This is a genomic window from Tildeniella sp., from assembly GCF_059505325.1.
The window spans coordinates 121,254-178,924 of the sequence record NZ_JCACKI010000075.1 but is presented as its reverse complement, the minus strand read 5'-3'; the positions used below and the strand labels follow the sequence as shown (position 1 = coordinate 178,924).

Sequence of the window (57,671 nt, the reverse complement as noted above, 5' to 3'; positions counted from 1 at the left end):
GTACCAGCGCAAGTGGTCGACCACCTACGATTTGTATCTGATTGCCAAAACAATCCTCGTCGTACTCGATAAAAAGGGTGCGTGTTAGAGAGCGCAAGACTGGCTAGAGCACTCAATGGCTCAGTCGATACGGTATCCATTGTCAGGCTATGCTACTGCCACGTCTTCACAGCACGGTTATGCGTTTGGGGTATCTATTAGGTTATTCAACTGCCATTTCTCTTGAAAAGTAATTTCTCCTGAGAACATAGAACATTGGGACAGTCTCTAAAAGGCTGTCCTATTTTTTTAGGCGCTGCGGTTTAAACTGTGGACTGAGAGTTAAAGCTTGAGTCAACATGAATTTGCCAACCTGGATTACAGCCTCTCGTTTGCTGGCAGTCCCTCTGATACTTTACGGTTTACACGCTCCAACGACGATGCAGCGCTGGATTGTGTTGGTTGTATTTTTAGCCGCCGCAGGCACCGATTGGTTAGACGGCTACCTGGCTCGTAAGCTCAACCAGGTAACAGAACTGGGCAAATTCCTCGATCCATTGGTGGATAAGCTTTTGGTGTTAGCACCGCTGGTCGCGCTGGTAGAACTGGATCAGGTGCCTGCCTGGGGTGTGTTTTTGATTCTGGCACGGGAGTTGACGATCGCAGGTTGGCGAGTCAATCCCAGCCTTCAGGGCAGTACGGCAATCCAGGGCGCAAATCTGTGGGGCAAACTGAAAACGGTGAGCCAAATTGCGGCGATCGCTCTTCTGATCGCGCCACTTGGTGGAAGTTGGCAGCAGGTTGCGATCGTTGCCTTCTGGATAGCCGTGACGCTGACCTGGCTTTCAGGTGCGATCTACCTGTTGCCCCCAAGACATCAGCCGGAATCAGACAATGCTCCATCGGCGTGAATAGCGCACAAAGGATGTTTGAAAATCTAGACGGGCGATTTGGCAGGAGCAAAGTCACCACCAAGCCTTTCTAGACTGCTCAAACATCCTCTCAACCAAGGCTCATTCTTACTGAGCAGTGCAAACTAAGCCAAACACGTAGTTTTGAATCGTAGTTTTGAAGTCAGGGTCGCCATTAGCGGGTTTTGTTGAAAGCGCTAGCGTCACTGGATTGCTCACTTGCCCTCGTCTAAAGAGGCTGCCAATGTCTCGCCGGAAGAGTTCTGCTGCGGGCAATTGACCCGTTACAGTAGTGGGATCGCCATTGGTTAAGGTTGTAATTTCGAGATCATGAAAGTTCTCGAAGTTAGCAAAATCATTCCAAAGGCTAGTTGCCGCTAATGTGTCCCAAAAGAACAGTGTGTCGAAGACAAAAACGCCTGGAGCGGGACTGTTAGCGAATTGCAACGTTTGGATAAATTGGGCGGGCGCTGTTGCACACTGGGACGGATTGTTCTTGAGGCGATCGCCAAAGCCTTGCAGTCGTGCAGAATCGGTTGCATTTAAAGGCACGATCGACACAGGAATGCTCGAATTTAAGACTTTTGCCATCGCGGGTGCATCAATCCAGAAATTGAACTCAGCGTTGTTGAGCGAGTTAAACGCTTTTTTCTGTTCGCCAGTCTGAATCGCTTCAAAATTTGTGCCAGGGAACGGGAGATGGTGCATCCCAAAAATGTGCTCACCTGCCTGGAAATAGATATTACCAGCCGTCCAGGTGGGGAACGGTTCATTCAAGCGGTAATTGCCATTGGCATCAAAGTTGTCAGCCTTGTTTGTGTCCCACGCACCACCCATGAAGCGCGTTGAAATAACTGATTTCAAGTCAGAGAGTTTAGTTTTACGAGGGCAACCATATGCTTTAGGGTTGCGCTCAATTTTGATGTAGGCTCTCGCTAAGTTTGTTACAGGACCAACCGAAAGAATGGTGAGCGGTTTTTGACTGCGATAAGCGTCACACATGGACTCTGCAATAAAGTCAGGAGCCTTCTTTTTGGGACGAATCAGCTTTAACTCTGGCAGCTTAAATGTGTTGAGAGCGTCTTGCACTTTGGGTAAGACATACCTCAGCGTTTCATCACGGAAGGGTCGGTTAAACTCATTCCAGCAAACAATATCACGTTCAGAAAAGACAAATTCTTTATGAAAAAGACAGGGTTCTAGCGCGGGTTTACCAGCCAGCGGAAGCTGTACTCGAACGGGCGTGAACTCCGTGCCAGGAATCGGTTTGCCAAACTCATCCGTTTCATTGGGCACAGAGATTGTGGTTGCCCTGACATCACACCCAGAATAAATTTTCGCATTACTGTATTGAGCAACCGATAGAATCTTCTGCGTAATGCCATCGATCGTTCCTTCAGCCACGCTGAACTGTCCTAAAAGAGCTTGCTTTAAGTCTGGATAACCGTTGGAATTGTTACAGTAGGATTCACCATTGGGTGCTGTAGTGACCCCAATCAGCTTCACCGGAGGCGCTTTTCCCTGCGAGGCAAGCGCTACCACCAAGACGGCATAGTAATCTTCAAAGCCTCCATCGTGATCGAGAATGACACGAATGGGATCGGCGGCAGCGGCAGCAGGCGGCAGCCAAACAACGCCCGTAATGCCTGTGAGTAACAAGCTGGAAAGGAAACATTTAAGGTTAAAGCGAAACATGGTTCTCATCACGGTGCTGGATAGATGGTTTCGAGATCGCTTTGCACAGTCGATGATGGTTGCTACAGCCGCACTCAATGCAGAACGATTGAAGCTAAAGTTTGCAGCCGATCGAGAGCAAACGCTTGGCTGAGCGATCGTTGGAGCAAAATCTCTTTCTAGCAAAAGGTTTGAATGAGAGGAGGGTAGCACACCGTCATTTCAGGCAACAGTCAACGCTCATTTTCCAGGAGATACGCAATAAATTCAGACGTTTAAAGAACGTTTTCGCAATTTCTACGGCTATTGAGCCATTTTCATGTGTTTGGCTTCCACTTCCTACTCCCCGTCCTCCAGCGTTCTACATACCTGGAAATTGCTAGGTTGCTGAGCCATCAAGAGTCTGCACCAAGTTTGCTGGCAGGCAAGACGCGACGGATTTCGGCGATCGTGGTGATGCCTGTCGTTACTTTAGCGATCGCAGCTTTGCGGAACGAATCAAACTGGCTCTCGTTTAAGTAATTCGTTAACTCCGTCAGTGACCCTTCGTAGATTAACTGGCGGATTGCAGCATCCACATGTAAGAGTTCGATCATGGCTTCCCGCCCTAAGTAGCCGGAGTGGAAGCAATGGGAGCATCCTCTTCCGTGCCGCCAGTTTTGTGGGCTTGCCTCTGCCAGACTTAGACTCAGCGTTTGTAAATCTGCCTCGGTTGGCGTGTAAGGTTCAGCACAATGCGGGCAAACGCGTCGTACCAGACGTTGAGCGACGACTCCCAGCAGCGCATCACTAATTAAGCCAGGATCGGGTCCGATATCTCTGAGTCGTGGAATGGCACCGATCGCATCATTCGTGTGCAGGGTTGTGAGCACCAAATGTCCTGTTAAAGCAGCCCTCACAGCGGTTTCTGCCGTCTCACCATCCCGAATTTCGCCTACCATAATAATGTCCGGGTCTTGCCGCAAGATTGCCCGTAGCCCTGCCGGAAAGGTCATGCCAGCCGTTTCATTGACCTGCGTTTGTGTGATGGAGGGGAGGATATATTCAACTGGATCTTCAACAGTGACAACGTTGACGTGCTCGGTGGCGATCGCTTGCAAGCTGGTGTACAGCGTACTGGTTTTTCCAGAGCCTGTCGGACCTGTGAAAATAATCATGCCCTGGGGTTGCTTCAGCCAGCCTTGATAGAGTGCCAGAGCTTTTCCGGTGAAGCCCAGTTCATCCACTTGGGAGAATGGATTTTGCCGGGGTAGCAGGCGAATCACGGCTTTTTCACCGCCCACACAGGGCAGCGTGCTCACCCGCAAATCCAAGTCCAGGTTCGCGGCTGTTGTAGAGGTATATTGTTCACTAATACGGGCATCTTGAGGGCGACGGCTCTCGGAAATGTCCATGTCTGCCATGACTTTGAGCGCGACGATCGTCCGCCGACTCACCGCCAACGGCAGCATGGTTACATCGCGCAAAATGCCGTCAATGCGGTAGCGTACCCGTAAGCCTTCAGTCGTCGGTTCAAGGTGGATATCGCTAACACGATTGCGAACGGCACTGGCAAGCAGTACTTTGATCTGAGCGATTTGGTTGTCGGCTTGCGACAGGTGATATTCTGCTGCTTCGCTGATGTTTTCTGGCTCCAGTGTTTCCGTGAGAGGCGCGATCGCCACAGCCGTTTGGTTTTTTCCAAGGCTCTCTGCAATTTGTCTTCCTGTAAGCGTGTCAAAACTAGCCGCACTTGCTTCTCCAACGCGTGTCCGCTGTGGTTTGGCTGTAGGTCGCAACGGTCTGGCTTGCGGCTTGCGACTCTGGTTTTTGAAGCGCGATCGCTGGTCGATCGCCACCTTCAGCAATGGTACCTGGAGAAACAACACCCAAAAAAGATACAGATATTTTTGCGCCAACAGATGTTGGAGCAGCGCTTCTAAGGGTGAAGTCTGCGGCTTGACAGTTGGAGCTTTGAAGCTGAAGTCTGCAACTGGAGGCGGCGACGTTTGAGCTACCGGAACGGACGGGCGCAGCTTGATGGTTCGCTGGATTGGCTGTGGTTGGGTCAGCCGTGGCTGGGTTGATGGCGGTTTGAGTGACGCAACGGTCTGTTGAGACTGCGACTGTTGAGACTGCGACTGTTGAGACTGCGACTGTTGAGATTGCGATCGTGGCTTGAGTTTAGCGGTGACGCTTCCTTTCTTTACTCGCTGCGGTTGGCGGTTTTCAGGCAGCTTTGGAACAGGTAGAAGGCTGGCATCGCTATCTGGCGTTTGGTTTGGGGCAACTCTGGTTGGCTGCGGCGTTGGTAGTGGATTGGTCGGTACCGCTGTTGCAGGCGGTCGCGCAGTCGGTGTTGTCGATGAAGGGAATCGCGTTGACGGAATGGTCGATCGAGGAGTGGGAATCGTCGCTGATTCATCCTCATCATCAGCTAAATCGGGAGCGATCGCCGCTGATGATGGCGGAGCGGAACGTACCGTTGGATTAGGTTGGGTGGTTTTACGAGCAGGTTGGTTTGGTTTTTTGCCGCACAGTCGCGCTAAATCTTGAGTGCTACGTCCTTCAATGCGGAGATAGCAAGTGGAATCGTAGTCATTCGTTTCCTGAGCTGTGGCATGAGAAACAAGAGATGACAGCACTGTCGAAACAGCAACGGTTGTGACAGCAATAAATCCAAGTGATTTCAGCATAATGCTGTAGAGGTCAAGAGCGATTAACTGTTTGCCGTATCAATACGCACGTCGGGGCTAATACCGCTAAAGCACAGCTTACCAAGCCGACGTTAAATTCAACTGAATCATGACCATTTTTTTAGCGCTGGCACCAGGCTAATTGCTCAATAGTCTACTTCCAGTGCTCTGGAGAATAAAGTCATATCCACCTTAAAGGTGCTTGTAGCTGTTCTTGACGCAGAAGAATGCCTCCACCCCATATTTATAGAGGTTGCCAACCAAGTGAAGTATAGTCGCGAAGAGGCAGAGGGCAGAGGGCAGAGGGCAGAAGGCAGAGGGCAGAAGGCAGAGGGCAGAGGGCAGAGGGCAGTTTTCCTTCCGCCTCCTGCCTTTTGCCTCAAAACCTGAGAACTCGTACCGCACTCAAACGAAGACCGCTCTAGTGCCACCAGAACGTATTTTCCAAAGACCAGGCAATGACATGGCTAAGGATCGTGGATTAAATCATCTGTGTAGGTTGGGTTGAGCTTGGCGAAACCCAACATCTATGAGCTTTGGGTTTCGTGCCTCAACCTAACCTGCAAAAGTCGATGTTATTTAATTCTCATTCCTAAAGTTTGATGGTATCGCCCTCCTCTATCTCAACTTGCTCTCAAGAGACGTGCCTAGATCACTCTGTAAGAGCGATCCGCACTTACGTAACGTCACTGGGATTTACATTAACTTTACTCATGGATTAATTTCTTCAAGTGATGAAGAAGCTCACGCCCCATCAGTAGCATTACTGGTTTGAGAACGCTAACTTGAGGTCATGAAACGGTTTGTTGTGCAGAGATCTACCCATCGCCTTAGCTTAGAAGCTCATTGTCACATCAAATACTAGAGGTTACCTAGAATGTCAGTCTCTTCACCGAAAAACCCAGTGTTACCTGCTACTGTGCTTGCTGGTGCAGTGTTCTCCTCACTTACGGTGCCTCTAGCTGTTTTTGGTTCAGGACCCGTTGATATTCAGTTGAACCAGGAGCCTGTGTTCTCTGGAACTGTGAAGGATTTCGCAGCGCCTTACGTAGGAGTCGTCGGCATTCTCAGCATCGGGGCAGGTGTTGCAGGTGTTGCGATCGCTGGCTGGCAACAGTCTTCCCGTAAATCTGGGCAAGTAGAAGCGAAGCTCTCCAATCTACAGCGGAAATTAGAGGAAAAAGAGTCGCAGCTAGAAGCGGCAATGCTAGCAGAACATCGGCTAGAAGCATCTGGGCTGGACTTCTTTCTTCAAGATGAAACGCGACCGAATGCAGCACCGCACACGACTGCAACAACGTCTCGGTCAGGCGTGGCGAACACTAAAGCACCGATTGCTGATACTCGCGTCAGTCACGCTCAGTCCATTCAGCCTGTTCTCGACGCGGAGCCAACCCAAGCTGCGGTACAGTCAGTGGTTTCCACGCTGGCAGCCGCCCAAGCCTTTTTGAGCTTTACTCGCTCCAATGGTTCAGCGCAAGCTAGTTACGACAGTCGATCGATGACGCAAGAATTGCCCACTGCTAACACTAGCCTGCAAGAACTGCAAAATCAGCTTCAGCTAATTATGTCTCAGGTGGAAACACTTCGCAGTTCTCTAGAGGCTGATGTCAAAGCGCCTGCTAAGCACTCTCAGCAGCCAGCCCATGCCACTAACATCCAAGAGCATCTACATCATCGACCTGTAGCCAAGCCACAGTGGGTGATGCAACCAATGGCATCCTGAGCGACTGGAAGACTGCTAGCCTGTCTAAAGTTGGGGTTAAAATTGGGAGCTAAGGGTCAGGTAACAGGCTCTTCTGGCTGGGAGCATGTCACCTTTGCGCCCTCACCCTTAAATCCCTCTCCCCAGGGAGAGGGACTTTGAATCCTTGCTCCCTTCTCCTGGGGGAGAAGGGTTGGGGATGAGGGCAGAATCTAGCACTTGCGAAAGTGACATGCTCCCCTTCTGGCTCCCAATGCCATTTCACTTTTTCTAAAGCGCTGTTATCCAGTCAAATTGCTGTCGGAACACGTCAAATAGCATTCGCCTTCCATATGTAGAAATGTGGCACTCGGTTTAACAATGCATGGAATTGCTGTTAAACTACTGATTGAATTTGGCGCTTTACTTCAGTTTTGATTGATATGTTTTTGAGTTAATGAAAGAACGGGAGGTTTGCGCCGCTAAAGTATCGCTCAATGCTTGAATTATCTTGCTAATAAGTTAGATAAGTTTTATTTTTACCGAATGTAGCTAAAAGCTATATTCGGCATTTCTGTTGATTCTATCCAATTGCGGATTACTAACGCAGACGCTGCGAGAATGATAGCGGTGCAGTGGATTGTTTCTCCTTCAATTCTGGCAGTTTGACTGCCGTGGCGTTGATTGGTGCGCTACTCAATTCCGATCGCGTACTCTGATCTCTATCGAAAGTATTAGCATCCAATGCTGTCGATGTAGCTTTGCTGATGGGTGGGGTTACTGTTAGCGTCTGTTTTGCCTGGAGATACCATTGCCCATCAGTCGTGAAGCGGATATTGGCTCCTTCCAATTTCTTACCCTGGTTGTCCAGTGGTTGTGAAAGTGCTTTGGGTTGGCTGGAAGAGTCGATCGCGGCGACAAAAACTACATCAGTACTAGGTTGCAGCCGCTGGATTTGAGCCTGATTCACTTGCCAAGCTTCTTGATTTTGACCGTCAGGCGTACTTTGCCAGAGCTTGAGCGTTGCTTGCCATTTGCCCTGCGTCACCACAACTGCTTGACGGTCTAGGATGACGTAGTTTGTAGTGTCGTCTGTACTAATAGGCTGAACGGATGATGTGAACGGACGGATACCTTGAACGACGATGCGGCTTTGATCAGACACGTTAGTTTGACCGGAAATGACGTAAACGCCAGGACGATCGGCTGGATCAACTTTCATACTTAGCTCGGCTGGGAACGATCGCTCTCTGGTACAGCCAACGCTAAATAGCAGTAGCGAAACGCTTAGGGCTTTGATAGTACGCTGAAAAGAATCGTCCAGGCTTAGCACACGTGGCGATAAAACGTTAAACATTACACTTCCTTTGATTTCAATTGTCACCGCAGACGTTATGGTTTGGTCTTGATTACAAAGAACAAAACTTTTAGCATTTCTCCGGAGCTTATTTAATTGAGCGCGTAAAGAATGGAGAAGCTAAGCACAGCGTATCCAACGTTTAGCATCGTCTTCATCTGCTCTAGTTGAAGCGTGAACGTTAGAGATAGTTCGGGAAACAATCCAAGCATTTCTTAGCTACAAAGCCAGGAGTGAGTGCGCGTACTCACGCTTCAAAATAAGTTTCAGACTGCATTCAGGGTTGCCTCATTGAACGGATAGCTTTGTTAACGGCTCTTGTTGCTAGAGCTACGGCTACCCATTTAAGAGAGCGAGATTTAGCGTTTAGTTAATTGTGGTGTGAATCGAATGACTCTTGAGCCGCGGTCTACTGTCTCCACTTTTATGCCACCCTGGAAGGCTGGGTTAACTGGGTCACTATCTTTAACTGCGTTTTTAGCGGTAGGGGTGGCACCAGTGAAACCAGCACCTCTGCACGATCGCGCGGACTCATCGCCCCAGCAGGTGATGGCTGACGAACAAGCCAAGCTGGCGGATGCGCGGGCAAGTCGCCAGGAAGCGTTACAGCCTCCCGCCTCTGCGATCGCAGCCAAGTCGATCGCGCCGCCCCAGTCTCTACCGTCGATGGAATCCTCCCGGTCTGGCTATACCAATGAAGATGAACTGATTCAACAGATGGCTGGCGCGACGAATCGGGCAAGACCAGCCAGAACGAACTCAGCTAGAACGAATTCAACCAGAGCCAAACTGCCTGCGTTTTCGCCACCGTCCGTTGCCGCAACGGTAACGAAGCAGTCTGCTCCACCCGCTAGAGTGGCGAAGCAGAAGGCTCCATTTTTGATTACGGTAGGAACCAATTCTGATTTGGGGCTGGGCTTATTGGCACCGTCACCGAGTAGTTGTGGTGCAGCCTGCGGTGGCTCTCCGCTGCTAGTGCCATCGTTGCCTCGGATTAGTTCACGCACACTAGCGCAATCAACACCGCCACCGCCCTACTCGACGCTGCCTACGCCCGGTTTTCTGGATGGAGTGATGCCCACTGGCTCAACGACCAATGGGACGACCAGTGAACCGTTGCTCTTGCCGACCAGCAGCCCAGCCACGATTCAGCCCCCGGCGTTTAGGACGCAGCCTGCGACGGTGCCACAGCCGCGACGGACGCTACTTCGCACCACGGCACTCAGCGACCCGTCGATCAAACTACAAGGGGTTTATCTTTACCAGGGCGATCAATCATCCGCGCGGGCACGTTTATCGATTTCGTATCCGCTCACGCCCCATCTCCTGTTTGGCGCGACCTTTGACTTGACGGATGGCAACGCGTTTGCCGATTCGCAGGCGCAAGGCTTTAGCGTGAACGAGCTGTACTTCGCGGCTTCGCTACCAGAGCTGCCCAATCTACGTTTGGTGGTCGGGCAACTGGATTTGACCTCTTATTTCGATCGCAACAGCTTTGCGAAAGACGGCGCGACTCATTTCTTTAACCCAGTGTTTCAGACGAATCCGGCTCTCAGCGCAACGGGCATTTCGTCGCGTCCAGCGGCACTGATCAACTGGACGTTGACGGACAACATTGAGGCAAAGGCAGCGGTCTTCTCCTCATCGCGCAACTTGGGTGATTTTAGTCTGGATGGGTTCGCGGGTGAAATTGGTGTCCGCTACGGCAATGCGGTTATCCGAGGTACCTACGTCACCGATCGCGACGCTGGTACACGGGATGGCTTCCAGGAAATCTTTCAGGTTGCCCGTGGTAATGGCGTGACGGGCTTTTTGAAGGGCGATCGCGAAGAATCGTATGGATTAAACGGTGAGTTTTTCATTCCAAACCTGAAATTGGGCTTATTCGCCCGCTATGGACGGTACAACAACGTTGCGATTAACCGCAGCGCGGAGACGTACAGCCTGGGATTCAACTTTCTAGATGTCTTTGCACCCGACGATCGCCTTGGGTTGGCATACGGTCGCGGTCTTTCCAACGGGTCGCTGCGGCAACAAGCAGATGCCAAAAATCCCGACGTTCTGGAGCTTTTCTACGATTTTCGTCTTCTGCCTAACTTGAGATTGGGCTTCTCGCTTCAGGAGCGCAATGCATTCTCGGAAATCATTGCGGGTGTGCGGGTGAAAACCGAGTTTGATGTTACGCCCAGAGGCAAAGTGGCTCAGTAACTCTGACCAAAACAGTACCGATCGTAATAGCAATACTGGTAGAACCGATGAATCAGGGCAAGCGAACGAAAACATTAATCAGTGCCGTCTGTCTCAGCGGATTGCTCACAGGCGTACCCTTTGTACAACCATTAGGGATGTCGATCGCCTACGCTCAGGAAGCCGTTCCAGCAGCCGTGCGGCAGGGCTTTACGCTGTTGGGGCAGGGGTTAGTCGCCGATGCGATCGCCACGTTTCGGAGTGCGGTGCGGCAGTACCCTGGCTCGATTGAGGCAAAGCTAGGGCTGGCGATCGCCTACCGTCGTGCTGGGCGCGATGCCGACGCATGGCAAACCTATCAGCAAGTGCTGGCACAGGAACCCAACAATCTACTGGCGCTCAAAACGGTCGGTATTCTCGGTGGGTTTCGTCCAGAGTGGCAGCAAAAGGGCATTGATGCACTGACGACGCTGCTTACCCTCAACCCGAATGATCTCGATGCTCGCGCGCAGCGTGCCCTTTTGTATGGCTATCAAGGGCAATTCGCTTCTGCGCTGACGGACTATGAGCTAGTGCTACAGCAAAACCCAACGCCAGAGGTACTGCTGGGTGCTGCTCAGGTCTACACCTACAGCGGCAACTACGCTCAGGGCTTAGCGTTGTTTAATCGCTATCAGACGACAGGCAAACCGATTACAGGCAAAGCAACGATCGCCTACGCCAGAGCGCTCAGAGGTACTGGCAACGCCGAGCAGTCCATTGTCATCCTCCAGGCACAGCTACCGCGACAGCTCAATGCGACTGCCATTCAGTTGCGATCGGAACTTTCGCAGGCATACCTGGACAACAAACAACCGACGGAAGCGCTGGCAGTACTCGATCCCTTACGTGGTCGCACAGATGCCCGCCTGTCACTGGCACGAGCGCTAAACGAAATCGGGCAGCGGCAAAATATGCCAGCATTGCTCAGCGAAGCAGCGGGCTTGTATCGTCAGGTACTCGCCACGACGCTCAATCCGTCACCGCTCTTAGTGCGCGAAGCGGCAGATGTGTTGGGTGGTATCCCGTCACAGCGTCAGGCAGCGCTCCAGCTCTACACTCAGCTTGTGCAGCAGCAGCCCAACGATCGCGTGCTGGCATTGCAGAAGCTGACGCTAGAAAACCAGCTAGGGTCACTGTCCAGAGCCGATTTGCGACAACAATTACGATCGTTGCTGCAACCGCTGCCCAGCAATCCCTCTGAGCAGCAGGCGATCGCGAAGGCACTGGTTCGCATCGATCCTGATCCAGACTTGCTGCCCGTTTATCAAAGCCTGCTGCAAGCGAATGTGAACGAACCCTTTCTCAACTTTCGACTGGCGCAACTGCTCATTGAGCAGAATGATTTAGCAGGGGCAAAAGCCGCGCTGGCGACCTATCAAGCTACAGCCGTGGGTGCGAACGATCAGGCACCCCAATTGCTGCTGGCAGAAATCGATCGTCGTCAGGGCAATCTAGAAGCCGCTGCCCAACGCTATCAAACCCTCTCCAGCAATACTGCTGCCGATCTGGACGTACAGTCAGCGGCTCTGCGCGGTTTGGCTGGGATTCGCTTGGCTCAAGGTCGTTCGGGTGATGCGCTTGCCCTGTACGACCAGCTTTTGGCAAAAAATCCGCAAGATTTGCAGGTGCAGTTAGGGCGTACCAGTGTCGCGTATCAGGCGGGTCGAATTTCTGCTACCGAAGCCGAAGCGTCGCTCAATGCCTGGTTGCAGACTCGTTCCCCCAGCGATACCTCACCCGAACTCTACAGTCTGGTCGGTGCGTTGCCGCCGTCTCCGCAGCGAGAAGCGCTCTACACCAAACTCATCGAAGCAGACCCTGGCAACGTGCAGGTGCAGGTGCGGCTGGTGCAAGTGCTCGCAGAGCGTGATCCGAATCGGGCGCAGGCACAGGTGAACCAGCTACTTGCCCGTGTGCGAAATGCGTCGGGCGATCGCAACAACGTAGGGCTGTACTTTTTGCAGGGGCAACTCGCGCAGGCATTGGGCAATCTCGGTCAGGCAGATGCTGCCTATCGAGCTATCCTGGCGCAGCAACCAGATAATGCTGACGCGCTCTCCGCTTTAGGCGGCATTCGCTTCCAGCAGCGTCGCTTTGACTCTGCCAGCAGTCTTTACAATCAGGTGCTGACCTTTAGACCCGATGATTTGGAGGCGCGGAAGTCTTTAGCAGAACTAGCCGCTGCACAGGGCAATTCTCTAGAGGCAATTCAACAGTTTGAGCAGCTTCAACTGCAACAGAGCGCTAACGGTAGTGCCGATTCTAATCTGTCGCGTCGGGTGCAGCAAATTCAGGAAGACTTTCTCAAACAACGGGGTTTTCAGCCCGCGTGGGAGCGCTATTGACACTCCCCACGCTATTGAGCAGTCATGACAGCGAATTTTGCGGCGAAGAAAGCGAATTTTGAAGGTCTACTTACCATGCGACTGAATTTCGCCATGCCATTACTTATGACGACTCTGATGCTCTCATCGACATGGATGAGCGGCTGTCGTGGCAGCGATCAGTTGCAAGCGCAGAATGTCCCTTTGCCCTCACTGGAAAAACCGATCGCCTCAAACCCGATCGCCTCCACCGCTTCACCGACACCCTCAACCGTTGACCCAACGGTGCTGAAACAGAGCTGGGAGGCGTATCGCCAGCGCTTTATTCAGGCAGATGGACGCGTGATTGATTGGGAAGCAGAGGCTCGCTCAACCTCAGAGGGGCAGGCGTATGCCATGCTGCGATCGGTCATGATTGACGATCCTCAAACGTTTGCGCGGACGCTTGCCTGGGCAGAAAAAAATCTGAAGCGCGGCGAACCTTCAGACAGCCTCTGGGCATGGAAATGGGGACGCAATGAGCAGAAACAGTGGGGCATTCTCGATCGCAATTTTGCCAGTGATGCTGATGTGGATGCGATTACCGCCCTGATTTTGGCGAGTCGGCGCTGGAATCGTCCTGCTTATTTGACTTTGGCACAAACGAAGCTACGAGCGCTGTGGGCACTGTCAGTCATTCCTGTTGGCGACCAGCGCTACCTGCTACCGGGACCGAGGGAAGCCTTCCAGCAGCCGACGAAGCTCCTGCTTAACCCGTCCTACTTTTCGCCTGCTGCCTTTCGTCTGTTTGCTCAGGTCGATCGCGCCCGCGATTGGTCGAGTTTAGTCAATAGCAGCTATCAGGTATTGGAACAGTCGGCGGCGCTTTCAACCGTGAATTTACCCAGCGATTGGCTTGCCCTCGACACGACAAATGGGCAGTTTCAAGCGCTTTTAGGGGCAGAGCCGATCGTCAGCCGCTATGGGTTTGATGCCTATCGCGTATGGTGGCGCGTTGCCTTAGATGCTGCCTGGTATGGCGAACCGAGAGCCAAGAGCTATTTGCAACAGCATTTAGTCTCGTTGCAGCAGATGTGGCGATCGCAGCAAAAAATTCCCGCCCAGCTTGATCTTCAAGGTAAGCCTGCCGTCACCTACGAAGCCACTGCTCAATATGGTGCGCTTTATGGTGCTTTTCGCCTGATTGATCCGCAGACGGCTGAAGCAATCTATCAGAAGAAAATTATGCCCCAGTATCGCAACGGGATCTGGGAGAACAATGCGGCTTACTACACCCAAAACCTGGTCTGGTTTGGGTTAATCCCCTCGATTGCGATTTCGGCTCCGCTTCTGCAACCTGCCAACGTTACCCAACCCCCCCATCCATGAAACGCTTTTTTCATCGGCTTCGACATCTATCTCGATCGCCCGGTTATCCGCTCAACCTCACGCCCCTGGGTTGGTTGCTGCTGCTCTGCTGTAGCGTTTTCATCACCGGGTTTGGCATTCCGCTGCTGCACGGACAATGGAACGAACCCGCGATCGCTCAGTCTACAAACGTCCAAAAGCAAGAAGACCAGGTTATTCGAGACTTCACGCTGCCCAAAGCACCGAGCGAAGCGCCTGTCTACCGACCAGCGCCGCCTGCGGAAGCCCCTGCTCAACCAGACTCTGCTCAGCCTGCACCAGTGACTCCTGCTCCTGCACCAGCGAAAGCCGAGGTTAAGCCCAATACAAAGCCTAGCGGTGCTTCTGCCAGTAAAACACCTGCCAGCCAGTACGTTTTGGAGTTTAACCGCAGCCCGATCGTGGGCAATCGTCTACGGCTGCAAGGGACTTACGCTGAGAGACAACTGGCGTTTACTCGCCCTCGCAACTGGAGCCTTCAGTCAGCGAAGGCACTCATTCGCTTTCAGCACTCGCCTGCGTTACTGGCGACGCGATCGAACCTGACTGTAAGGGTCAATGGCACCAGCGTTGGCAGTACGGCACTGAATCGCAAGCAGTCTCAAATTGGTCAGGTTTTGGTTGATATTCCAACCAATTTGATTCAGGATACAAACGACATTGCGATCGTGGCGCAGCAGAATGTTGATGCCAAATGCTCTAACCCAGCCGATCCAGCGCTGTGGACAGAAGTCCTCCCTGACTCCAAGCTGTTGTTTAGCTACCAGCCACAGCCGATCCCGCTGGATTTGAGCCGTTTTCCCTATCCCTTTTTTGACAGCTTGAGCCTGGATGCTAACCGGATCGCTTACATCCGCCCCGCGATGATGAGCGAGTCCTGGCTGACAGCCACAGGGCGATTTCAGGCAGCAATGGGACGGCTGGCAGATTTTCGTCCGTTGAACACGCGCTTTGTGAAAAGTGTTGATGACTTGCAGTGGAACGATCGTCTGGTCATTCTGGGCACGCCTGCTGAGCAACCGCTCTTAAAAACACTTAAGCTACCATTTGCCGTATCTGGTAACCAGATTATAGACGGAGCGAAAAACGCCCTTCCGGGCGATGTGGGGGTGTTGATGCTGGCAGCAACGCCCAAAGGTGGCAACCCAATTTTGATCGTTACGGGCAATGGAGCGGACGGTGTAGCGAAAGCAGCGCAGTTTCTTGTCCAGCCCACAAACCGCCGCATTGGTGCTGGACAAGCCATCCTGGTTGACAATCTGGATGATGTCCCCACACCATCCGCACGGCAATGGGAGCGGGCACTACCCGATGCCAATGAATTTAAGCTCAGTGCTTTGAAAGGAGCGGATCAAGAGCCGTTCCAGGACACGACGGTTCGAGGTGCGTCAGCACCCCCCGTAGAGTTGAATTTTCGCGCCCTGCCGGATGATCACTTTACGCGGGGCAGCTCAATGGAGTTGGTCTACAGCTACAGCCCCCAGGTGAACCCCAGAACGTCGGCGGTAGAAGTGCTGCTGGATGGTGTGGTCGTGGGTGGTAAACGACTGACCTCAGAAACAGGCGCAAGCAGAGAGTCGCTCAATGTGAATTTGCCTGAAAATCTGATTACGCCGACCTCTAAGCTGGCGATCGCCTTTCGCCTGACTGCCCGCGAGCAGGGACAATGCGGTGTCGTCACGGATCAGCAGCTTTGGGGCACCGTTCATGCCAATGACACGCGCTTTAAGCTGAAGCGCGATAGCTCCGTGCAATTGCCTGATTTGAAGCTACTTCAGGTCGGTTATCCTTTTGCCGCACCGCAGGATTTATCGGGTACGGCGATCGTGGTGCCTGATTCGCCCTCTGAAACTGAACTGCTAACCATGCTGGCATTCAGTGAGCGCCTCGGACGGCTGAGTCAGGCTGAGTCGGTGAAGCTGGATGTTTACACAACAGGCACGCTGCCCGACGACGTGCGAAAGCAACGCCATCTAGTTGGCGTTGGCACTCGCGATAAGTTTCCTTTTACCGAAGCGTTTGATACCAAGCAGGGGTTCAGCCTGGGCAGCGTCTTTTCTCGTCTATGGCAGCAGCAAAAAATCCAAACGCTGCCCGATAAAGGTGGAGTGATTAAAGAAGTGATGTCGCCGTGGAACGACAAGCGTACTGTACTGGCGCTGAGCGGGCAGCAGGCGAGCGGTCTGAGTACGGTGAAAGACGTTTTGAACCAAGATCCCTGGTTCTTCCAAGTCAAAGGGGATACGGTGCTGATCAGCGCCAATGCGCAAGCCGCTTCTGTCTTTGACTCTAACGCCTACCAACTTGAGTCTCTACAGCAAGAGCCTCAGCGTCGCATTGCACAGACCAATCTACTGGCAGCGTCGTCCCGCTTTCTTCAAGACAATTGGTTCCTCTTGCCAACGGGCATCGTGATGGTATGCCTGCTGCTTTACGGCATTGTTCAGCTCTACATTAAACGCCTTGAGGGAGAGAAAAAATGACGAGTCCAGCGGCTGAAGTGCGGTCTGAGCGCCGTCGCGGTAAAGCAGAACGGTTGACGATCTGGTTGACAGAATGGCTCCCTAATTTTTTCGATCGCACCCTTCGTTTTGCGCCCAATTTCCAGTTGCTCTGGCTAATTGTGCTGTTGCTGCTCTTGTCGATCCCGCTCATTATTACCCCGTTGACCACCTGGCAGCAGACGATCGTCGCCTTACTACTCATTCTGCTAGGCTGGGTCGTCATACAAATTGAGCAACGGTACGGCGATACACGCGACAGCACAGGCTTACGCCAACGCCAGACGAGCGACTACCTGCACCTGTTCATGATTTGGCTCAGCCTGATCACCACGTTCCGCTACGTCTATTACCGCAGCAGCTACACGTTAAATCTGGATGGCTGGCTGAACAGCACATTCAGTCTTTTGCTGTTTGCGGCAGAGCTGTACGCCATCATGACGCTGGCACTTGCCTTTTTCCAGACGCTCAAGCTCAAAGATCGTCAGCCGCCCGATCTGTCAGCGATTCCAGAGCAGCAGTTGCCGACGGTCGATGTCTATATTCCAACGTACAACGAAGATGTAGAAATTGTTCGCAAGACGGCATTGGGGGCGCTGGCGATCGACTATCCCGCCAACAAAAAACGCGTCTACATTCTGGATGATGGTCGGGCAGAAAAGTACCGGGCACGTCGGGAAGCACTGCGTCAAATGTGCGCCGAGTTGGGCTGCACGTTGATGACGCGAGACAACAACGACCACGCCAAAGCAGGCAACATCAACACCGCCATGCGAAAGACCTATGGCAATTTGATCCTGATTTTGGACTGTGACCATATCCCCACGCGCGACTTTTTGCGAAACACAGTTGGCTTTTTCCAAAATGACAACGTGGCGTTGGTACAAACGCCGCACTGGTTCTATAATCCCGACCCGTTTGAGCGCAACTTGCTGACGGCGGGTAAAGTGCCTGTGGGTAACGAGTTGTTCTACAAGGTGCTGCAAAAGGGCAATGACTTTTGGAACGCAGCCTTCTTTTGTGGCTCTGCTGCCGTCATTCGTAAAGACTACGTGCTGCAAATTGGCGGCATTGCGACCGAAACCGTCACTGAAGACTGTCACACCTCGTTTCGCCTGCATTCACTAGGCTATGAGTCGGTCTACTACGACAAAATTATGGTGGCGGGGCTGGCACCAGAGAAGTTTTCCGCCTATGTGGGACAGCAAGTGCGATGGGCACGAGGCATGGCGCAAATTCTTCGGCTAGAGAACCCGTTGCTGAATCCCCGGTTGCGCTTAACGATTCCGCAACGACTGTGTTATTTCAGCGCCACCTCGCACTTTTTCTACGGGTTTCCGCGTTTGATGTACGCGATCGCCCCCACGCTTTTCCTTCTCTTCGGCATCAACCCGATTCGAGGTCTGGGTTTGGAAACGCTGGCATACGCCATGCCGCATATCTTCCTCTCCACCTACGCCAACCACATCACCTACAAAAACGTCCGCTTTTCCTTCTGGAACGAGATTTACGAATTTGCGATGTCGTTTCAGGCTGGCATTGTGACGCTATTGGCATTGCTTAACCCCAACCTCGGTAGCTTTAACGTCACTGATAAAGGCGCGTCGGTGACCAAGCGGAGTTTTGACTGGCAATCGGCTCGTGCGCTGGTCATCGTGACGATTTTGGTCATACTCTCGGTACTGGCTGTACCACTGTGGCTGATCTTGCGACCAGAAGTTGCGGAAGCGGTCATCACCAATATGTTCTGGTGCTTTTTCAACCTGGTGCTGCTGATTTCAGCGCTGTTAGTTGCCTTTGAGCAGCCGCAGTTGCGACGGGCACATCGGCTCGATCGCCAGCTAGGAGCCATCATCTACAGCCAGGGAGAAGAATGGCGCGGACAAACCATCAACGTCAGTGAAACAGGCTGTCAACTGCTGTTGGATAGCTGGCTCAACCTGCCAGATGAAATTGAGCTGGAGTTAATTGGCGATTACGGTATGCGCGCGTTTGTAAATGCCCGCATCATTCGCGTCACGCTGCTGAATGAAACGCAGGTTGTGATGGCGATCGATTTTCTGAAGCCCAGCCGTGCTCAACTTGATGCCCTCAGCCTGGTCATCTACTCGGATGTCAGAGAATGGTACTCGCAGGAACGAGGTATTGTGGATGACCCAATGGAGTCGTTCAAGTTCATCGCCACCAGCGTTTCGCGATCGTTCCGGGAACCAAAACCTGCCGCCAGTATCAAAGCCATCCGCAAGAGCATTCGAGCCGTGGCACAGCTTTACTGGGAAGGACAGTTTTATACGGCGATCGCCACTGAAATTGGTGTTCGCAGCCTCAAGCTAGAGTTAGACAGCGCTGTCATTCAAAATCTAGACGCGATGCACCAAACGAAACCACTCGTCGGGCTACTTCTGAGCCAGACTGTCAACGAGGCTTTACCCAAACGACTTCTAGCTCAGGTGCAAACCGTCGAAGCTTTCAGTGATGAATCTGGCAGCAAAATTGCGATCGAGGTCAGTTTCCCAGAAAACTTGCGCGATCGACAGGGCAGCAAAATCAAGGAGTTGGTGGAAACGTTGAATTAGTCGATCAGGTTAGTGCGGTGAGGCGATCGCTCCATAAAACCACCAGAGCTGAATTTTCTTAGTCCTGGAAAAATTCAGCATGGTTAACGGCTTTCTTGGAAGAGGATAGTTATCCAGATCTGAAGCCGGATAAGATCCCAATTTGGGTAGGTATGCAAACAAAATTTCAGCCTATATCCCTGGATGCTGGATCTTAGCCAGATCTCGATCTGCTTAATCACCCCAAATCGGGTGGTTATCCAGATTAGAGAGGCTAAAATCAGTCTAAACAATAGTTAGCTGGCTCCGCACAAAGTCCTTGCACTCGTATTTGGAGGTTGTTGGTGAGTCCGAGAACGCTCAGGAAGCGATCGGTAGCGTTATTCCTCAGTATTTTTCTTTTGTGTATCTTATTAAGTGTTCTACTCTTTAGTCGCGGTTCTACTGACGTGCCAACACGCGGAACAGTTGAGGGCAAAGTGGCGGAGCAAGTAGATGTCTTTATAACGAATGAAGCAAGCAAGGGATACGCAGGTTCGCTTGTTGTCGAAAAGGATGGCACGTTGATTCTAGCTAAGGGGTATGGTTTCGCCAATCGCAGGGAAAAATTACCGGTTACACCAGACACAATCTTTGACATCGGTTCCGTAACCAAGCAGTTTACCGCCGCTGCCATCCTTAAGCTTGAGGAGCAAGGTAGACTCAAGGTTGAAGATACAATCAGCCTTTACTTCGACAACATTCCAGAAGACAAGAAAAATATCACCCTGCACCAGTTACTCACACACACAGCAGGCTTTCCAGAAAGCTTGGGTAATGATTACGACCCTGTTCTGAGAGACGAGTACATCAACCTAGCCATGCGTGCCAAGCTTAAAAATCCACCCGGCAAAACCTATGAATACTCAAACGCAGGTTACAGCCTGTTGGCTGCGATTATCGAGCTTGTGACAGGACTATCATACGAAACATACCTGCGTAAGAATCTCTTCGAGCCAGCAGAGATGATGGAAACTGGTTATATACTACCTGACTGGCAATCGGATAAGCTGGCACATGGTTATACAACGTCATTATTAGGTTCCAGCAGAGATATGGGCACACCGCTTGACTACCCATTTGCTAAAGATGGACCTTACTGGAACTTACGTGGTAATGGTGGCATCCTCTCAACGGCGATGGATATGCACAGATGGCATCAAGCTCTTAAGAGAAACACGATACTCTCTGAGATTGCCAAGAAGAAGATGTTTACACCTTGTGTCAGTGAAGGCTTTTGGCAGAAGAGTCACTACGGTTATGGCTGGGTGATCATGCGAACCTCTCAGGGAACGTTACAGACTCACAACGGTGGTAATGATATCTTTTACGCAGACATTCACCGCTACGTTGATGTTGACGCTTTCATCTTTATCACTTCGAGTACAGGCTCACGCCTCGATGCCACCAAGCTTAGTTGGCAGGTTACTGACATCCTTTTTGACTAAAGACAAAGAAAGGTTAGGTGGTTGGGAGCGATCGGCGGCGTGATCCAGCTAACACGTCATGGCAGCGGACATGCGAACGCCGCTGGTGCTGAGTGAAAGTCCCCTGCTGCCGCTGCATTTTGCCGTTAGCTTGAAAATTAATATAGAGATCAGAACAATGAGTAACCGACAGCTTGAAGAGATGCAAGAAAAGTTGGCAAGTCAGAAATTAGCGTCTGAGCTTGGCATAGCATATGACGAGTTGCTTGAGTTGCAGTGGGATATTGATACAAACGAGAGCAATGACGGTTTGATCTATGAATATATAGTCACATTCTCTAAAGAATCCCCCAAAAAGATCCTCGACAAAATCAAAGGAATAGAGGAAGGCTATATTGTTCGTCTTCCGCCGTCGAGCTTTGAAGAGCCTGACCCGATGAACACCCGTCTAGAAGTTGAATCAGCAATTAAGCAATTGCCAGAGGATGAAGTTCGCAATCTAGCAAAATGGCTTCAAGAATATCTTGATGAGATGTGGGATCGGCAAATCGAAGCTGACTTAGCATCAGGAAAATTAGATCGTCTCATTGCTCAGGCAGAAGAGGACATTGCAGCGAACAACGTGAGGGATCTGGATGAAGTCCTTTGCGACGGCTGATTTTTGGAAAGCATATGCTGAATTATCACCTGAGATGCAAGAGCAAGCGCGGAAAACTTACCAACTTTGGCAGGAAAATTCACTTCATCCCTCGTTGCATTTCAAGAAAGTTGGTAAGAACCTTTGGTCTGCCCGTGTCAGTGGTGGATATCAAGCATTGGCTTTGAAAAAGGGCGACGATTACTATTGGATTTGGATCGGTAATCATGATGAATATGAGAGTTTTTTGAATTAGCTCGTTGCGACAGCCAGCTAACAACACAGTTCAGCGGACGGTACAGAGACTTCGTGCTACGTTCTAGTTTACTCGCCACCACTCACTTCAGCCATTAACAGTAGAAAGATCAAGATCTTTATTCCACGCAAAATTTTAACGATCGCTGCTCTTCCCGTGATCGCCAGAGCCTTGAGGACAGTTTGAAGGTTCAATTAACCTTAATGAACGAATTGAGCTTTGGGACGATGGCTGTAGATCTCAGCACTTTCCTCCTGCTCTTGACGTAAATCCTATTGGGCTTGTAAGTTCAGCCAGAACTGCGCAGAATTTCACCTAAATAAATGTTAGGCAGACGATCGTTCTTTGATGAGAACTTCTACTTAGCAGGGGATTCGTCGTTTGAGATCGTACCAACCCGATCGCTCAACTCTCTTAATTGCTCATTCAACTCTCGCTGGCGTTGAATCAAGGCATCGAAATCAGTGCGAGTCGCAAAACTTGCTTTGTTAGACTCCAACTGCTGATTCACTTGATTCAGACACGCATTCATCCCGGCAGCAAACTCATAACGTGTGAGGGGACGATCGCCCTGATATGTACCGTTAGAAGCACCAGAAACACAGCCTGTTGCAGGTGCTGTTTGAGCAGGAGCAGTTTGCGCTGTTGCTGTTGAAATGGTGATCGCTAAAGGCATTGCAACTGTTAGACAAGGCAATAGTTTTTGGACAAACTGAATCACAGCGATCGCTCCTTCCGTTCGGCTCCTCCACCTTAGCAAATCCGCTTAGAGTGAAGCGTGACAAAGTGGACTAACAGTGTTCGAGGCAGTCTTCAGTAACCACAGGTAAATTAGAAATAAAAAATAGCCATCAATGTGGTTAGACAACAGTAGCTTAGCTAAGCTGACTGCGGAATTTGTTGATGCTAACGGTGAGCAAGACGATCGCGATCGCGGCTAATGCTAGCGCGTGCATCCACAGTGCTTCTAGACCCACGCCTTTAAGTAAAATGCCACGCACGATCGTGATGTAATGCCGTAATGGATTGAGCAGCGACACGACTTGAAAAAACTCTGGCATCGTTTCAATAGGCGCGATCGCGCCTGATGTTTGCACCATTGGTAGGTTGATGAAAAAGGCGGTAAGAACAACCTGTTGCTGCGATTTAGAAATCGTTGCCAGCATAATGCCAACTCCAATCCCAACAAATAAATACAATCCAGACATAACAATAAACAGCAACAAATTTCCTCGAAACGGTAGTCCAAACACAATGCGTCCTAGACTCAGTGCTAAGAAAACATCGCCCATCAGCAGCACAAATAATGGCACAACTTTCGCCAGCAAAATTTCCCAGGCTTCGGCGGGTGTCATTAATAATTGCTCTAGCGTTCCCGTATCTTTCTCACGAACCACCGTCACCGCTGCAACTAAGCTGCCAATGAGTGTCAGCACAAATCCCATTACGCCTGGTACAAAAAACCAGCTACTAATTAACCCTGGATTGTAGAGAAAAATCACCTCAGGCTTGACCAGTGGATTGGGTAAAACGCCAGCTAAAGTAAGATTGAATTGCCGCAGGATTTGAGTAATATAACCGCTGGCAATACCAGCTGTATTCGCGTCAACGCCATCAATAAACACCTGAACTTCTGCCGTTTTTTCCTGACTGATATTACGCCTGAATTCTGGTGGAATGATGATACCAGCCGTTAGCTTACCCGTCTCGACCTGACGACTTAATTCTTGCTCTGTTGATGGATAAGATGCCACCACAAAAATACGGTTTTCTGTTAATGCCGATACCAGCTCACGGCTAACAGAAACATTGGCATAATCTACCACACCTAGCTTAAGATACTGCACATCTGGATTCAGCGCGAAGCCATACAGCAAGAGCTGAAGTGTGGGTGGCACAATTAGCAAAACGATCAGTTGCTTATCCCGCAAGATTTGGTTAATTTCTTTTCGCACCAGTGCCACCAAGCGACTGTCGAAAAAGCTTTTGAGAAAAGTAGATAGAGCTTTCATCACATTCTCTAATCTGGTAACTGCATACGACTTAAAAGATGACGGGCAATGTTAAAAAAGACCAATCCGATAACAAGCATCATTAGAAGGTCAAACCAAACCCCTGCCCAACCGATGCCACGCACAAAAGCATCACGCGTGATAATAATGAAGTAGCGCGCTGGCACAACATTGGGCAATAGCGATAGTGGAAACGGAATGTTACTTAAGGGATAAATAAAGCCGGAGAGCAAAAAGGCTGTGATAAAACCAACGAGAGAAACACCCTGTACGGCGGCATTTTGATTACCGCTGCGAACACCTAGCAGTAAGCCAAACATCACTGCAGCACTAAGATAAATGATTGTTCCAACTAATAGTGGCGTTGGATCGCCAGCGAAGCCAAAACGGAAAATTAGTGCCCCTAACAGCATGATGCCTAATGCTTCGCACAGACCAACCAGCAGATAAGCCAATGCTTTTCCTAACAGTAATTCTGAGGCAGTCAGGCTAGAGGCATAGACCTGTAGAATAGTGCCTTTTTCTTTTTCACGCACCATCGCGATCGCCGCCAGTAATGACGGAAAAATCCACAGCACTACCGCGTAGGTGCCCGGTACAATATAAAGCGATTCTTTGCGTCCGGGATTAAACCACAAGCGAGTACGAGCCTGGATTTGTTGTGTCCTTGATGACACATCGTTTGTTAAAAAAAAGTTGGTTGTTGCTTGAATGCTGTTTTTGATCACGCGCGCATTGTTCGCGTCAGTGCCATCGACTAATACCTGCACAGTGCTTTGTTTCTCTGCTTTGATGCGCTGACTAAAATCGGGTGGAATAATCACGGCTGCTTTAGCAATACCTTTGTCGATCGCATCCCGCATTGGATCATTGCCAGACCAGCGCACAGGCTCAAACTGATTGGTTGCAAACAGTCGTTCAGTATACGTTTGGCTCAGATTACTATGATCAAAATCTTGCACCACTAAGGGAATATTTTTAGACTCTAAACGGATCGCAAACCCAAAAATTAAGAGTGTCATTAACGGCAGTAAAAATGCTAACGCCAACGTCAAGCGATCGCGCCGAAATTGCGCTAATTCCTTCACACACTGAGCAAGAATACGCTTCATAATTATTTCTGCGATCGTTGTACCGTGCTGATAAACGCATCTTCTAGAGAGTAAGGAATGGAACGTAAAGAGTGAATTTTGATGTGATTAGATTCAAGTTGATCGCGCAGTTGGGGAATTTCGGTATGGGGGTCATCTACAACGACGTGGAGGCGATCGGCAAAGATAGAAACACGCCAGAATTCGAGGGTTTGTTTCAACACGTCAGAGGCGGCTTGATTTTGATCGGGCGTAATTTCAATAAGCTTTCCTGGTTGAGCGTTTTTAATCTGGCTGGGAGAGCCTTCAATCACGGTTTCACCTGCTACTAGAAAGCTCATGCGGTTACATTGCTCGGCTTCTTCAAGATAGTGCGTTGTCACCAGCACTGCTGTCCCTTGACGAGCGAAGTCGTTGATGAGTCGCCAGAACTGCCGACGTGCCAAGGGATCAACTCCAGAAGTTGGCTCGTCAAGAAACAAAATTTCGGGTTCGTGCATGACCGATGCCCCAAACGCAACGCGTTGCTTCCAACCGCCGGGAAGTTGTCCAGTCAGCAGGTTCTCTTGCCCTTCCAAGCCACAGATGGCGATGACCCAGGCAATTTTTTCGCGCCGCAAGCGTTGAGGAATGCTGTAAACGCCTGCGTAAAATTCCAGGTTTTGGGCGATCGTCAAGTCGTCGTACAGCGTAAACTTTTGGCTCATGTAACCAATGCGTCTACGGAGTGCGCCGCTGCGCAGGTTACCCGTTTCACCACCGAGAGAAATATCGCCAGAGCTGGCTTCTAGTAAGCCGCACAGCATTTTAATCGTGGTGGTTTTTCCGGCTCCGTTGGCACCCAGTAAACCAAAAATTTCGCCATAGCGCACCTCGACGTTGACGTTTTTGACTGCTTGAAACGTGCCAAACATGCGGTTGAGGTTGTGAGCGTAAATGGCAGCATCGGTAGAGAGCCGAGAACGATCGCGCTGTATCGATCGCGGAAACGAGATAAACGGCGGTTCCAGTCCCTGTTGGCGCAAGCGAGTGACGAAGACGTTCTCTAGAGTTGGTTGTGTCTGGTCGAGACTGTCGAGCGGCAGATGCGCCTGATGCAGCAACTGACGGACTTGCGTTTCACCTGTTTCAATATCGCTGACGAGAACATCCAGGCGATCGCCAAAGGTTTGTACATCACGAATGGCAGTTGCGCCGCTGGACTGTGCCTCAAGGGTCTGTTCTACTGCCTGTAGCTGGCTTGTACGCACTTCTAAGCGATGCAATCCCAGGCTGTTCTTTAGCTCCGTTGGCGTACCAATTTGTTGAATTTGCCCTTCGTACATCAGCGCCACGCGGTTGCAGCGTTCCGCCTCATCCAGATATGGAGTTGCCACAACGATCGTCACGCCTTCATTGGCAAGCGCTGCCAACACATCCCAAAATTCTCGCCGCGAAACGGGATCAACGCCTGTCGTGGGTTCGTCCAGCAACAGCACTTCTGGCTTGTAGATCAGGGCACAGCAGAGCGCTAGTTTTTGCTTCATGCCGCCCGATAGCTGCCCTGCGAGACGATCGCCAAATTTCTCAAGACTCATCAACCGCAAGTATTTGTCGCGTCGTTCGGCAAAGTCGCGATCGCTCACACTCCGCAAGCCAGCGATGTAACGCAGATTCTCATCCAGGCTCAGATCTAGATACAGCGAAAATTGCTGCGTCAGATAACCGATGCCCAGTCGTGCTTTACGAGGCGCTTGCCCCAATACCTGAATGTCTCCTGCGGTGGCTTCCATAATGCCGCCGAGAATGTGAAAAGTTGTCGTTTTTCCTGCTCCATCGGGTCCAATCAGCCCAAACACTTCGCCTGCTTGCACGTCAAAGTCGATTCCTCGCACGGCGGTTAATCTACCGTACCGCTTTTGGAGTCCCTTGACCTGGATGATCGCAGTGGTGAGGGGTGAGGAGAGGGGGGCATAGCTTGCTTCCGCTTCGCGGTGGGGAGAAGGAGAGGAGGAGGTTGTATGCATAGTTTGTAGCAACTCTCAGAGGCTTGGTTTCTCAGTAGACATTCAGCCATGTGTTGAAATCAGGAGTTGAGCAGTCAGAAATCAGCAGTTCACCCTGCTAGTGGCGCTTACATTCATACACCCCTCACTCCTCTCCCCTCACTCCTCTGCCCTTACTCCAGCACAATCTCAGCATCAGCAGGCATTCCGGGCTTCACATAGCCGTCAGGGTTGTCGATCGCAATCTTGATGCCAATCACCTGCTTCACGCGATCGTCTCGAAAGTAGATATTCTCTGGTGTGAACGATGCCTGGGGATCGATCGCGACGACTTTGGCATCTAGCGGACGCGTCGGATCAGAATCAATAAACACTCGCGCTTTTTGCCCCACGCGAATTTTGCCAATATTGCCTTCTGGCACGTAGCCGCGTAGATAAACCGTGTTGAGATTAATGAGGGATAAGACAGTTTGTCCATTGGTAACAACGGCTCCAGGCTCTTTGCTACGCGCTGTCACCACGCCATCGATCGGGCTGGTGATGTTGAGATAGTCGATCTGCGCCTGAATTTGCTTCTGGGCTTCCTGCGCGTTTTTGATATCGGCTTCGGCGGCTTTCAACTGCGACTGAGCGCTTTGTCGCTGGCGTAGCAAGGCTCCCAGTTGAGCATCCCGAATGCCAGGGTTGATCCGGTAGCTTTGTGCCAGTGCTAGACCACCAACAGCGGCATCAATTTGTTTCTGAGCCGATTCGACGGTGGCTAGGGCGTTCTGGTAGCTGGTTTCCTGTTGGTCATACTGCTCTTGCGTGACGGCACCTTCCTGGACGAGATTGGCATAGCGATCGCGCGTCACCCTCGCTAGATTTAACTGTGCCTGTGCCTGCTTCAGTTGCGCCTCCAACGAGGCTACGCTTGATGCCGCCTGGTAAACACGCCCCTGGCTGTCCTGCTGCGATTGCAAGACGTTGAGTTGCGATTCACGAATCTGGCTTTCGACCACAGCAATTTGAAGCTGTGCTTGCTGTGCTTGCTGCTGAGCAGTAATAACCCTTGCAGCCGCGCCTCGTAATTGTGCTTGTACTTCAGTGTCGCTGATGCGAACAAGCATTTGACCTTGCTTGACCTGATCGCCTTCTCGAACGGCGATCGCATCGACTCGCCCACCTGTCTTTGCACCCACATCCGTCTCATAGCCTTCAATGCGCCCGCTGACTCGCAAGTCGCGATCGGACGGACGCGCCAGAAAGTACCAGATAGCAGCACTCACTCCGGCGATCGCAACAACGCCTAGAAGCATGAGCAAGCGAGGACTCAGCTTGCGTTGTCGCTTGGCGGGTGACGATGATGCTTCTGGAGCGGTTGATCCTGGAAGACTGGTAGCCATAGTGAACCTTAGATAACTAACGGCTAAATACAACTGGGAATGATTTTGTTCATCATACTAGACTGTCTAGTATGATCAGACAACAAAACGCTGGAAAATTTAATATCCCAGTTTTTGCCTTCTTATGCGCTCGCTTATTACTATGATTAAGGACTCTATCTCTCAGCCTGAAGATCGTTCAACCCTTCCTCAGGAGAGTCAAGCCGCGAATCAAAAGCGAGAGCAGATTTTGCAGGGCGCAATGCAGATCTTCCTGCAATCGGGCTATGCTGGGACGAGCATGGATCGGGTTGCGGCTGAAGCAGGTGTTGCAAAGCAAACGATCTACAGTCACTTTCAGGATAAAGAAGGGCTGTTTAAGGCGCTAATGGAGCAAGTCACGCTCGATCGCTTCCGTAGCGTGTTTTCTCTAGAAGATTTTGATGGCGATCCAGCCATTCGGTTGCGCCAGCTTGCTGAGACATATCTAACCAAGGTTGCCGATCAGAATTATTTGTCAGTAATTAGAATTATCATCGGTGAGTCAGAACGGTTTCCAGAACTGGCTCGGCTCTGGACGAGTACCGTCATCCAGCGTGGTCGCGGCTTGCTGTCCGGTTACTTTGATGCACATCCAGAACTTGGCATCGCAGATTCCGAGGCAATGGCACACATTTTTTTCGGGTCTCTGGTGTCGTTTGTCTTGATGCAAGAAATGCTCTACGGCAAAGAAATGATGCCACTGGAACGCGATCGCCTGATCACAACCCTCCTTACCCTGATTCTAAAAAACGCATGAAAGGCATCTGTGGAAGACTATCGCCTACTCTCTAGCGATCGCCACATCGCTCGACTTGATGACCGCATACGCCTCCTGTCCTTCAGCAAGCTCCAGTTCCTCTACAGAGACTTTTGTGATGATCGAGACCAGTGCGATCGGCTGCACGATCTCCAAAATGATTTCGCTATTCACTGATCCCATGACGATTCGCTTGATGCGTCCTTTCAGAAGGTTACGGGAGCTGACTTTAATTGGTTTCTTGGGGCTAATAGGTTGCGGACTAACAAGCTCGATCGGAGCCGAGAACACGTCCGACGCTTCAGGCTGACCTGGTAGAGAAGCTTGAGGTTTTGGGTCAAGGCTGCGGATCAACTCCCGCAAAATCTCTGTTTTAGTGCGCTGCGATTCCTGGCAGTACTGCTCTAGAAGCGCCCGTTCGTCCTCAGACGACTGAAAGGTAATCCATCCTTGCTCTTTTCTAGGCATTGGTCTACCAACTTACTTGGTAAATAACGGCTTGGTTGGTAAAATCCTACCAATTGACGCAGTTTCAAGATTGTATGACTAGACGAATTCTACGCTTCATTGCTTGGCTGCTGATCGCGTGTTCGCTGGTGGTGAGTCTACGTTTTTTTAATGGGTCTAGCGCGATCGCTCAGAACAAACCATCCCTTCTGGTCTCTGCTGCCATCAGCCTGAAAGACGCGCTAGAAGAAATGAAACCGTTGTATAAACCAGCCAACCTGACCTACAACTTTGGTGCGTCGGGATCGCTGCAACAGCAAATTGAGCAAGGCGCTCCTGTAGACGTTTTTGTTTCTGCGGGGGAAAAACAGGTAGATGCGCTAGAAGCCAAGGTACTGTTAGTTCCCGGTACGCGCAGCAATCTGGCGACAAATCGGCTCGTTTTGATTGTGCCTAAAAACTCGATCGCGGGCATTACTGGCTTCTCTAGCCTGACGAACGGGAACGTGAAGCGGATTGCAGTCGGTGAACCTCGAAGCGTTCCTGCCGGACAGTACGCTGCTCAAGTGTTTCAAAAACTAGGAATTGCAGAGCAGATTAAGCCAAAGTTAGTCTTGGCAAACAATGTGCGTCAGGTGCTGGCAGTCGTCGCGGCAGGCAACGCCGATGCGGGGGTTGTTTACCTCACAGATGCAAAGACTACCGATAAGGTGGCGATCGTGGCAACGGCAAGTGAATCGTCTCATGCTGCCATTGTTTATCCGATCGCGGTCATCAAGAGCAGCAAAAATGTTTCTGCCGCGAAAGAGTTTGCCCAATTCCTTTCCTCCAGTCAAGCAAAAACGATTCTGCGGAAGTATGGCTTCATCGTTAAATAGTTTGCTCAATGCCTTCAGACCTTTCTCCACTGTGGATTTCTCTTAAAACAGCACTCTTAGCAACGGTGGTAACATTCTTTGTCGGTATTGCCGTTGCCTACTGGATGCTGCACTATCGAGGCAAAGGGAAATTCTTGCTGGAAGGTCTTTTGATCTCTCCCCTATTGCTACCGCCGACGGTCATTGGCTTTCTGCTGCTGCTACTGTTTGGCAAAAACGGTGTTGCTGGACAGGTGCTGCAACCGTTTGGCTTCAGCGTTGTGTTTACCTGGTACGGTGCAGTGCTGGCAGCAACGGTGGTAGCGTTTCCGTTGATGTACAAAACCACCCTGGGCGCGTTTGAACAAGTTGATGGCAGCCTCCTCGCAGTGGCTCGAACCTTAGGGGCTTCTGAGTGGAGAGTGTTTCGTCGTCTACTGTTGCCGTTAGCACTTCCTGGCATTGTTGCTGGAACCATGCTGGCGTTTGCGCGAGCTTTGGGCGAATTTGGTGCCACGCTGATGCTGGCGGGCAATATTCCCGGTCAGACGCAAACGATGCCGATGGCGATTTACTTTGCGGTGGAGGCAGGCGCGATCGAGGAAGCCTGGTTCTGGGCGATCGCAATTATGAGCCTTTCTCTGTCGGGCATTTTTGTGGTCAATCGTTGGCAGCAATCAGGAAGCAGGAGGCAGGAGGCAGAAGGCAGGAGGCAGGAGGTAGAAGGCAGCGGTCAGCGGTCAGCGGTCAGCGGTCAGCGGTCGGGATCAACTCGAAATCACTCATCACCCCCTCCCCCCCTCCCCCCCTCCCCCTCTTACCCCATCCTCTCAAAAGGCTTAAGCGTAGACATCCAAACGCAGCTATCTGGCTTTCAACTCTCGATCGCCTTTGACATTGCTGCATCAACATTGGGCACATCAACGCTGGGCATTCTGGGCAGTTCGGGCGCAGGCAAGAGTTTGCTGTTGCGTTGCCTTGCTGGGTTGGAAACACCAACAAAAGGGCGTATTGTGCTGAATGGGCGAGTGCTGTTTGATTCTAGCCAGGGGATCAATGTGCCAAGCTGCGATCGTCGCATCGGCTTTTTAGCGCAAAACTATGCCCTTTTCCCCCATATGACGGTGGCACAAAATATTGCGTTTGGTCTGCCCAAGGGGTTGCCTGTTGCCGAAAAACGTCAGTGGGTAGAAGCTCAGCTCATGACGGTGAAGCTGGTAGGACTGGGCGATCGCTATCCGCAGCAACTGTCGGGCGGGCAGCAGCAGCGAGTCGCGCTTGCTAGAGCATTGGCAAATCAACCAGAAGCATTGCTGCTGGATGAACCGTTCTCTGCCCTCGACACGGCATTGCGAAGTCAGATGGAGCAAGAGATGATCGAGCGCTTAAGCCATTTTGACGGTGTGAGTCTACTGGTCACTCACAATCTCGAAGAGGCGTATCGCGTGTGTGAGGATCTCCTGGTTCTGGAAGCTGGAGTGGCGATCGCGCATGGCTCCAAGCAAGATGTGTTTGAACATCCCACGACATCCGGTGTGGCTCAACTAACAGGCTGCCAAAATATTTCCCATGCGGTGGCAGTCTCTCCAAACACCATTGAAGCGACTGATTGGGGAGTGCATTTACAGGTGATGGAGCCACTTCCCGATCGCCTGACTCATGTCGGTATCCGAGCGCAACAGCTCAGCTTCACTCACGATCGCACCACTCACGATCGCACACAACCCAACACCGTTCCTTGCTGGCTAGTCTCAACCAGTGAAACGCCCAATCGGATCACGCTTTTGCTGAAATTTCATGCTCCTCCCGCGCACACTCAGGATTACCATGTGCAAGCAGAACTGTCCAAGAACGCATGGGCAGCGCTCAAGGAGTGTCCCCGTCCCTGGCTCGTGCAGTTGGCTCCATCACGATTGCTTTTGATGCCAGCGACAACGCCAGTTTTAGAGAGTTAGGACAGATGTTTGCTTGTCATAATGTTAAGAGCGTATGCTGTCGAGACAAGTATTGAGGTCAGACTGTGGATGAAACTTTGGCGCGATCGCGGCAACTAAAACAAGCTTTAGCTGATTTTGTGCTGGATGCTGAAGGAGAGTTGGCGACCGCCTTAGAACGCTACTCTGCCGAACAGTTGGCACGATCGCAGCAGTCGGATCAGCACCAGCAGGCATTGGTGATCGATCGCTTCTTGGTGGAAGGGATCGTTGGTGATCAAACACCGATCGACCTTTTTATCGCCGATACTGCTGATCTATCTGAAAGTGATCGACAACTGCTGAAGGGCTGGAAGCGTAGCTTTGTCGGGCTGTTTGCTGTCACAAATCGGTTGCCAGATGGCTTTGAGTTGATGAACTGGCTCACAGCAAAGCCCTACACCGTCAAGCCAAACGATCCAGCAGCGCTAGAAGAAATGCAGCGCTTCAAGCTCGGTGAAATTCTGCTGACTCAAATCGCTCCCATCACCGATACCGTCTGGACGTTTGCAGCGCCATGGAAAGCGATGGGCAACCTGGGCAAACCAAAGCTGGCAGTGGCGATCGGCAACTTCAAGCAGAACTATAAGGAATCACTCTATAGCGACGCGCCAGAACTGCTGGAAGAAGCATGGCGATCGGTCGAACGCTATCATCAGGACTTTCTAGACTTTTTTGGGAGTGATGCCATCACGCTGCCAGGCTATCAACTGGTGAAGAAAGTTGCTGAATTTCAGGAAGTGCTGACTAAAAAACAATTGGCAGAGGCAGGGATTGACGAATCGAAATCGATGGCAGATCTGGCAGCGGAAGCGGGTATGGACGAAGCAGCGATCGAAGAAGCCGCCGAAGCAATGGGAGCCGATGCCAAAGCCGTGTCAACCATGCTAAAAAGCAAAGAAACTGCCGCCAAGATGGTCACGCCCAAAATTGATCTGCCGCCCGAATTGAAGAAGGCAGAAGCGGTGACAGTCTTAGCCCACCCCCGCTGGGGACAAATGTTTTTGCCAACCTACACCCAGTTTGAAACGCTACTGCAAGCCGACGATTGGCACAGCGTTCCAGGCGCAGAGAAGCTGGTGCGTAAGTATCTCGACGATCCCACCATTAATGCTTTCGTTTGGCACCGTCTAGCAGCAGCGCACCCAAAAGCGTTAGGAACGGTGTTGCGATCGACCCTAGAACGTCCCACCTTCGACCTTCAAACTGATCTCGATCCACTGCTGCAAGAGTACAAAAAGCCTTTGCAACCAGAGCTTCCAGAAATCGCCAGCGTACCGCTCCATCTTCACGACCTCTTTCAGGAAGCGTTGAAAGAGGTAAGCAAGTCAAAACCAAAAGATAAGGAGGGGCAAAAGCCCAAGAAAGGATTTCAACGCTGAACGAACGTGTACGACCTGATGACGGGTTTGCACCGTTCTGTGGCAAACCTTTGGGTTGACCATTTTGCACCGCTAATCACGGTTTAAAGCCAGCGCTGTCTTGTTAATGCGCGCGTTGCACTTGCGGGGATTGTAAATACTGGTGTACCAGGTGCAACGTTTGCAAACATCTGGGAAATCACCGCGCTCGTGACGATCGATCAGGTCATCAATAGCTGATCCATGCCAAATGTCTGTTAATGAGGATTCGTTGAGGTCACCAATAATCAGTTCCGCTTCAACATCCCGACAGGCGCAAGCGTTCACCTTACCGTTCGCAAGAATGACGGGCTTCCGGTACAGCAGCTCACAAGCTCCTCTCTTGTACGGAGGCAACACAGGTTCCAACCCGACGTTTCTTAACGCGTCGCTCTTGACTTTACCTGCCCAGGAGTCGAAAGTTACGACTCCTTGAAGCTCAAGCAAGCCCTCCTGAACGTACTGCTGGCACTGTTCCCAAAAATCTCCAGTCCAATTTGAGGATGGACATCGCATAGCAAGGCTAAAGCGCATCGAAGAGCCTGAGTTGCGTTTTGCTGCAATGAACGCCTCAACGTTACGGCGCACCAACTCAAAGTGGTCAACGCCCATAATGGAGTGATAGGTCTCGCGATCGAACCCTCCCCAAGACACCTGCACGTGCAGTTTCTTGCTGTATTCCAGCAGCCGTTCACTGACATGAGGCTTCATTAGAATGCCGTTGGTATAAAAATCGAAGCCTTGAATTTGAGGGCGTTGGTTCAAGTCATCAAGTCGCTCAAAGAGGTGGCGATCGACAAACGGATCACCCACGATCGGTGTCAGAGAAACATACTGACCACCCATAGCGACATACTCATCCATAATCCGCCGAAACTGCTCGACTGGCATAGTATCCTTCGCCCGCTCCATTTGAGGATAAGCGCAGAAGACGCACTTGGCATTGCAAATATTTGTACCTTCGAGGTGAAGGTTTTGAGGCAACTTGCGAGTCGATTCCAGCGCTTGTCGAATCGGCTGCCGCTCTAGCCTAAAGCAATACTCCGTCAGAATAATATCGAGCAAACGACCCACATGCCGTTTGAGCGGGCGAAGGATATGGGTATTAATCTGACTGACGAAGCTGTATGAAAAAGCGCTTCTCAAAGTAGGAGTCATAAGAGATTTCGCAGTGAATGGGACGGCACGAAAGCCGATCGAATCCTCAGCGGGTCTTGGATCGATGTCTGTGCCTGCAACGACAATGAGCAGTCAGATTTTGTTCCATCAACGACTGCATATCCATCTACACTGTTATTTGAATGCTGTCCTATCAAAGGCGACACCGATACAGAATCCAAGTTAGCAGCACCTTATGCCGTCAAGGCTACGCTAATCTAGATCAAGAATGATCACAACCTTATTTAAGAGGATGTTTTAAAAGTCCAGATTCTTGTAGCCCTGGCGACTGAAGTCGCGGCTACACGGACAAAACCTGCCTTCGCAGGTTCCCAAGCCTTCACGTTTCGGTAGTCCGCGCAGGCGGACTTTGTTTACGTAGTCGCGGTTTTAACCGCCAGACACTTTTCAAACAACCTCTAAGAGGGATTGAAGCCTTAAAGGACGAGTGAGTCACATTACTGGTCTACCAAACGGCTCCTGTTTGAAGTCCAATGCCCTCCCTGCTGTCAGAACACTGCCTGTCCATAGTAATGCCCTAGACAGCGAAGATCATTTCTCCCAATAAGGCTTCACAGCATCTTGATTTGGGACACGGAACCGTTTTCGATCGCCTCTAATGCCTTTTTGCCCAGCTAAGGGAGAAGCATTTTATGCGGCTGATATCTAAAAGGCAGCGGTCGGTTTGTCTACGAATGCAGCCATCAAGCCGCTGTTCTCTTGACCTTCTGCCTCTTTGCGACGGTACTTCACTGAATGAGGAACTGCCATAACAATACCGAAACCAACCGATTTGAACCACGACCTCAAAGCACGACTCAGCGTTTTTCTACACGCGCTCATTTAGCAGTGCAGAAAAGCGCTTGTCTTGTCGCAGAACGTCAAAGTCTGAGTTTGTTCTAGCGATCTCACGGTATTCGCCTGGACTTAGCGTTACTGCTAGCTGTAGGTTTTCAAAGGCTAAATCGGAGTTCCCCTGTAGGGCATAACAGCAGGCTTTGTTGTACAGGGTATGTGGGCTGTTCGGTCTGAGCTGTAGGGCTTTGTCGTAACTGGTTAAAGCAGCTTCTAAACGACCCAAATAGTAGAGAGCGTTGCCTCGATTGGTCCACGCTTCTTCAAAATCGGGTCTAAATTCCAGCGCTTTGTCGTAGCTGGCAACGACTTTTTCGATGCGATCGAGCCGACGTAAAGCCAGTGCGCGGTTATACCATGCCCAGTAGTAGTCCGGCTTGAACTCGATCGCCCGATCGTAGCTCACCACAGCATCGTCGTAGCGTCCTAGATTACGCAGAGAGATGCCCCGGTTATACCAAGCCCAGTAATAGCTCGGTCTGAACTTGATCGCCTGGTCATAGCTGACGATCGCCTCTTCGTAGCGTTCCAAATCGTCTAGAGCGCTACCTCGATTATTCCAGGCTTCTGGAAAGCCCGGTTCATAATCAAGCGCCTGGTCGTAGCTAGCGATCGCGGCTTGATAGCGTCCCAGATGGTACAACGCATTACCCCGGTTGTACCAGGCATCGGGATAATCGGGCTGTAGCTGTAGCGTGCGATCGTAGCTGGCAACCGCAGCGTTAAAGTCCTTCTGTTTATTCAGATAAAGCCCTTTCTGGAAAAAGAAGGCGGCTTCCACATCCTGAACGTGGCTCATAGGTTCAGTATCTCAATGATTTCTTGTGCTCAATATGCCCAAGATCGGCAGTGGAAAAACATCTTTATGCATATTCTCAACAATTAGCCTGGAACGGCTATGGGCAATGGGTGAATCGCCTCTCATTCCTGTCTCTGTAGGATTACCTGAAGCTGCTGCGTTTGTAAGATCGCTTGAAAGTGGTTGTCACCTTTTGCCAAGGCGCGGTAGAGAGGCGGATTGAGTTTGATTGCCCGTTGGAGGTAGTTGAGTGCAAGTTGGGTATCACCCTTCAGAGCATAACAGCGTGCTTTACTGTACCAGGCATCAGGATTGTTGGGTTTGCTTTGCAGAGACTGGTCGAAACTGGCGATCGCGTCGTCATACTCTCCCATTTTGGTGAGGACGGTGCCTCGGTAGTTCCAGGCATAATAGCAAGAGGGATTGATTGTCAGGGTTTGATCGAGACTGGCAAGTGCTAGAGAGAGTCGATTGAGACTGGTCAGCACTTTGCTGCGACTGTACCAGGCTTTGTAATCAGCAGGATTAGACTCAATGACGCGATCGAAACTGGCAAGTGCTTCTTCATAGCGTTGCAGATGTGCTAAAGCATTGCCCTGGTTGTAGTGAGCTTTGAGATCACCAGGGGTTAGCCTGAGCGTTTTGTTAAAGCTGATCAGTGCGTCGTCGTAGCGCCCCAGTTTTGCCAGCACAATGCCTTTGCCATGCCACGCTAGAGCAAACTCAGGATGAATGCCTAACGCTTGCTCAAAACTGGCAAGTGCTTCCTGGTAACGGCTTAAGTTTTCGAGTGCGTAACCACGGTTAGTCCAGACTTCGCAAAGATCAGACTGAGTTGCTAGAACCCTGTCATAGCCAGCGATCGCGCCTTCATAATGCCCCAAGCCGTACAGAATATTGCCGTGACTGTACCAGGCAGCAGAGTTCAGATCATGCTCCATAAATCACCCTAGACCCCAAGAACTCGTGTTCCTAGAGTGACCAAAAGCGAACCAAATTCTCTCACAGGTGTCTAGATTCCGTGAATTTACGCCTATTGTCTATGAAGCAGGCAGGAATTTCTCTTAAGCCATTCCAACTCTTAAGCCATTCCAACAATGATGTGTACGCTCATGAATTGAGATGAACCTCTCCTTGACCCACTGTTATGCATTTTGCCAGAACCACTGAGTTCCCAAAGGAAGTTACAGTGCAAATCACACAGAAAATTTTCTTGACAAATAAAACTGATCTGCTCGAATATGACTGAATTCTCAATTTAGAAAGTTATGTTCACTACAAAATTACAGGTTGCCTTTCTCGCAACAGCACTTTTTCTCTTTGTGCCTCCGGTTGTATTCACACCGCCAACCGTACTTGCTCAGAGCAATATCCGCACCCAGCGGGTTCAGTTTAAGCCTGGTGCTAACAGCGCCACCGTCCAAGGCTCTATCAAGGGCTACCAGACCGTAGACTATGTCCTGAACGCCAGAAAAGGGCAAATTATGAATGTCAGCATGGCAACCAGGCACAGTGCCACTTACTTCAACATCCTGGCACCGGGTGAAACTGAGGTGGCGATGTTCAACGGATCGATAAACGGGAACCAGTACGAAGGAACCTTACTAAAGAGCGGCGACTATAAAATTCGGGTCTACATGATGCGGAGTGCCGCACGCCGCAATGAAATGGCAAACTACCGCCTTGAGACGATTGTCTCAACCCGTGACAATACCAGCAGCGGGGGGGATGCGACGGTTCCTGGTACGAATTACAACGCAACTGGTAATATCCCATGCTCTATGGGTGGGGGGCAGCCCACCGCATCTTGTTCCTTTGGTGTCACCCGCCAAGGGAATGGAAACGGCACTGTTACGGTCACAAAGACAGATGGTCGCACCCGCGCGATCTTCTTTAAGAACGGAAAGGCTGAAGGATACGATCAGAGTCAAGCAGATACTGGTAGATTCAGTGCAACAAAGCAGGGGGATCTCAACATCGTTCGCATTGGTCAGGAGCGCTACGAGATTCCAGATGCAGCAATCTTTGGTGGTTGATTCCCTGCTTCAAATTGTGGCTGCGGAAAGCACAGTTCTTGCAACCACTAACCTGATTGGTGATGCGTAACAACTCGGCTGAAGCGGTTTGTTGAGAGTTCCTGATGGTACTGCCAGTCACTTTTGCAGTACCATCAGGAACATTTAGGCAAAATGATTGGGCTGCGGCTATGCAAAGCCCGATCGCATCATCGTGCTAATGGATTTTGATTTTGTGCTGCTGAGCTTATGGTTTGCGCAATTCTTGCACATCTTGTTTCTGGACGTTTCGCACTGTCAATCCAAACTAAGATGTTCTTTTTCAATGAATGACTAAACGCTTCAAAATTACTGCTGGCTCTTTCGTTTGCTTGCAAGGCTTGCTGTAAATCTATCGGAATGGTCAATGCTTCGATCGCATCTAATGTAATCCATGAGCCATCTTGCTTTGCCGCTGCAATTTTTTTCAGCCCTGCCTCAGTCATTAGTCCCTGTTCAACCAACTCTTCAATATATTGCTTATTTAATTTTGACCACACACTCTTCTGCTTCCGAGGCGTGAAGATCTGCTTATAGCGGTCTTCATCTAACGATTTGACTTTACTATCTATCCAACCAAAGCAGAGAGCTTCCTTGACAGCCTCGCTGTATTGCACGCTTGGCTTCCCGCTTTTGACCTTGTAGTAAATCAACCAGATGCCAATTGAGGTGCGATGGTTTTTTTCTAACCATGTGCGCCATGTGTTGCGATCGCTGGCATAAATAGTCTCTAGTTGGTCGTCGAATTTTGACATTACACGATGACAAATAATACTCACGCTAAACGCTGATGCACCTTCAACCTAGAGCGTTTTTTGCGCTGGTGAGATATGGGTAAGGGGCTTCAGCCCTTGTGCAAAGACGATTGTACTTTAGGAGTTGTACAGAAATAACAGTATGGTACTGTAGCTGTCAGCCGTCAGTGAAAAGCCGATCGCTGATCCAAACGTGTGCCGTTATTGTTTAGCAAGCTCTTAGTCGCTCAAACAGTTCGACACCGCTCCTGTCAACGATCTGTTGTCTGGCTAGAGAATGTATGGAAATGATTGAAAGGATTCTTCCGCTGCCTGAGCACGATCAGCAAAAGATGATGCTTCCTCGGTTCGCGCTTCGGCAATTCTGCCTTCATTGGCATCGGCACGTGGAAATGAGTGTAACGACTGGTTATGGTCGATCGCTAACGCACGGCGGCTCTGAGCATCGGGAAAGTTGGGTTTAATTTCCAACGCTTTGTCGTAGCTGGCAACAGCGGATTCATAATCGCCCAGGTGCCCTAACGCTGAGCCACGACTGTACCAGGCAATGTGAAAGTCAGGGTTGAGGGTAATCGCGCGATCGTAGCTGGCAATTGCGTCCTCGTTTTGCCCTAGATGCCCCAGTGCAATGCCGCGACAGTACCAGGCTTCGGGCATCTCTGGCTGAAACTGCACCGCTTTATCATAACTAGCGATCGCTTCCGTATATAGCCCTAACTTGCGAAAGGCAGAGCCTCGACTAAACCAGGCTTTGGCAAAACCAGAGTTTAGCTGAAGGGCGCGATCGTAACTGGCAATTGCCTCACGATAGCAACCAGACTTGTAGAGGGCGCTACCCCAGTTATACCAGGCTTCGCGCAGGTTTGGCTTCAGCTCTAACGCTTGACGATAGCTCTCGATCGCGTCCTCGTACTGTCCAAGGGCATCAAAGGCATTGCCCCGGTTGTACCACGCTTCATAAAGGGTCGCGTTAACGGCTAAAGCTTTGTTGTAGCTATAAATGGCTTCTTCATGCCGTCCTAGCTTATGCAGCACGTTGCCCCGGTTGTACCAGGCTCCATACCATTCAGGTTTGATGGTTAAGACGCGATCGTAGCTACCAAGCGCTTCCCGGTAACGACCCATTTGATTGAGTGTGTTTGCACGGTTATACCAGGCATGAGAATAGTGTGGTCTGTAGTTAATCGCCTGGTCGTAGCTGTCTATAGCAGCATCATAGTGCCCTAGTTTGTATAAAATAATGCCCCGGTTATACCAGGATTTAGAGTAGTCTGGCTCAAACTCTAATGTCTTGTCGTAGCTCTTCAGCGCTTCTTCATAGCAACCCGATTTATCGAGCGCATTACCTCGATTGTGCCAAGCCTGATGGAAGTCTGGTCTAAGCTTGATCGCCTTGTCGTAACTGGCGATCGCTTCCTCATAGCTGTGCAAATTGTAGAGCGCCATACCGCGACTATTGAGGGCTTCTGGATAGGCGGGTTCTAGATCGATCGCCTGATTAAAACTAGCAACGGCTTCTTCGTAATGCCCTAATTCAGACAGCGCTACGCCACGAATGTGCCAAACGTGGTGCCAATCAGGGTGAAGCTGCAAGATGCGATCAAAGCTGAGTACAGCATCGTCAAAAGCCCCAGCTTGGCTGAGCTGTAGCCCTTGCTTTAATAAAAACTCTGCTTCTGAGTCCAGACGCTGATACATATCAATTGCTTGACAAGAGATGATCATTGACGATGAGAGGCGATGAGGGCATCACGGCGACCTGAGCAACAAACAACAGAAAAAGCGGGGCATTAACTGGCAAAGGTGGCTGCTAACGGTTGACTCGCAGTACCGCGATCGACATGGGGTTAGAAGAATTGGGCTAGAAGATTGAGCTGGGTACCCAATCAGTCAGTCGCTGTTGGTAGCAAGACTGAATAGCCCTTAAGGAATAAAACCATTTGCTGGGCTGAGCCTTCATGCTTTATTGTAACGTGAGTTTGAGGTAAGGCTGGGGTGGTCGCCATCTGCTATCGGTAGCTTAGTGGTGTCAGAAATAAGTAACCAAAATGAGCCTCAAGATGATCGACAAATACCTTTGGTCTATGTCAAGGTTTTACCTGTAAAAGTTTTTGCTGATGAGACAGGAGCGCCAAAACAACAGCACTCTCACTGCTCCAGAACAGTTTGAGCAAAAGCCCCAAGAATGCAGTTAAAAACCAATTACGCGAGGTGGAAAACTGAACGCAGCAGCAGTTGTCGCACTTCAAGCAAACTATGAAGAAGTATGTATCTCCACAGGAGGATGTGATTGAAACTGATATTCCCGTATGAACAAGGTAAATCTTTCGATTGGTCAGCATGCAGTAGAAAAATTTACACAGTGGAGCACCGAGTCGTATGTTTGAGAGCCATTCTGTTACCGAATTCGGTGCATTCTAGACGTGAGGGATCGGCTTGAGAAAGGTTCTGATTGCTAACTTAAACTCCCTCACTGTCATCTTCTTAGACTAGCGCTGTTAAAGTTTAGGGTTGGTCAAAGGGAGAGTAGCCTGTTAAATATCCGGTAAGGACGCTGTACTTGGTCCTGTTTTTATTTTTATTGATAGAAGAGATCTTCAACGTGTATGGGTAACTCAAAAATGCTTCGATCGCCACGCTTAGCCTGGTTAGAGGGAGTCCGCATGGCAGCGGCAGTTTTGCTATTGCTCTACCATGCTCAGTTGCTCTTCACTGGCTATGCATATACACCGCAACCAACGGGATTGGCTGACAACCTGCGTCAGTTGGTGACCCCTGTCGAAGGGGGTGCTGATCCAGGCTTGCTACTGCGCCTTTTGGGCATTCCAGGCTGGTTCGGGTTTCAGTTTGTGGATGTGTTTGTGCTCATCAGCGGTTTCAGCTTAGTGCTGTCATTGAAGGGGCAGCCGCTAGCCGTTGGCAGCTTTCTTAAGCGCCGTATTCTACGCATTCTATGGCCCTTCTGGACGGTAGCTTGGCTGTCTTATCCAGCACTGTGGGCGATCGGAGTTGCTACACACAGCTATATACCAAGCGTGTGGCATACCTTTGCTGGGGCAACGTTCCCATTGCTGTTTGATTACAGTGGCGAACTCCTGCTAGCCACGAGTGGTCCGTGGTGGTTTGTGCCCCTCATTCTTAGCTTTGCACTCATTTTTCCGTTCCTGTGGCATCTGCTGCAACGGTGGGGAGCGGTTAATTTGATGCTGATAAGTACGCTGCTAACGGTAGCATATCGAGCATTAGCGGTGTATAAGTTTGACGGTCACCCCACTTACGTCATTTTAGATACGCCGACCGACTGGCATCCATTCCTAATTTTCCTTGCCAAACTCAGTACTTTTGTACTGGGAATGGTAGTCGCACAGCTTTACATTCAGGGTAGAGGACCGCTTTTCTGGAAGCCTCAGCGAGCGTTGCTCTTGGGTGTGCCTATTTATGCACTCGGCTTTGTTTGTCAGTTCTACCGGGCAGGTTGGGTGTTTGTGGACTTGCTCTTACCCATCGGTCTGACGCTTTGCTGTATGGTGCTTTTTCGCATCATTGCCCAACCCCAACCGATCGCCACTGTCCTTGTCTGGCTGGGTGCTCATAGCTACAGCTACTTTTTGATTCATAACTTTGTGGTCGATCGCACGATCAGATTGGTTGTGCAGGATGATCTGTCTCTTTACTATTGGCTGCTCCCTGTGATGGTACTGGGAACGCTGATCTTGGCGGTTTTGGCAGATTATGCGAGTCCCCTGTTACAGCGCCTAACTGCTGCGCTACTCAGCGATCTGGACTATGTTTTAACACCGACAGCCGTGCGTCAGCGTCGGATTTGGAATCCACTGGTGGGCGATACAGTACTTTATAAAGGTACAGTGGGCTGGACAGTGCTAAAAGTCGAAAAACTACTGGATGAGCGAGAGTTCTTTTTGTGTCAAATCAGCGATGGACAGCGATCGCTATGGGTGAATGAAGATGATTTGGAGCCTGCCGTAAAGCGGTCTCCTCCAGGGGAAGTCAGTAAAAACTCTGCCTTTTTCTAAGGACGGCTGACGCTGCTGCAACGTTTGACACAACAGACCTTAATAATTGGAGGATGGCTAAAGTGAGGAACTGGACGGGCGATATCTCTAAAGTGGTTTACACCCATGTTTTGCTAATTGGTGTTCCAACCATTTTCTACTATTGCTTGCGAGTAGGCGGAATGCCGTTGATTAGAATTCACATGGCGATCGCCACGTTTTTTCTCCTCAGCTCCCTGGTTATTTTTTTGGAAGCCACCAACGCGTTGTTTCGGCGTTTTGCGGTTAAAAACAAGCGTGCTGGTAACAGCCGGATGGCTCAGTTTAAACATTCCGCTAAGTCAGTGCTGGGCGTTGGCGGCAGTAACAGCCTCCCCGTAACGGATCCTCTACCACGCTGCTCTTTTTTGGTCGCTGCCTACCTGCCGAACGAGCAGGATATTATTCTCGACACGCTGAAGCACATTCTCAACAAAGTGCAGCGATCGTCAGCAGGGCTGGAGGTGATTCTTGCCTACAACACGCCCGTCGATTTGCCCGTTGAAGACGATCTGCGACGGCTGGCACACATCCATCCGGAGTTACGCTTGCTGCGAGTGGACGGCAGCCACTCTAAAGCTGAAAACCTGAACGCCGCTCTACACATTGTGACTGGTGAAATCACCTGTATTTTAGACGCTGACCACCTCCCAGCAGCAGACTGTTTCATCCGGGCGTGGCGCTGGTTGGAGCATGACTATGATGTGGTGCAGGGGCGCAACATTATCCGCAACCATCGCCATAGTTTGCTGACGCTCAACATCGCGATCGAGTTTGAAACGCTTTACGGGGTTAGTCATGCAGCCAAGTCTTTTTTAACCGACTCCAGCATCTTCGGTGGTTCCAACGGCTACTGGCGCACAACGGTTCTACAGCAGATTCGCTTTAACCCAGCCATGCTGACAGAAGATATTGATGCTTCTATGAGGACTCTGTTAAGCGGCTACCGTATCCTGCACGATCGCAGTATTATTACAACCGAGCTTGCTCCTGCTGACTTCAATTCCTTTTGGTTTCAGCGCAAGCGTTGGGCGCAGGGTTGGCTGGAGGTCAGCTTTAAATACCAGCGTCGAGTTTGGAAATCCCACAACTTTACCCTATGGCAAAAAGTTTACTGGACGTATCTGCTCTATTTTTGTGTGCTCTATTCGCTGATTGCACTCCAAATCTTGCCGCTTATTTTGAGCCTGTTGCTTTATCAGGGCGATTTACCACCATCGGATAATCCTTTCCTTTGGTTCAGCACTGTAGTCACCTTTTCCAGCGGTGTTTATCAGACGCTGGTCACGATGAAAGTAGCAGCGGTGCGCTATCCAGTGATGTACTTTCTACAGCATGCTGTCATCATTTTCCTATACACCATCTTGAAAAACATGATTGCAGTTGTAGGGCTATACGACCACCTGAGTGGTCACAATAAATGGGTGGTTACGCCGCGTGGAAGCAAGAAAAAGCGTCTGCTCTCAACCCGCAAGCTTCCGGTTTTAGCGCCTACAGCAGCAGGGCTTGGGTCGGCAAAATAGGGCTGGCATCTACACTCACGCATCATTAAACGTCAGACTTTGGTCACGCTAACGACCCATTTCTCAGCGTTTCAGGTGCCTAATTTAATGGTGGTTAACCAGCAATACTGTCGTGCGTTCAGCTAAGTCGGGCATTCTAGGCTGGAACGCAGAGTCATACAGCCGAAATGAAGCAATCACAAAGGATTATTCCGTTGACACGCAGACGCTTTACCCACCTTACGATGTCAGGCGTTGCTTTCTTGATGTCTTTGAGCGCCGATCGAGTACAGGCAACCATGTCGCGCTCTGAGAAAGCAATTCAGCCGATCGGTCTACGGCGACCATCCAACTTAGGCACGACCTTCAGCCAGCTTCAATGTCATTACATGGGCTTGGACTACCAGGAGACATTCCGTCAGATCTGTTCACTAGGTTTTAACCGCATCCGTCTGTGCAGCTACTGGCATGAGATTGAGCCAGCCGAGAACCAGTTCGATTTCACAGCGCTGGACTGGTTGCTAGAGGAAAGCCATCGGCACGGCATTGATGTCGTGCTGACCGTGGGAATGAAAGCACCACGCTGGCCCGAATTTCACTTTCCCGATTGGTTACATGCTCGTCAAGACACCGCCACAAACCGGGCAGCAGTGGATCTCAATCCTGAGATTGCCGATCGCGCTTTGAACTTTACTCAGGCAGTTGTGAATCATGTGCGGGAGGCTCCGGCTCTCAAGTATTGGCAAATCGAAAACGAGCCGTTTACTCGCCTGGATATTACGGCTGGGCGCTATCTCAGCTATGACTTTGTGCGTCGGGAAGCAGCATTAGTCCGCTCGCTAGCAGCACCTAACCAGAAACTCCTAATGACAGCCGCTATTAGTCTGCCTGCTGCCGATTTGGCAGAGGACGATCGTGCCTTTCAGGAAAGCGTCAATATGGCAGACGCGGTAGGCATCAATGTCTACACCAAAGTCCCTGCTGGAAACTCACTCTTCTATTTACAGCCACTGCCGCCTTATTGGGAAAAGCTAAAAGAATGGCAGACTAGCCTTGCAACCAGCGACAAAGAAGACTGGATCGCCGAAGCGCAAGCAGAACCGTGGGAACCCAACCAGCTAGTAGCGATGGCGAAGGCAGAATACCCAAGCTGCACCCCCAAGCGTACCAGCAATCTAGTCAACTCACTCACCGATTTGGGCTACAGCACAGTCATGCTGTGGGGCTGCGAATATTGGTATTGGCAAAAGAAAAACGATCGCAACCTTTGGTGGTGGACAATGCAGCAGATTGTTCAAGCTTCAACGCTCAAAGCCTAAAGGCAGGAGTGATACTCGCCTTCAGCGCAAGCTTAACTGCTCGATTGAGCGCATAAGCGAGTGTTTTAATTGCGCTGGCGCTTGCTTCATTGCGCTTGTCCGCTTTGTAACGTAAGCGTTGTGCCACACTGCTAACCGTTACTGCCCTGGTACGATCGATGCTGGTGTCGTAGTCACCGCTGGCGTTATTACGGGCTGAACCTGAAGGACGGGAGTGCTAACAGTCGCGTTGACCGATGTTGGCTGCACTACTGATGTTGCAGGTGTGGGCGTGAGAAGAGCTGGAGCTGGTCGGGGTGCAGGTGCGGGTGTCACTGGAACCGATGGTTGAACAGGTGTCGTCACGATCGGTGCGGGCGTAGGCGTGACTGGAACCACTGGCTGAACTGGTGGGGTAACGATCGGTGCAGGCGCGGGTGTGACTGGAACCGATGGTTGAACAGGTGTCGTGACGATCGGCGCAGGTGCGGGTGCTGGCGTAACTGGAACCGATGGTTGAACAGGCGTAGTCACGATCGGCGCAGGCGCGGGTGTGACTGGAACCGATGGTTGAACAGGCGTAGTCACGATCGGCGCGGGCGCGGGTGTGACTGGAATCGCTGGTTGAACGGGTGTCGTTACCACCGGGGCTGGTGTCGTCGGAGTGGAAGGTTGAACGGGCAGACTGGGAGGTGAAGTTGGCGTACCAGGATTCGTCAACGTTGGAGTCCTGGAAGGAGCAGGGTCTGGGTTAGACAGCGTTGGACGAACTGGGACAACTGAACCCGGATCAGGCAATGATGGCTGTGAAGTGGTAGGCAGAATGGTCAGTGGAGCCGTACTTAGATCCGAGCCGGATGGAACTGGCGTTGGGACTAAGAGATTCGGCGTTAGGGTTGCTTGTACACCGGGTGGTGGCGTGAGACTAACGAAAGCAGGATTTTCAGACACTCGACCCGTTAGCGGCGTTTGTTCGCTGGCTGCCTGAGCGGTCTCTGCCTGTACTGCGGCAATGCCTGGATCAGCGCTTGGTGTCGCATTACTGAGAGGCAAGTCTAAGTCTTTGACCAGTTCGCTGGTCTGGTAAAACGTGTTCAGATCGAAGTTGTAAACCTGAACAACTTGATTCTGCACAATCACTGCCATCTGACCCGCTTGCAGGGTTTGAGCCTGCGAGGTTTCTCCGTTCGACACTTCAATACGGCTGTTTGTTAGTGCTCCCACGATCGTGGTGTTAGTGTCTTCGTTGTAGCGAACAAAGAGAGCAGACCCCCGGATGCCAGCCGCTGCGTTGGGTGTACGCACGTTGGTTCGTCCCTGACCCGGTGGAATCAATAGCAAAGCTGTGCCGTTGCCGAGATAGAAGTTACGGGTATTTGGCACAAACTGAAACAACGTCCGTTCACCAATCCGGGCAAGCGAACTGTCGTTGAAGCGAAGCTCTGCAAAAGACTGACGAGCCGTTGCTAGAGAGTCCCCAGGGGTCATAGTGTCTGAGTTACGGGCAGCACGGGTGACTCGATTTTTCAAGATGAGCTGCACTTGATTGCGGAGTGCCTGCACAGTCGCTCTGGTGAGAGGCGTTTCCGCGTTGGCAGCTTGCGGCAAGCTCAGCGTTCCAATACTAGACAGAATCAACGTGACGATCAGGAGTAAGTTGCGAGACATAATGGCTCCAAGCGTTCAGAATCACCCAGCGATCGCACCCTTGCTACGCTGCTACGTTGCTTCAAGCACCGATGTTGCCATCTTCTCAAGCTGCGGTCTGTAGCAAATACAATGAAGCGCTCTCTCGACGGGTGCTAAGTGTCGGGATAAGCTTCGTCGCTTGCGTCAAACATGACAGCCTTTAAGAGCAGGCTCAAAGCAGCCGTTTTGGAAAATTTTAAAGAGCTATGTGTTTCCTCTTCAGTATATAAACGCAATCCTAATTAAAGCAGATATAAAGCTTTCTAGTTACAAGCTTACGTTCATCACCTCTAAATGTCACTTTAAAACCTTAACAATCCCTACTTCGGGCGATGGCAAGTAGTTTGTTTCATTCGCCTAATGGCATAGGCTAGTAAGCAATACCCTTAGCTTCACCCTAGCCTGGTCTAACCGCAAGAAATCCCTGTTGTTAGCAGTATCGAATGATTCAGTAGTTCCACGGTTCCTGATTTGCAGATACGTCACTCGTCTACCCGTCGTCGGCTCTCTCTACTGAGCCGATTAGCAATCTGGCAGCAGATTATTGTTTGGAGCAGTTTACTGCTTAGCAGTCCCGCTTGGTCTGCGCCCAAGCCTACCGCATCCATCAGTGGTGCTGTTCAGCCTCGTCCAATCGCTGCTCAAACCGCGATCGCGGGCACTTCATCTCCATCGTACCGTCCGCAAAACTCGGCGTTGGCTACATTGCGAGCGCGACGTTACCGTGCGGCAGCTCTTCTGCCACTCCAACCGTCGCAGGCTACTACTACCACCGCCGACACTGCTGCCGACACTGCCGCCGACAGTGAAACGACCTCAGCCTCTTTTATTGACCCAGTAAGCACCCAAACCATTGCACAGCAGAGTGCTCCCTCGGTGACGCAAGAAGACGGTAGTACGCCGCCTGCTAATGGTGATCCGGAGCTGGGCGTTCTACGGCTACAAGCGCCCAGACGCTTGCCCTCCGCCATACCAACAGGTGATCTAGGTGGACAACGCCAATCTGGTCTAAAGCAGTGTGCGTCTGGTGCACAGCCCGACCCAGAGCTTGGTTGCCTCCCATTGCAACCGTTACAGCCACCACCACCACCCCGCCAACCAGCCGTTTACCTTCTCGCTCATGTGGATTATTTCCGCAGTAGCAATGTGTTCTCGGCGATCGATCCCGTGGATGATGGGCTTGTCAGACCGGGGCTAACGCTATTTACAGCACCAGCGATCGGACAAAACACCTACTTCGTCGCCTCTGTTGATGGCAATTTGGTTCGGTACAACACACAGTCTCAGATTGATTACAACGAGCTGAGGTTTAGAGCCGGAATCTTTCAACGGCTTTCGCCAACTATGTTTGGTGAGATTGGCTGGAGCAACCAGCAACTTTTTATTGCCGGAAGCAAGCTGCCAGGGTTGCCAGCGGGAACCCGGTTTTTAAATGATCATGGGATTCGCTTTGAGTTGAGCCGACGCGATCAGTTGAGCAAGCGCCTGTCTTTGAATACGTTCTATCAGTTAAGGCTCAGTTTTGCTGATCCTGACAGCCGATCGCGGTTGCTCAATTCCTTTATCGCTTCGTTCAGTTACGACTATCAGCCAAATCTTCAGATTGGGCTTGACTATCAGTTCGCGCTGGCAAACTTTACGGTTGTCAAGCGCGATGACCAATACCATCAAGTGGCAGCTCGATTGACTTATACAGCATTCCGCAACACCCAGATGAATGTGTTCGTCGGTTATAGCTTTGGTCGCTCCTCTGATCCCACGATCGCATTTAATGGTCTCATTTTAGGAGTCAGCCTGACGGTCAGTTTAGGTCTTTTTTGAACATGAGCGATGACGTAATGCCTGTTACGTGGCTATAACTGTAAAACGCCAGTTGAAGTCACTGTAAAATCTCTTAAAACTCTCTGGAATTGCCCTACATCACTGAGTAGAGAGAGGCAGCAGCAGGATTTGTTGAAACATCTAAACGTGCAGCTATAAACGTCGGTTTTCTATGCACATAGTCAGCTTTAGGCAGCATCGTTGGGTCTGTTGCAGGTTCAATCTTCAGGGGCATCTACCTTCATCGATTCAATTCATTACAGGTAGTGTTCTGGAGTCGCTTCTATGTTAACCAGATTTAAATTGCTATTTCTCAACAGCACGTTGAGTCGGATGGTGCTGATCTTTGTCTGCACTTTGTGTCTTGTGCTGGTGGCACGATCGCCGATCGCTGCCCAAGCACCAACGATTAATCAAGCCAAAATTACTCAGGTACTCGACGGTGCTCAAATTTTTATTCAAAACAAGCAAGCAAAGCTAAATGACTCTGCCAACAAAGGTCAACGCGTGCGTACCGGAGAAACAAGGGCACAGTTGACGTTTAACACAGGCGCGATCGGGCGCTTAGCCCACAACTCAGTGTTAACAGTGGGTCAATGTGCCCGCCTGCAAAAGGGAACACTACTGGTCAATGGTGCCATCAATGGTTGCACCTCTTCTGTTGTAGCGGGTGTACGCGGGACAACCTATGTCCTGGAGGCAACCGAAACGGGTGAAACAGGCATCAAAGTGCTGGAAGGCGAGGTAACGATCGCACGTCGGCAAGATCAGGAAAGCGACACTGAACCAGCCTCTGGCAGCAAGCAATTCTCTCTGCCCTCGATTATGCCAAGCCTGCCGATACCAGAGCCAGAAGCGTCGCCTAGTCCCGTGCCTGAGCCACCTGCTGCGACTGATACGACCCCCGCTAATGCCAACGAAATCGTGCTCAAAGCGGGGGAGAAAGTTAACGTTAGCCCTACAGGAACCTTAGGACTGGTCGAAAAGCTAACCCAAGGTGATTTCACTACTCTTCTGAGGGGCAACCTCTTCAATGGTTTTACGATTCCGTTGCCTGGTACGGCAAAGCTTCAGGCAAGCTTCCAGCAGTTGTTTCCCGGTGTACCGTTCCCCGTTCAGCTACCGAGTCTTCCAATTCCGAGTGTGCCGATTCCGAATCTTCCAATTCGGTTGCCGTTTTAGGAAGTGAGGAGTGAGAAGTGAGGAGTGGGGGGTGAAGGAGTGAGGGGGTGAGGAGTGATTTCGAGTTGCTCCTGACCGCTGCCTCCTGCCTTTTGCTCCTGCCCTCTGCCTTCTGCCCTTTGCCCACGTTCGACTGCCCTCTGCCCTCTGCCCTCTGCCTTCTGCCCTCTGCCCTCTGCCTCCTGCCTTCTACCCGACACTAACGAAGCAAACCGATGACCAAAAGTAATCGCCGATGGCGTGTAAAACCTGCCGCGATCGCGCCTGTATGCATTAGCTTCTGGGCGATGGCAGGCGCGATCGCGACAGCATTCAACCTACAACCATTGCGGCTGCTGGAGCTACAAACTCAAGCGCTCTTTTTTCGATTGCGGGGTGCGGTCGCGCCACCGCAGGAGATTGTGATTTTGGCGATCGATGATGACTCGTTAACGCGAGGGCGAGACTCCAGGGATTTGAAGTCATTAGCCGCAATTCAATCCTGGCCCTGGCGGCGGACTGCCTATGCAGACGCGATCGATAACCTGATGTCAGCAGGAGCCAGATCGGTTGCGGTTGATGTGCTGTGGGATTTGCCCAGCGATCGCCCTGCTGACGATCAGCGCCTCCAGCAAGTCTTGAAACGGTATGCGGGTCGCGTCACTTTGGCAGCGCTACACGCGTCTTCACAAAGCAACGGAGGCGGTCTTGATCAGTTGGTCTACCCCGATCCATCCTTTCAAGTTGAACCAAAATCGATTGGCTTTATCAACTATCTCGCTGAAGCAGACGGGCGATTTCGTCGCTTTGCCAGCGTTTATTTCAACCAGATTGATACTGACCTACGCCGATCGCAGCCAGATTTGCGATCGTTTGACGAAGCGAGCCTACACGTCTCAAAGCTGCCGTTTACACCCCCCAAAGGTGATTACATTTTTTTCTACGGTGGTCAAAACACGTTTACAACGGTTTCGTTCTGGCATGTGCTGTATCCCCAAAATTGGGCGTTGCTAAAGCAGCAGCAGGTCTTCAAAGACAAAATTGTGCTGATTGGTCCCACCGCTGCCTTTCTACAGGATATCCACCCCACTCCCTTTGGCGAGATTTCTGGTGTCGAAATTCATGCCAATGCGATCGCGACGATGTTAGAGCAACGTGCGATCGCTGAAGTGCTTCCCGATCCGCGTTGGCGAGGAGTTTACTTATTACTGGGCATTACGGGTTTAGGGCTTGCCATCAGTCAATTATCAAAACGTGCCACGCTGCGCTTCCTCCTTTCCATTGCTTTTGCCAGCGGGTGGTTGTTGATAGGGTATGTCAGCTTTGTCTCTGGCGGTTTTATTCTCCCCGTTGCCACACCAATGCTGGCGATCGCCCTCACGGGTCTTTCCTTTCTGGGCACCGGAGCTGTCAGCGACCAGATCGAAAAGCTCCGGTTGCGCCGCACGTTGGAGCGCTACGTTGCCGCGCCGATCGTCGAAGAAATTCTCAGCCAGCCAGAAGAGTTTCAGGCGTTGTTGCAAGGACGCAAACTCAACGCAGCCGTCCTGTTTTGCGATATTCGCGGTTTTACCACACTGTCTTATAAATTGCCGCCTGAACAACTGGTAGCGCTGCTCAACACTTACCTGAATGCCATGGTAGAAGCGGTTGCTACCGCCAGTGGCACGATCGATAAGTTTATTGGCGATGCAGTAATGGCAGAATTTGGTTCCCCAGTTTCCTATGGCGAAAAGACAGATGCGATGAATGCAATTCGAGCTGCCTTGGGGATGCGTCGATCGCTGGCAGCGCTGCGATCGCAATGGCAACAAGAGGGCAAAACCATGATTTACCACGGCATTGGCATTAGCTACGGCGAAGTTGTTGCGGGCAATATCGGATCGCTGCGACGCTTGGAGTATACCGTGATTGGTGATACGGTCAATGTTGCCAGTCGCGTTGAAGGTCTCACTAAAAGCTTCTGGACAGATATTTTGATTACAGAGTCGCTGTATCAGCTGGTGCAAGAGCAAGTTGAAGTCGTGTTTGTAGGCGAACATTTGCTGCGTGGACGCGAAGACAGCCCCACCCCACTCTACAGTTTGGTGGGTTTGAAGGGTGAATCACCAACCCTGTACCATCAAGTGCATGAGGAGTTAAGACGCTACTTGGGCTACAAAGAGTCATCAACGTAATCTATTACCTGTGTACGTTAGGAACAGTAAGGAATAACAATTGGTAATGGGTTACAGCGCATTGCTTTCCTCGTCTTGCGATCACAGAGTAGTTAAAGGTTAACTTGGTGCAATGAAGTTGCCGTCGTGTAGTCTTAACTTCACTAACAAAGTATAGAAGCACACAGGTACGAACTTGATTACTACATCTCAAGCAGGACATAGAAAGAATAGCTCACTCTCTACTGCAACAGCTTTTAATAAGCTGTTCTGCTTTTTAAGTGAAACAAAAATAGCAATGTTATTTTGGGATCAAATGGGGACAGCATGAAGAAATGAAGTTTCTCCTAGACACGAACGTCATTATTCCAGCAGAACCTGCAAGCCAGCAAATCCTTGAGTCAGGCGCTATATTTGTCACTGAACTCCTTCGGCTACTCGCAGAGGGAAGCCATCAATTTTATGTACACAGCGAATCGATCAATGAAATTCGTGGAGATCGTAATAAGACACGCAGAGAAGTGCGGGAAGTACTTCTCCGGAAGTATCCCATTTTGCCTAATGCTCCAAAAACAAGCAAAAGACTTGAATCTATTTTAGGCAGTCATTCCCTAAATCGACACGATAAAGTCGATCTAATTCTCTTAGCAGCGCTCGATTCAGATGCTGTTGATTATCTAGTAACTAATGATCGTGGTCTTCACAAAGAAGCATCTCGATTAGAGTTGAGCGCTAGGGTCTGTACTCCTGTAGAAGCGATCTCTATCATAAGAGCACTTTTTCCAGTAACACCAGTTCCGCCTCCAGCAGTAAAAAGCGTATATGTGCATGAACTAGATCAAGAAGATCCTATTTTTGATTCATTGAGAAAAGATTATCCAGGATTTGATGTGTGGCTTACAAAGTGTAAAAGAGAACACCGAAAAGCCTGGATTATTGACTCTCCAACCAAAGGCTTGGGTGGGTTATGCATTATCAAATCAGAAACTTTTCCTGAATATGCTCTTCCTACTCCAACTCTTAAAATATGCACCTTTAAAGTTTCTGAGAATAGTCGTGGCTATCGTTATGGCGAATTACTACTTAAAGCAGTATTTGATTACACCTTCAAGAACAATTACTTATCAATCTACTTAACAGTATTTCCAAAACAAGCTGAGCTTATTAGTCTTTTTGAGGGCTTTGGGTTTCAAGCTTTGAACAAACCGTCTCTAGATTTAGATGATGAGCTTATTCTTGGCAAGATGCTCAAGTTCTCAGTAGAGGACTATAATACTCTCAATCCTCTAGATTTTAATATTAAGTTTGGTCCCTACAATGTCAAATTTGATGGGGCACAAGCGTTTATGGTACCAATTGTCCCCAAATATCACCGTATGCTTTTTCCAGAAGCAGAAGCACAGCTAGAAGTTATCCCTGGACAGTATCCTTTTGGTAATGGTCTTCGCAAAGCCTACCTTTGCCATTCCAGCATACGGCGCATCTGCCCTGGAGACATATTATTCTTTTATCGTTCTCGTGAAAATCGCGGGATCTCAGCATATGGGGTTGTAGAGAATATAATTATCTCTAAAAATTCCACAGGTGTTGCTCGCTCCGTTGGAAAAAGAACTGTTTATAGATTCCATGAAATAGAGAAAATGTGTAGTAAAGAAGTACTTGTAATCCTGTTTCGCCTATCTTATATTTTAATTCAACCTATTTCTATTCAAACCTTAATTCAAAAGGGGATTCTCAAGACTGCCCCACAATCAATTACTACTTTATCCGAAGAAGCAAAGCAATGGTTGAAAACTCAGTTTTCGAATCAGTATTAATGTCAATTCACCCTGAGTTTGTCAGGCTGATTTTAAATGGTAAAAAGAAAGTAGAATTTCGTAAAATACGCTTTTCTATAGATGTTTCCCATGTTGTAATTTACGCGACTTTACCGATCAAAAAAATTGTAGGGTACTTCGAAGTAAAAAATATTAACACTGGGAGTCCGGATGAGCTATGGAGCTCTTATAGAAATATTGGGGGAATTGAGGAAGAACGTTTCTATGAATACTATAAAAATTATTCAAATGGAATTGCTATAGAAATAGGGGAAGTCTATAAGCTAGACAACTATCTTCCACTCAGCTATATCTCATCGTCTGCTCCACCACAAAGCTACTCGTACATAAACCGAAAAACATTTGAACAAATTGTTGGAATGATACACAGAAAAACAGAGTCGACATTGAGACGATAAGCTGTAAGGGCAGTGTTTGAATACAAGCAAGCAACAGATGGAGAATAGCACGCTCCAATAGCACCTTTTTCCTACTATCCTCATGGATTTGGAAGCCCTCCTTCGGCTCAAACGCACGATTCGCACGATCGGGTTTGATGATGCACCGTTTACGCGACGGGCAAGTGAACCTGTAGCGGTGGCAGGAGTCGTTTGTGCTGGCACTCGCTTTGAAGGCATGGTGTGGACGCACGTACAGCCAGATGGATGGGATGCGACCGCTACGCTCACTGAAACGCTCCTTCGCAGTAAGTTTTTGCCGCAAGTGCATGTGGTGCTGCTGGATGGCATTTCGTTGGGTGGGTTCAATGTGATCGATTTGCCACTGCTTGCCAAACAGCTAGAGCGTCCGTGTGTTTCTGTGATGCGGCGCTTGCCGAAATTGGACGCGATCGCACATGCGCTTCGCCGCCTTCCCGAACCAGAGCGCCGCTTGGAAATTCTCCAGCGCGCAGGCAGTATTCATGCGTATCCACCGTTTTACTTTCAGGTTTATGGGGCTGAACCATCCATCATGGCAAAGGTTCTTCAGCAACTAACCGATCGTGGGCACGTGCCTGAAGCACTGCGGTTAGCTCATCTCATTACATCAGCAGTCGTTAAGGGTGAAAGTGGACATCAGGCGTAGGTTTGGAATAGCGGTCAGCAGTTAGCGGTCAGCGGTCAGCAGTTAGCAGTCAGCGGTTAGCGGTCAGCGGTCAGCAGTTAGCGGTCAGCAGTTAGCGGTCAGCAGTTAGCGGTCAGCAGTTAGCGGTCAGCGGTTAGCACTGGATTGATAGCCGATCGCTGAAAGCTGATAGCTGAAAGCTGAAAGCTGATAGCTAATTCAAACTTGACGTGGACGTTAAAGTTACGCTATAAGTAAAGCGTGAACGAACGAATGCGGATTGGTGAATTTGCGAAACGGGCGGGTGTAACTCCTCGCACAGTGCGCTACTACGAAAGCTTGGGGCTGCTGGGTCCCAGTGAACGGGAAGGTGCTGGTTTTCGGTATTACACCGACGTAGAGTTAGCCATTCTGCAAAAGATTAACATTTACAAAGGGTTGGGTTTGAGCCTGGATGAGATTGCCGTTGTGCTGCCGCTCTATTCTGAAGATCCGACTGGAGTGCAAGGAAAGCGGAAGCTCGTCGAAATTCTCAAAGCACATCTTCAAGAAGCGGATGACAAAATTGAATCGTTGAACCAGTTTCGATCGGAACTCCAGGCAAACATCGATCGCATCCAGCAATGGATCGATGAGCGCGTCGAAGGCGAGTAATTTTTTTGCTCCAAATATGACGTTGACGTAAAAGTTAAAAGAGGTGAGGCATGCAAGAAGTCATTCCACAAGGTCAGTCTGTACGGGTTTTCTGGCGGCACCGAATGGTTGTGCAGCAGCCAAAGAAGTCTTCCAGGAGCGGGATATATGAGCCGAGGCACCCAACCACGATCGACCGTTGATTGAAAGTTGAAAGCAACGATTGAAGTCAGGCAGGAGATTGCAAATGGCGGGTAAATTAGCAGGAAAAGTGGCGATCGTCACAGGTGCGTCATCAGGTATTGGTGAAGCAACGGCGATCGCGCTGGCAGCAGAGGGAGCAACCGTAGCGATCGCAGCTCGTCGGAGCGATCGACTGGCAGCATTAGCGAAACAGCTTACAGAGAAAGGCGGACAGGTTTTGTCGATTACTGCTGATGTGTCTGATGAAGCACAGGTCAGCGTCATGGTGCAGAAGACTCAAGCAGAATTTGGCAGAGTCGATATTCTCGTCAACAATGCAGGCGTAATGCTGCTGGGCATGATTGATGGAGCCAACACCGAAGACTGGCGACGGATGATTAACCTCAATGTGCTGGGGTTAATGTATGCCACACATCAGGTGTTACCGCTGATGAAGGCGCAGGGCGGGGGACATATCGTGAACATCTCATCGGTTGCGGGTCGCGTTGCCAATGCTGGAAGTGGTGTCTATAACGCCTCGAAATGGGCAGTCGGCGCGTTCTCTGAGGCGCTCCGCAAAGAAGTCTACCAGAACAATATTCGCGTCACGATTATTGAGCCGGGACTGGTGGCAACCGAATTACCGCAGCACGTCACCGATCCCAAAGCGAAGGAGACGACTGCTAGTTTTTATGGGTCGGTCAAAAATCTGGACAGTGAGGATATTGCAGCGGCGATCGTCTATGCCGTGACGCAGCCTTCTCATGTGAACGTCAATGAAATTCTCATTCGCCCCACGGAGCAAGAGCGGTAAAGCAAACTCGTAAGGACGTTACATGCAACGTCCTCACAGCAAGATTCTGTAGGCTGAGCATTGCCCACCCTACTGCTGAGCTAAGCTCCATCGTTCGAGTTCAGCGCTGCATTGTCCGAGTTCTAAGCTGCATCATCCGAGTTCAGAACTGCATCGTTCGAGTTCTAAGCTCCATCATCCGAGTTCTAAGCTCCATCGTTCGAGTTCTAAGCTCCATCATCCGAGTTCAGAACTGCATCATCCGAGTTCTAAGCTCCATCATCCGAGTTCTAAGCTCCATCGTTCGAGTTCTAAGCT

General features: G+C 50.5%; 44 protein-coding genes and 1 pseudogene (1 of these 45 only partly in view). 29 read left to right on the top strand and 16 right to left on the bottom strand.

The window, feature by feature from the left end:
* Both AC5JO6_RS27855 and pgsA read left to right on the top strand, forming a co-directional pair.
* Positions 1-88 carry the final stretch of a sugar transferase gene (locus AC5JO6_RS27855; protein WP_496084305.1) on the top strand. It extends 629 nt beyond the left edge of the window, so only the last 88 of its 717 coding nucleotides appear in the window; the start codon falls outside the window, past its left edge; the stop codon is at positions 86-88.
* A 250-nt stretch (positions 89-338) separates the two neighbouring features.
* A complete protein-coding gene (pgsA, locus tag AC5JO6_RS27850) occupies positions 339-890 on the top strand; it encodes a CDP-diacylglycerol--glycerol-3-phosphate 3-phosphatidyltransferase (protein ID WP_496084304.1) in 552 nt (183 codons plus the stop codon).
* 108 nt (positions 891-998) lie between these two features.
* Here the strand turns inward: pgsA and AC5JO6_RS27845 are convergent, their stop codons facing one another.
* A complete protein-coding gene (locus tag AC5JO6_RS27845) occupies positions 999-2,594 on the bottom strand; it encodes a nucleoside hydrolase (protein WP_496084303.1) in 1,596 nt (531 codons plus the stop codon).
* On the opposite strand from AC5JO6_RS27845, the gene AC5JO6_RS27840 reads away from it, so the two are divergent.
* A complete protein-coding gene (locus AC5JO6_RS27840) occupies positions 2,584-2,718 on the top strand; it encodes a hypothetical protein (protein ID WP_496084302.1) in 135 nt (44 codons plus the stop codon). The two genes, AC5JO6_RS27845 and AC5JO6_RS27840, sit on opposite strands and share 11 nt — an antisense overlap.
* A 241-nt stretch (positions 2,719-2,959) precedes the next feature.
* Here the strand turns inward: AC5JO6_RS27840 and AC5JO6_RS27835 are convergent.
* Positions 2,960-4,234 (bottom strand): annotated as a pseudogene (locus tag AC5JO6_RS27835) (GspE/PulE family protein); the annotation flags it as partial.
* Positions 4,235-5,503: 1,269 nt separating this feature from the next.
* Here AC5JO6_RS27835 and AC5JO6_RS27830 point away from each other — a divergent pair.
* Positions 5,504-5,629, top strand: coding sequence for a hypothetical protein (locus AC5JO6_RS27830; protein WP_496084301.1), 126 nt, complete (start codon positions 5,504-5,506; stop codon positions 5,627-5,629).
* Between the two features lie 487 nt (positions 5,630-6,116).
* The gene (locus AC5JO6_RS27825; protein ID WP_496084300.1) at positions 6,117-6,965 is read left to right on the top strand and encodes a hypothetical protein; all 849 of its coding nucleotides are present in this window, start codon (positions 6,117-6,119) and stop codon (positions 6,963-6,965) included.
* A gap of 559 nt (positions 6,966-7,524) precedes the next feature.
* On the opposite strand, the gene AC5JO6_RS27820 is transcribed toward AC5JO6_RS27825, so the two are convergent.
* The gene (locus AC5JO6_RS27820; RefSeq protein ID WP_496084299.1) at positions 7,525-8,280 is read right to left on the bottom strand and encodes a hypothetical protein; all 756 of its coding nucleotides are present in this window, start codon (positions 8,278-8,280) and stop codon (positions 7,525-7,527) included.
* Between the two features lie 498 nt (positions 8,281-8,778).
* Here AC5JO6_RS27820 and AC5JO6_RS27815 point away from each other — a divergent pair, with 498 nt between their 5' ends.
* From AC5JO6_RS27815 to AC5JO6_RS27780, 8 genes are all read left to right on the top strand, one after another.
* Positions 8,779-10,488 carry a carbohydrate porin gene (locus tag AC5JO6_RS27815; RefSeq protein ID WP_496084298.1) on the top strand — a complete coding sequence of 570 codons (1,710 nt, stop codon included), beginning with the start codon at positions 8,779-8,781 and terminating at the stop codon, positions 10,486-10,488.
* A gap of 47 nt (positions 10,489-10,535) precedes the next feature.
* Positions 10,536-12,854 (top strand): tetratricopeptide repeat protein, encoded by a 2,319-nt coding sequence (locus AC5JO6_RS27810; RefSeq protein ID WP_496084297.1) that lies wholly within the window; start codon positions 10,536-10,538, stop codon positions 12,852-12,854.
* A gap of 24 nt (positions 12,855-12,878) precedes the next feature.
* Positions 12,879-14,201, top strand: a complete 1,323-nt coding sequence (locus AC5JO6_RS27805; protein ID WP_496084296.1) for a family 8 glycosyl hydrolase — start codon at positions 12,879-12,881, stop codon at positions 14,199-14,201.
* Positions 14,198-16,702 (top strand): cellulose biosynthesis cyclic di-GMP-binding regulatory protein BcsB, encoded by a 2,505-nt coding sequence (locus AC5JO6_RS27800; protein WP_496084295.1) that lies wholly within the window; start codon positions 14,198-14,200, stop codon positions 16,700-16,702. Before AC5JO6_RS27805 ends, AC5JO6_RS27800 begins: the two co-directional genes overlap by 4 nt.
* Positions 16,699-19,296 carry a glycosyltransferase family 2 protein gene (locus tag AC5JO6_RS27795; protein ID WP_496084294.1) on the top strand — a complete coding sequence of 866 codons (2,598 nt, stop codon included), beginning with the start codon at positions 16,699-16,701 and terminating at the stop codon, positions 19,294-19,296. The genes AC5JO6_RS27800 and AC5JO6_RS27795 overlap by 4 nt, the downstream gene beginning before the upstream one ends.
* 323 nt (positions 19,297-19,619) lie before the next feature.
* Complete coding sequence (locus AC5JO6_RS27790; protein WP_496084293.1) at positions 19,620-20,762, top strand: serine hydrolase domain-containing protein; 1,143 nt, start codon at positions 19,620-19,622, stop codon at positions 20,760-20,762.
* A gap of 415 nt (positions 20,763-21,177) precedes the next feature.
* Positions 21,178-21,399, top strand: coding sequence for a hypothetical protein (locus AC5JO6_RS27785; protein WP_196514387.1), 222 nt, complete (start codon positions 21,178-21,180; stop codon positions 21,397-21,399).
* Positions 21,377-21,634, top strand: a complete 258-nt coding sequence (locus AC5JO6_RS27780) for a ParE family toxin-like protein (RefSeq protein ID WP_496084292.1) — start codon at positions 21,377-21,379, stop codon at positions 21,632-21,634. The genes AC5JO6_RS27785 and AC5JO6_RS27780 overlap by 23 nt, the downstream gene beginning before the upstream one ends.
* Before the next feature lie 358 nt (positions 21,635-21,992).
* Here AC5JO6_RS27780 and AC5JO6_RS27775 read toward each other — a convergent pair whose 3' ends face one another.
* The 5 genes from AC5JO6_RS27775 to AC5JO6_RS27755 all read right to left on the bottom strand — a co-directional run bounded on the left by AC5JO6_RS27775 (position 21,993) and on the right by AC5JO6_RS27755 (position 28,107).
* Positions 21,993-22,355, bottom strand: coding sequence for an S-layer homology domain-containing protein (locus AC5JO6_RS27775; protein WP_496084291.1), 363 nt, complete (start codon positions 22,353-22,355; stop codon positions 21,993-21,995).
* Positions 22,356-22,509: 154 nt separating this feature from the next.
* Positions 22,510-23,646: an ABC transporter permease gene (locus tag AC5JO6_RS27770; RefSeq protein WP_496084290.1), complete on the bottom strand. Its 1,137-nt coding sequence runs from the start codon at positions 23,644-23,646 to the stop codon at positions 22,510-22,512.
* An 8-nt stretch (positions 23,647-23,654) separates the two neighbouring features.
* Positions 23,655-24,758, bottom strand: a complete 1,104-nt coding sequence (locus tag AC5JO6_RS27765) for an ABC transporter permease (RefSeq protein ID WP_496084289.1) — start codon at positions 24,756-24,758, stop codon at positions 23,655-23,657.
* A 2-nt stretch (positions 24,759-24,760) separates the two neighbouring features.
* Complete coding sequence (locus AC5JO6_RS27760) at positions 24,761-26,743, bottom strand: ATP-binding cassette domain-containing protein (RefSeq protein ID WP_496084288.1); 1,983 nt, start codon at positions 26,741-26,743, stop codon at positions 24,761-24,763.
* Positions 26,744-26,895: 152 nt separating this feature from the next.
* On the bottom strand, positions 26,896-28,107 hold the full coding sequence (locus tag AC5JO6_RS27755) for an HlyD family secretion protein (RefSeq protein WP_496084287.1): 1,212 nt from the start codon (positions 28,105-28,107) through the stop codon (positions 26,896-26,898).
* Between the two features lie 142 nt (positions 28,108-28,249).
* On the opposite strand from AC5JO6_RS27755, the gene AC5JO6_RS27750 reads away from it, so the two are divergent.
* Positions 28,250-28,885: a TetR/AcrR family transcriptional regulator gene (locus AC5JO6_RS27750; RefSeq protein ID WP_496084286.1), complete on the top strand. Its 636-nt coding sequence runs from the start codon at positions 28,250-28,252 to the stop codon at positions 28,883-28,885.
* 24 nt (positions 28,886-28,909) lie between these two features.
* Here AC5JO6_RS27750 and AC5JO6_RS27745 read toward each other — a convergent pair whose 3' ends face one another.
* Positions 28,910-29,353 (bottom strand): TOBE domain-containing protein, encoded by a 444-nt coding sequence (locus AC5JO6_RS27745; protein ID WP_496084285.1) that lies wholly within the window; start codon positions 29,351-29,353, stop codon positions 28,910-28,912.
* Between the two features lie 74 nt (positions 29,354-29,427).
* Between AC5JO6_RS27745 and modA the strand changes: the two genes are divergently transcribed.
* The 3 genes from modA (at position 29,428) to AC5JO6_RS27730 (ending at position 33,544) form a co-directional block, all read left to right on the top strand.
* Positions 29,428-30,210, top strand: coding sequence for a molybdate ABC transporter substrate-binding protein (modA, locus tag AC5JO6_RS27740; protein WP_496084284.1), 783 nt, complete (start codon positions 29,428-29,430; stop codon positions 30,208-30,210).
* A gap of 8 nt (positions 30,211-30,218) precedes the next feature.
* Positions 30,219-32,144, top strand: a complete 1,926-nt coding sequence (gene modB / locus AC5JO6_RS27735) for a molybdate ABC transporter permease subunit (protein ID WP_496084283.1) — start codon at positions 30,219-30,221, stop codon at positions 32,142-32,144.
* Positions 32,145-32,209: 65 nt separating this feature from the next.
* Positions 32,210-33,544 (top strand): hypothetical protein, encoded by a 1,335-nt coding sequence (locus AC5JO6_RS27730; RefSeq protein WP_496084282.1) that lies wholly within the window; start codon positions 32,210-32,212, stop codon positions 33,542-33,544.
* A 72-nt stretch (positions 33,545-33,616) separates the two neighbouring features.
* Here the strand turns inward: AC5JO6_RS27730 and AC5JO6_RS27725 are convergent, their stop codons facing one another.
* From AC5JO6_RS27725 to AC5JO6_RS27715, 3 genes are all read right to left on the bottom strand, one after another.
* Positions 33,617-34,720 (bottom strand): radical SAM/SPASM domain-containing protein, encoded by a 1,104-nt coding sequence (locus tag AC5JO6_RS27725; protein WP_496084281.1) that lies wholly within the window; start codon positions 34,718-34,720, stop codon positions 33,617-33,619.
* Between the two features lie 829 nt (positions 34,721-35,549).
* Entirely contained in the window at positions 35,550-36,374 is an 825-nt protein-coding gene (locus AC5JO6_RS27720) for a tetratricopeptide repeat protein (protein WP_496084280.1), read from the bottom strand.
* A 122-nt stretch (positions 36,375-36,496) separates the two neighbouring features.
* On the bottom strand, positions 36,497-37,315 hold the full coding sequence (locus AC5JO6_RS27715) for a tetratricopeptide repeat protein (RefSeq protein WP_496084279.1): 819 nt from the start codon (positions 37,313-37,315) through the stop codon (positions 36,497-36,499).
* 327 nt (positions 37,316-37,642) lie between these two features.
* On the opposite strand from AC5JO6_RS27715, the gene AC5JO6_RS27710 reads away from it, so the two are divergent.
* Positions 37,643-38,410, top strand: a complete 768-nt coding sequence (locus AC5JO6_RS27710) for a hypothetical protein (protein WP_496084278.1) — start codon at positions 37,643-37,645, stop codon at positions 38,408-38,410.
* 188 nt (positions 38,411-38,598) lie between these two features.
* Here the strand turns inward: AC5JO6_RS27710 and AC5JO6_RS27705 are convergent, their stop codons facing one another.
* Both AC5JO6_RS27705 and AC5JO6_RS27700 read right to left on the bottom strand, forming a co-directional pair.
* On the bottom strand, positions 38,599-39,183 hold the full coding sequence (locus AC5JO6_RS27705; RefSeq protein ID WP_496084277.1) for a YdeI/OmpD-associated family protein: 585 nt from the start codon (positions 39,181-39,183) through the stop codon (positions 38,599-38,601).
* A 270-nt stretch (positions 39,184-39,453) separates the two neighbouring features.
* Positions 39,454-40,881 carry a tetratricopeptide repeat protein gene (locus tag AC5JO6_RS27700; protein WP_496084276.1) on the bottom strand — a complete coding sequence of 476 codons (1,428 nt, stop codon included), beginning with the start codon at positions 40,879-40,881 and terminating at the stop codon, positions 39,454-39,456.
* A 908-nt stretch (positions 40,882-41,789) separates the two neighbouring features.
* Here AC5JO6_RS27700 and AC5JO6_RS27695 point away from each other — a divergent pair.
* The 3 genes from AC5JO6_RS27695 to AC5JO6_RS27685 all read left to right on the top strand — a co-directional run bounded on the left by AC5JO6_RS27695 (position 41,790) and on the right by AC5JO6_RS27685 (position 46,056).
* Positions 41,790-43,217 carry an acyltransferase family protein gene (locus tag AC5JO6_RS27695; RefSeq protein WP_496084275.1) on the top strand — a complete coding sequence of 476 codons (1,428 nt, stop codon included), beginning with the start codon at positions 41,790-41,792 and terminating at the stop codon, positions 43,215-43,217.
* Between the two features lie 53 nt (positions 43,218-43,270).
* A complete protein-coding gene (locus AC5JO6_RS27690) occupies positions 43,271-44,758 on the top strand; it encodes a glycosyltransferase family 2 protein (RefSeq protein WP_496084274.1) in 1,488 nt (495 codons plus the stop codon).
* 194 nt (positions 44,759-44,952) lie between these two features.
* Complete coding sequence (locus AC5JO6_RS27685; RefSeq protein ID WP_496084273.1) at positions 44,953-46,056, top strand: beta-galactosidase; 1,104 nt, start codon at positions 44,953-44,955, stop codon at positions 46,054-46,056.
* A 138-nt stretch (positions 46,057-46,194) separates the two neighbouring features.
* On the opposite strand, the gene AC5JO6_RS27680 is transcribed toward AC5JO6_RS27685, so the two are convergent.
* Positions 46,195-47,703 (bottom strand): FecR domain-containing protein, encoded by a 1,509-nt coding sequence (locus AC5JO6_RS27680; protein ID WP_496084272.1) that lies wholly within the window; start codon positions 47,701-47,703, stop codon positions 46,195-46,197.
* 492 nt (positions 47,704-48,195) lie between these two features.
* Between AC5JO6_RS27680 and AC5JO6_RS27675 the strand changes: the two genes are divergently transcribed.
* Together AC5JO6_RS27675 and AC5JO6_RS27670 are read left to right on the top strand one after the other, a co-directional pair.
* Positions 48,196-49,545 (top strand): hypothetical protein, encoded by a 1,350-nt coding sequence (locus AC5JO6_RS27675; RefSeq protein ID WP_496084271.1) that lies wholly within the window; start codon positions 48,196-48,198, stop codon positions 49,543-49,545.
* A gap of 285 nt (positions 49,546-49,830) precedes the next feature.
* A complete protein-coding gene (locus tag AC5JO6_RS27670) occupies positions 49,831-50,727 on the top strand; it encodes a FecR family protein (protein WP_496084270.1) in 897 nt (298 codons plus the stop codon).
* Here AC5JO6_RS27670 and AC5JO6_RS27665 read toward each other — a convergent pair.
* Entirely contained in the window at positions 50,724-50,927 is a 204-nt protein-coding gene (locus AC5JO6_RS27665) for a hypothetical protein (protein WP_496084269.1), read from the bottom strand. The genes AC5JO6_RS27670 and AC5JO6_RS27665 overlap by 4 nt on opposite strands.
* Before the next feature lie 15 nt (positions 50,928-50,942).
* Here AC5JO6_RS27665 and AC5JO6_RS27660 point away from each other — a divergent pair, with 15 nt between their 5' ends.
* The 6 genes from AC5JO6_RS27660 to AC5JO6_RS27635 all read left to right on the top strand — a co-directional run bounded on the left by AC5JO6_RS27660 (position 50,943) and on the right by AC5JO6_RS27635 (position 57,374).
* Entirely contained in the window at positions 50,943-52,883 is a 1,941-nt protein-coding gene (locus AC5JO6_RS27660; protein ID WP_496084268.1) for a CHASE2 domain-containing protein, read from the top strand.
* 314 nt (positions 52,884-53,197) lie between these two features.
* Complete coding sequence (locus tag AC5JO6_RS27655; RefSeq protein ID WP_496084267.1) at positions 53,198-54,679, top strand: GNAT family N-acetyltransferase; 1,482 nt, start codon at positions 53,198-53,200, stop codon at positions 54,677-54,679.
* Positions 54,646-55,098, top strand: a complete 453-nt coding sequence (locus tag AC5JO6_RS27650; protein ID WP_496084266.1) for an ASCH domain-containing protein — start codon at positions 54,646-54,648, stop codon at positions 55,096-55,098. Before AC5JO6_RS27655 ends, AC5JO6_RS27650 begins: the two co-directional genes overlap by 34 nt.
* 82 nt (positions 55,099-55,180) lie before the next feature.
* Positions 55,181-55,765: an endonuclease dU gene (locus AC5JO6_RS27645; protein ID WP_496084265.1), complete on the top strand. Its 585-nt coding sequence runs from the start codon at positions 55,181-55,183 to the stop codon at positions 55,763-55,765.
* 240 nt (positions 55,766-56,005) lie between these two features.
* Positions 56,006-56,398, top strand: a complete 393-nt coding sequence (locus AC5JO6_RS27640; RefSeq protein ID WP_496084264.1) for a MerR family transcriptional regulator — start codon at positions 56,006-56,008, stop codon at positions 56,396-56,398.
* A 226-nt stretch (positions 56,399-56,624) separates the two neighbouring features.
* A complete protein-coding gene (locus AC5JO6_RS27635) occupies positions 56,625-57,374 on the top strand; it encodes an SDR family NAD(P)-dependent oxidoreductase (protein ID WP_496084263.1) in 750 nt (249 codons plus the stop codon).
* Positions 57,375-57,671: the final 297 nt, after the last annotated feature.

What these genes read in the sequence shown, in the direction of transcription:
- AC5JO6_RS27690 (WP_496084274.1), top strand. Translation starts at nt 43,271, where the DNA reads ATGGCTAAAGTGAGGAACTGGACGGGCGATATCTCTAAAGTGGTTTAC.
- AC5JO6_RS27760 (WP_496084288.1), bottom strand. Translation starts at nt 26,743, where the DNA reads ATGCATACAACCTCCTCCTCTCCTTCTCCCCACCGCGAAGCGGAAGCA.
- AC5JO6_RS27765 (WP_496084289.1), bottom strand. Translation starts at nt 24,758, where the DNA reads ATGAAGCGTATTCTTGCTCAGTGTGTGAAGGAATTAGCGCAATTTCGG.
- AC5JO6_RS27725 (WP_496084281.1), bottom strand. Translation starts at nt 34,720, where the DNA reads ATGACTCCTACTTTGAGAAGCGCTTTTTCATACAGCTTCGTCAGTCAG.
- AC5JO6_RS27635 (WP_496084263.1), top strand. Translation starts at nt 56,625, where the DNA reads ATGGCGGGTAAATTAGCAGGAAAAGTGGCGATCGTCACAGGTGCGTCA.
- AC5JO6_RS27655 (WP_496084267.1), top strand. Translation starts at nt 53,198, where the DNA reads ATGAAGTTTCTCCTAGACACGAACGTCATTATTCCAGCAGAACCTGCA.
- modA (WP_496084284.1), top strand. Translation starts at nt 29,428, where the DNA reads ATGACTAGACGAATTCTACGCTTCATTGCTTGGCTGCTGATCGCGTGT.
- AC5JO6_RS27770 (WP_496084290.1), bottom strand. Translation starts at nt 23,646, where the DNA reads ATGAAAGCTCTATCTACTTTTCTCAAAAGCTTTTTCGACAGTCGCTTG.
- AC5JO6_RS27755 (WP_496084287.1), bottom strand. Translation starts at nt 28,107, where the DNA reads ATGGCTACCAGTCTTCCAGGATCAACCGCTCCAGAAGCATCATCGTCA.
- AC5JO6_RS27660 (WP_496084268.1), top strand. Translation starts at nt 50,943, where the DNA reads ATGACCAAAAGTAATCGCCGATGGCGTGTAAAACCTGCCGCGATCGCG.
- AC5JO6_RS27820 (WP_496084299.1), bottom strand. Translation starts at nt 8,280, where the DNA reads ATGTTTAACGTTTTATCGCCACGTGTGCTAAGCCTGGACGATTCTTTT.
- AC5JO6_RS27710 (WP_496084278.1), top strand. Translation starts at nt 37,643, where the DNA reads ATGTTCACTACAAAATTACAGGTTGCCTTTCTCGCAACAGCACTTTTT.
- pgsA (WP_496084304.1), top strand. Translation starts at nt 339, where the DNA reads ATGAATTTGCCAACCTGGATTACAGCCTCTCGTTTGCTGGCAGTCCCT.
- AC5JO6_RS27700 (WP_496084276.1), bottom strand. Translation starts at nt 40,881, where the DNA reads ATGTATCAGCGTCTGGACTCAGAAGCAGAGTTTTTATTAAAGCAAGGG.
- AC5JO6_RS27680 (WP_496084272.1), bottom strand. Translation starts at nt 47,703, where the DNA reads ATGTCTCGCAACTTACTCCTGATCGTCACGTTGATTCTGTCTAGTATT.
- AC5JO6_RS27840 (WP_496084302.1), top strand. Translation starts at nt 2,584, where the DNA reads ATGGTTCTCATCACGGTGCTGGATAGATGGTTTCGAGATCGCTTTGCA.
- AC5JO6_RS27695 (WP_496084275.1), top strand. Translation starts at nt 41,790, where the DNA reads ATGGGTAACTCAAAAATGCTTCGATCGCCACGCTTAGCCTGGTTAGAG.
- AC5JO6_RS27845 (WP_496084303.1), bottom strand. Translation starts at nt 2,594, where the DNA reads ATGAGAACCATGTTTCGCTTTAACCTTAAATGTTTCCTTTCCAGCTTG.
- AC5JO6_RS27720 (WP_496084280.1), bottom strand. Translation starts at nt 36,374, where the DNA reads ATGAGCCACGTTCAGGATGTGGAAGCCGCCTTCTTTTTCCAGAAAGGG.
- AC5JO6_RS27800 (WP_496084295.1), top strand. Translation starts at nt 14,198, where the DNA reads ATGAAACGCTTTTTTCATCGGCTTCGACATCTATCTCGATCGCCCGGT.
- AC5JO6_RS27715 (WP_496084279.1), bottom strand. Translation starts at nt 37,315, where the DNA reads ATGGAGCATGATCTGAACTCTGCTGCCTGGTACAGTCACGGCAATATT.
- AC5JO6_RS27745 (WP_496084285.1), bottom strand. Translation starts at nt 29,353, where the DNA reads ATGCCTAGAAAAGAGCAAGGATGGATTACCTTTCAGTCGTCTGAGGAC.
- AC5JO6_RS27650 (WP_496084266.1), top strand. Translation starts at nt 54,646, where the DNA reads ATGGTTGAAAACTCAGTTTTCGAATCAGTATTAATGTCAATTCACCCT.
- AC5JO6_RS27670 (WP_496084270.1), top strand. Translation starts at nt 49,831, where the DNA reads ATGTTAACCAGATTTAAATTGCTATTTCTCAACAGCACGTTGAGTCGG.
- AC5JO6_RS27810 (WP_496084297.1), top strand. Translation starts at nt 10,536, where the DNA reads ATGAATCAGGGCAAGCGAACGAAAACATTAATCAGTGCCGTCTGTCTC.
- AC5JO6_RS27805 (WP_496084296.1), top strand. Translation starts at nt 12,879, where the DNA reads ATGACAGCGAATTTTGCGGCGAAGAAAGCGAATTTTGAAGGTCTACTT.
- AC5JO6_RS27750 (WP_496084286.1), top strand. Translation starts at nt 28,250, where the DNA reads ATGATTAAGGACTCTATCTCTCAGCCTGAAGATCGTTCAACCCTTCCT.
- AC5JO6_RS27825 (WP_496084300.1), top strand. Translation starts at nt 6,117, where the DNA reads ATGTCAGTCTCTTCACCGAAAAACCCAGTGTTACCTGCTACTGTGCTT.
- AC5JO6_RS27705 (WP_496084277.1), bottom strand. Translation starts at nt 39,183, where the DNA reads ATGTCAAAATTCGACGACCAACTAGAGACTATTTATGCCAGCGATCGC.
- AC5JO6_RS27645 (WP_496084265.1), top strand. Translation starts at nt 55,181, where the DNA reads ATGGATTTGGAAGCCCTCCTTCGGCTCAAACGCACGATTCGCACGATC.
- AC5JO6_RS27795 (WP_496084294.1), top strand. Translation starts at nt 16,699, where the DNA reads ATGACGAGTCCAGCGGCTGAAGTGCGGTCTGAGCGCCGTCGCGGTAAA.
- modB (WP_496084283.1), top strand. Translation starts at nt 30,219, where the DNA reads ATGCCTTCAGACCTTTCTCCACTGTGGATTTCTCTTAAAACAGCACTC.
- AC5JO6_RS27780 (WP_496084292.1), top strand. Translation starts at nt 21,377, where the DNA reads ATGAAGTCCTTTGCGACGGCTGATTTTTGGAAAGCATATGCTGAATTA.
- AC5JO6_RS27785 (WP_196514387.1), top strand. Translation starts at nt 21,178, where the DNA reads ATGAACACCCGTCTAGAAGTTGAATCAGCAATTAAGCAATTGCCAGAG.